The sequence below is a fragment of the Pseudotabrizicola sp. L79 genome, assembly GCF_036553525.1.
Lineage (GTDB): Bacteria > Pseudomonadota > Alphaproteobacteria > Rhodobacterales > Rhodobacteraceae > Pseudotabrizicola.
Map to the genome: position 1 here is coordinate 448190 of NZ_JAZHDA010000046.1, position 56733 is coordinate 504922.

Below are 56733 nucleotides of genomic sequence, written 5' to 3' on the forward strand. Positions count from 1 at the left end.
GTCGCGCCAATAGACCACTGTCACTTCCGCCATGCGCTTGATTCCCCCGTTTGCTGTCAATTCCCTTCTAATCGCCCGTTGGCGACGCGAAGGTGCGTTTTCGACATGGCGCAATGAATAACCGACCCACGCCCATCGGTGCGGACCATAGTTTGGTTTCGTTGCAAAATCGACCGGCGCGTGCAGGAAAATTTCTCAACATTGTCTTGCGGTGGCCCGGCAGATCGGGGCCGGTTTTCAGTGATCGTGACAGTTGGGTGAAGAACGCTTGCGGCGGTAGGGCAAGGGCGCTACCTTGAGAGCAACCACATATGGAGGGCGGATATGACGCCCGAGCGTCCTCGAGAGGGGGGCGCAACGCAATCTGCGGTCGAGCCTGACGAAGGCTCCCGCCTTGCTGACCCGTCGCCCTCTCTCTTGCCCGGTTCTGGCGCGCTGTATGCTGCGCTGGATCTGGGAACAAACAGTTGCCGGATGCTGATTGCCCAGCCAAAGGGCAGTCAGTTTTCGGTCGTGGACAGTTTTTCCAAGACTGTTCAGCTTGGTGTGGGGCTGGAAGCCTCGGGCCGGTTGTCGCGCGCGTCGATGACGCGCACGGTGCAAGCCTTACGCATTTGCCAGAAGAAACTTGAGCGTCACAACGTCGGCCGCATGCGCCTTGTCGCGACCGAGGCCTGTCGTCGTGCCCGCAATGCGCGTGATTTCATGCGTCAGGTGCGGCGCGAAACCGGGCTGCAACTTGAAATCATCACCCCCGAGGAGGAAGCGCGGCTGGCCGTGATTTCTTGCGCGCCCCTGGTGCATCGCAAGACCGAGCAGCTTTTGGTGGTTGATATTGGCGGGGGGTCAACCGAACTGGTCTGGATCGACCTGTCGGATGTGCCCGGCGAAGATCGCCCCCGCGCGATCATGGGCCTGCACAGCGGGTTCAACGCCCAGCCCGCCGGGGGCGCGCGGGTGGTGGACTGGATCAGTGTGCCGCTGGGGGTCGCCACCTTGCGCGACCAGTTCGGCGATGTTGATGATGATGCGGCGCGGTTTGCCCTGATGAGCTGGTTTTTTGAAGAGCAACTGGCCAGTTTTTCCCCCTATAACGCCCAACAAAAGCGGGAAGGCTTTCAGATCATCGGCACCAGCGGCACAGTGACGACGGTTGCTGCCAGCTATCTGGGCTTGCGCCGGTATGACCGCACCAAGGTGGATGGGTTGCAGATGACCTCGGACCAGATTGACAGCGTGATCCGCGATTACCTGTCACTTGGGCCCGAGGGCCGCCGCACCGACCCGCGCATTGGGCGTGACCGTCATGCCCTGATCATGTCGGGTTCGGCCATCTTGCAGGCCCTGATGCGGATCTGGCCGACTGATCGCCTTTCTGTTGCTGACCGTGGCCTGCGCGAAGGCCTGTTATACGCCCAGATGACGACCGACGGCGTATTGAGTGAAGGACCATATACATGACCGGCAAGAAAACCCCGGAAAAGAACAACTCGGGCCGTGGGCAGCGTGATCTGCGGGTGCGGGTCAAGACGGCAAAGGGGCGCAAGCTTTCTTCGACGCTGTGGCTGGAGCGGCAGTTGAACGACCCCTATGTGCAGCGCGCCAAGAAAGAAGGCTATCGCGGTCGCGCGGCCTATAAGATCCTCGAGCTTGATGATCGCTATGGGTTTCTGAAGCCGGGGGCACGGGTGGTTGATCTGGGCTGCGCGCCGGGGGGCTGGTGCCAGGTGGCGGTCGAGCGGGTGAACGCACTGTCGCAGAACCCGAAAAAGCCGCAGGGCACGGTGCTTGGGGTCGATCTGCAAGAGATCGAACATATCGCCGGGGCCGAGTTGCATCAGCTTGATTTCCTGTCGGATGGTGCGGATGAACAGGTCAAGACATGGCTGGGCGGGCGGGCCGATGTGGTGATGTCAGACATGGCCGCCGCAGCCAGCGGCCACAAGGCCACCGACCACCTGCGCATTGTGGCGCTGGTCGAGGCGGCGCTGGATTTCGCCTTTGACGTGCTGGAAGACGGCGGCACCTTTGTTGCCAAGGTGCTGGCGGGTGGGGCGGAAAACAGCATGCAGACCATGCTGAAGAAGAACTTCAAGAAGGTTGCGAATGTAAAGCCGCCGGCCAGCCGGTCGGACAGTTCGGAAAAATTCGTGGTGGCCATGGGCTATCGCGGTCGCGATCTGAACGCAGCCGACGGGGCCGAGGACGACGCGGACGAAGACTGGCCGCACAAGGACTGACAGCGCAAGACCCCACCAGAAACAGAAATGGCGCCCACGAGGGGCGCCTTTCTAAGGTCGGATCTGCCGTCAGGGCTGCTTAGCCACCCCAGGTGCGCACCGGCCCACAATCCATATGCACAAAGTTCGACCGCGAATAGCGCCCGACGCCGCCCGAAGAACAGGCCGCAGCCGCCTTGGCCATCTGCCCCACCGAGCGCGATTTCAGCCGCAGATCGGCCGCCTGGCCCTTCATATGCAGCGAATTCTTGGCAACGCCGCTGGATTTAGAGCGCAGCATGGCATTGGTTTGCGGGCTGCGATACCCCGACAGCAGCATATAGGGTTCGGACACATCCATCAGGCGGTGGGCCGCTGCCATGATGTCGATATTGCGCAGATCCATCTTGATCGTCGCATCCGACCGCCAGTCGCGCATGAAGTGGTTCACTTCCTTGACCACCTCTGGAATATACTCGCCTTCGATCCAGTAGATCGTGTCGATGCTTTCCCCGGTGCGGCCCGAATACATCCGAATGCGGCGAATGTCGCCCGCGCCCTTCAGCAAACCAAATGCGTTGGAGTAAGTGGGGGCTGCCACAACAGCGGTTGCCGCGAATGCACCCAAAAGTCCACGCCGCGTAAAGCCGATCTTTGAATTTTCTACCATTCTAGTGCCTGTCCCGTCACGTTTGACCTTCGCCTTGTTGGCGATTTGCCTGCCACTTCATCCCCAAGTGCCCAGAACATATGCCACAGCGCGATTCGTAACCCAAGCGCAGATTCCACGCCTTGGGCCAGTCTGGGCCAGGTCGGCAAAAATCTGCTTAAAGCTTGCAAAGCCATGGGCCATATTTTTCCGAAAAGATCGTTGCTAATTTGGCACGCATTCTGCGCGTTGCAGGGGGGCTTGGCATGGTTGTGAATGGACTCGGCCCCTCAAACGACCGAAAGTCCAATGTTAGAAGTGTTTTACCAAGGGTCTTGAGGTCAGCATGTTTGGATTCGGTCGGTTTCGTAATGTCACAGTCCTGCTTGGGTCGGTTGCGGCCCTGACGGTGGGTCTGTCCCATGCGGTTCCGGCCCAAAGCCTGCCCAGCCCCTTTGTGCAGGTGCTTGCGGCCGAGGCTTCGTCAGATTCGGCGGTGGCCGAGGTGTATCGCGCCCGCAATTATCAGCCGATCTGGACGGCAGACGACTCGGCCCCGCGTCGCGCTGCATTGCTGAACACGCTGGCGCGGGCAGGCGATCACGCCCTGCCGGTGGGGCGTTATGATGTGGCGGCGCTGATGGCGCAGCTGGCCGCAGCCCAGACCGAGGGCGACCGCGCGCGGGTTGAAATGGCCCTGACGCGTGCCTTTCTGGATTATGCGCGCGATGTGAAATCGGGCCTGCTGGAACCGAAAACAGTAGACAAGGGCATCGTGCGCGAGATTGCCCGGCCAGATCCTGCGGTTCTTCTGGCGGGTATCCTTGGGCCAGATCCGGCGCGCGTTCTGCACGATCTGGCCCCAAAGGCCCCGCAATATGCGCAGCTGATGCGCGCCAAGATCGCGCTTGAGGCGCAGATCGCCAACGGGGGCTGGGGCCCGAAGATTCAGGCCAAGGCGCTGCAACCGGGCGACACTGGCCCCGCCGTCGTGGCGTTGCGCGACCGTCTGGTGCGTATGGGCTATCTGCCGGTTTCGGCCACGGCCAGCTATGATGCGGCCATCCAGTCGGCTGTGCAGCGGTTTCAGGTGGATCACGGCCTGATCGCCGATGGCAAAGCCTATGATGGCACGCTGCAAGAGGTGAATATCGGGCCAGAGCAACGGCTGAAATCCATCGTTGTGGCGATGGAACGCATGCGCTGGCTGGGCGATGCCCCCTTGGGCGAGCGGCATGTCTGGGTGAACCTGCCCGAAATGACAGCCAAGATCGTGGATCACGGCAAGGTCACCTTTGAAACCCGCGCGGTGATCGGCAAGAACGTCCCCGATCAACAAACGCCCGAATTTTCCGATGTGATGGAGCATATGGTCATCAACCCAAGCTGGGGGGTGCCACGTTCGATCATCGTGAATGAATATTTGCCGCTGTTGCAGCGCAATCCGAATGCGGTCAGCCATTTGCAGGTGATCGACAACCGGGGCCGTGTGGTGCCGCGCGGGGCGGTGAATTTCGCCGCCTATTCCGCCCGCAGCTTTCCCTTTGGCCTGCGCCAGCCGCCATCAGATGGCAATGCGTTGGGCAAGGTAAAGTTCATGTTCCCCAACACGCACAACATCTATCTGCATGATACGCCTGCCAAAAACCTGTTCAGCCATGATGTGCGCGCCTATAGCCACGGCTGCATCCGTTTGGCCGATCCCTTCGATTTCGCCTATACGCTGCTGTCGGCGCAAAACGATGATCCCAAAGGCACGTTCGAAGGCTATCTGAACTCGGGCAATGAAAGCACGGTCAAGCTGACCCAGCAATTGCCGGTGCATCTGGTGTATTTCACCGCCTTTCCGGGGGCCAAGGGGCAGATGACCTATCGGCGCGATATCTATGGGCGCGATGGGGAATTGTTTCAGGCGCTTGAGGCGGCCGGGGTGGTCTTGCCCTCTGTTCGCGGGTAAAACCGGGCTGCTGGCCAAAGTGCCGGAACAGGAGCCTGACCCATGCGCCATACCATTGCCGAGATTGCCGCCGCTCTGGGGGCTGACGCTGCCGGAGAGACCGATCTTTCGGTGATCCGCGTGGCCGAGCCTGATCAGGCGGGGCCGCTGGATCTGGCGTTGTGTGTGAACCCCAAATATGCCGATGGCCTGGCGCGGGGGCAGGCGCGGGTTGCGATGCTGTGGCCGGGGGCTGACTGGCAGGCCATGGGGTTGAAAGCCGCCATTTTCGCGCCGCGTGGGCGGCTGGCCATGGCTGGCCTGACTGCAATGATGGACCCTGGCCCCCAGATCGCACCGGGGATTCACCCGATGTCGGTGGTTGATGCCACGGCTCAGATCGGCGACGGGGCGGCCATTGGCCCCTTTGTCACCATCGGCGCGGGCGTCACGATTGGCCCCAATGCCCGCATCGCCAGCCATGTCAGCATTGCCGAAGGTGCGACCATCGGGGCCGATGCCCTGATCTTGCAGGGCGCGCGCATCGGGGCGCGGGTTACCATCGGCGATCGCTTTATCTGCCAACCGGGTGCCGTCATCGGCGCTGATGGTTTTTCCTTTGTCACGCCCGAAAAGTCAGGGGTCGAGGAAATTCGCGAAACTCTTGGGCAGCGCGACCAGATCAAGGATCAAAGCTGGACCCGCATTCACTCTGTCGGTGCGGTCAGCATTGGCGATGATGTCGAAATCGGCGCCAATGCCTGTATCGACCGGGGCACGATCCGCGACACCACGATCGGGGCCGGCACCAAGCTGGATAATCTTGTGCATATTGGCCACAACGTGCAGGTGGGCCGGGATTGTCTGCTGTGCGGCCAAGTTGGCATCGCCGGTTCGGCGCGGATCGGTGACCGCGTGGTGATGGGCGGCCAATGCGGGGTGAATGACAATATCTTTGTCGGCAATGACGTGATCTGCGGCGGGGCCACCAAGGTGTTCACCAACGCCCCGGCTGGCCGGGTTTTGCTGGGCTATCCGGCTGTAAAGATGGAAACCCATGTCGAAATGCAAAAGGCCCTGCGCCGTTTGCCCCGGCTTGCGGCAAAAGTTGCGGAAATCGAGAAAGTCATTCAAAAGTCGTGAAAACTGCTTACATCCTGTACCGCAAGGACAAAAGGGATGCCGACCATGACATCTGTTACCGACAGGATCATTGCCATCATTGCCGAGCAAGCTTTGCTTGATCCGGCCAAGATCTCGCCCGATGCCACGATTGAAAGCCTTGGCCTGGACAGTCTAGCCTTGGTCGAGACGATCTTTTGCATCGAAGAGGCGTTTGATATTCAGGTGCCCTTCGATGCCAACAATCCCGAGGCTTCGGGGTTCGATTTACGCTCGGTCGCCTCGATCGCCCGGGCGGTCGAAGGGCTTGTGGCCCAGAAAGCGGCCTGACCGGTGACGCATCGGGTGGTGATCACCGGGGCGGGCACGGTCAATGCCCTGGGCCATGACGTGCCCGCAACCCGGGCGGCCATGCGTGAAGGGCGTTGCGCCATTGGCCCGCTGGACATTCGCGATGCCGACAGGTTGCAATCGCCCATTGGCGCGCAGGTGCGCGACTGGCGTGCCGAAGACAGGTTTTCGCTGCGCGATATCGCCCTGTATGACCGCGTGACGCAATTCACGGTCGAGGCCGCGCGCCAGGCGGTGGCCCAATCGGGGCTGGCCTTTGCGGGTGCTTTGGCCGGGCAAACCGGCGTGGTGCTGGGCACTGCGGGGGGCGGTCTTGGCACCGTCGATGACAATTACCGCGCGGTGTATGAAGACCGCAAGGACAGGGTTCATCCGCTGGTGGTGCCGCGCCTGATGAACAGTGCAGGTGTCAGCCATCTGTCGATGATTCATGGCCTGCGGGGGCCATCCTTTTCCGTCTCGACCGCCTGTGCCAGTTCGAATCACGCGATGGCCCTGGCCTTTCAGATGGTGCAATCGGGCATGGCCCCGGTGATGCTGACCGGCGGGGCCGAGGCCATGTTGTGTTTTGGCGGGCTAAAGGCGTGGGAGGGCCTGCGCGTCATGGCGCGTGATGCCTGCCGGCCCTTTTCGAAAGGCCGCAACGGCATGGTGCAGGGCGAAGGCGCGGCGGTTTTCATCTTTGAAAACCGCGATCATGCCTTGGCCCGCGGGGCAGCCGTGTTGGCCGAGGTGATTGGCTTTGGCATGACGTCGGATGCCAGCGACATCGTGATGCCGTCGCAAGACGGGGCCGTGGCCTGTATGCGGCAGGCCCTGGCTGCGGCGCGGATCGCCCCGGCGGATGTGGGCTATATCAATGCCCATGGCACGGGGACAGCGGCCAATGACCGGGTGGAAAGCGCCGCGATTGCGCAGATCTTTGGGCCAAACCCGCCACCGGTATCTTCGACGAAATCCATGCATGGCCATGTGATCGGCGGTACAGGCGCCGTTGAACTGCTGGCCTGCCTGATGGCACTGCAAGAGGGCGTGCTTGCCCCGACAGTCGGGTGGCTGGGGCAGGATGACGATTGCCTGACCGATGTTGTGGCGAACCACGCCCGCACGGCAGAGGTTGACGTGGCCATGTCCAATGCCTTTGCCTTTGGCGGGCTAAGTGCGGTTCTGGTCCTGCGCCGGGCGGGGGCACACTAGGCGGGGCGCAACAAAAAAGGCCACCCAGTAGGGTGGCCTTCGGTCGATGTGTTACTCTGCCAGCAATCAAGGTGCAGCAGTTTTTGACACGGCGTCAAACCCGGCGGTAAACCCTTTCAGCGACAGATCGGCATTCACTTTCTGATCGGGCGCCACAACTGGCACAATGGTCAGCGTGGCTTTGGCGCCCTTCTTGAGCTGCGCCACTTCATCCGCAGTAAAGCCGATCCGTGCGACGCAACCGATGCTAGAGCAGAACGAGAAAGGGTAAACCTTGGCTTTGCCACCATCGACGCCAAACAGCAGGTTTTCCGTCAACAGCGTCTCCAAGGGCACGACAATCGTCGCGCCTGCCATGGCCTGGCCACCTTCCGGCAGTTTGAACAAGCTGAACTCGGCAATCGCATTGCCTTCGGCGTCCTTCAACAATTGGTACAGCTGGCAAGGGTTCGCCCCATCTTCGGTGCGAATGCAGCGCTGTTCCCATGCATCAAATTTGGCTTCGACATAGTTAGAGCCAACACCATCATTTGCGGCAGGCGCGGCAGGATCACTGCCCATCGAAAGGCCATCGGGTGCCGCCGCATCTGCCTGAGCTGCATCCGTCTGGGCCGGGGCGGCAGCCTCTTGCGCTTGGGCAAAGGCAACCGATGCCAGCAGCACAGAGGCTGACAAAGCAAAGGATTTGAACACGAGAGAAGAAGGGAGGAGGGTCATATTGGATCCATCTGGCCGTTCAAGGGCGAAATCATGTGCAGTGGCATAGCATGCCTGCGCTGCGGTGTCAGGTGGCAAAAACGTTACCCGCAGGCACGCAAGCCGACAGGAAAGCGGCGACAAACGGTTGGGCCCAAAAGAAAAAGGGCCAGCGACCCGGCCCTTTTTCATTTACTGTTTTTAGCTCCCTGTCGGACTGGCCGACTTCATTGCTCGTGACGCTAAGTTGGATTGCCGCAGTCGTCAACAGTGAATCTGCCATTTTTTCGAGAAGTGAAAGATGAAGAAAAATCACACCTTTTCAACAGGCCAGCCGGTTTTGGGCGGCAGGCCTGCGGTGGGAACATCGCTTTGCCGCTTTGGCTGCCTTGGGTCTGGCATCGTGACGTGAACCTTGTATGGTCGGCCAAGACAAGGCGCGGCAATCAAGCCCGCAACGCCAAACAACCGGGGGATGAACGTGTCGGAAGAGCCTGCAATTTTCGTTGGTGGTGGCGGTGACGCCTATGCTGTGCCGCAGAGCCTTTTGCTGAAATACGGCAACCGTCATGGTATGATTGCCGGGGCCACAGGCACGGGCAAGACGGTTACGCTGCAAATTCTGGCCGAGGGTTTTTCCGCAGCAGGGGTTCCGGTCTTTCTGTCGGATGTGAAGGGCGATCTTTCCGGTATCGGGGCCAGCGGCAGTGCCGAGGCCAAGCTGCACGAGCCATTCATGAAACGGGCCCAGACCATTGGCCTTGATCTGCAGTATCGCGCCTTTCCGGTGACCTTTTGGGATCTGTTCGGCGAACAGGGCCACCCGATCCGGGCCACCGTGGCCGAGATGGGGCCGCTGCTGTTGTCGCGGCTGCTGGAACTGACCGAACCGCAAGAGGGCGTCTTGAATGTGGCGTTCCGTCTGGCCGATGAAGAAGAACTGCCGTTGCTGGATCTGAAGGATCTTCAGGCCCTGCTGGTGTTCATCGGTGAAAACACGGCCGAGATTTCAACCCGCTATGGGTTGGTTTCGACCACTTCCGTCGGGGCCATCCAGCGGCGGCTGCTGGTTTTGGAAAACCAGGGCGGGGCAGGGTTCTTTGGCGAACCGGCGCTGGATCTGGCCGATCTGATGCTGAAAGACGCCAATGGGCTGGGGCGGATCAACATTCTGGCCGCCGACCGGCTGATGCAAAGCCCGCGCATGTATGCGACCTTCCTGTTGTGGATGCTGTCCGAGCTGTTTGAAAACCTGCCCGAGGTGGGCGACCCGGACAAACCCAAGCTGGTGTTCTTTTTTGATGAGGCGCATCTGCTGTTTCAGGATGCCCCCAAGGCGCTGGTGCAAAAGGTGGAACAGGTGGCACGTCTGATCCGGTCCAAAGGGGTGGGGGTGTATTTCTGCACCCAGAACCCGGCCGATGTGCCCGAGAATATTCTGGGCCAGTTGGGCAACCGGGTGCAGCACGCCCTGCGCGCCTTTACCGCGCGCGATCAGAAAGACCTGCGCATGGCGGCCGAGACCTATCGCGACAACCCGCGCTTCAAGACCGAAGATGCGATCCGTGAGGTGGGCACCGGCGAGGCGGTCACCTCGTTTCTGGAACGCAAGGGCATTCCGGGCATGGTTGAGCGCACCTTGGTGCGCCCACCCTCCAGCCAGTTGGGGCCGATTGATGCGGCTTTGCGTGCGCAGGTGATGGCACAATCGCCCTTGCGCGGAAAATACGACACAGTTCTGGATCGCGACAGCGCCTATGAACGCCTGCGCGCCCGCGAACAGGCCGCCGCAGAGGCTGCGGCCAAGGCCGAACAGCGCGCCGCAAAAGATGCCGACGACGAGAGGGGCGAGTTCAATCAGGGCCGTCGCTATGACGGCAGCCGCACCAGCACGCGCAGCAGCGAAAAGACCACGCGCAAATCCTCGGGCCGCAGCGACTCGATTGGCGAGGCATTTGCCAAAAGCTTTGCCCGCCAGTTGGGCAGCAAGACAGGGCAGGCCATCGTGCGCGGTGTCTTGGGGTCGCTGTTCAAAAGCCGCTAAGCCACCCCCCGATGCGCCTGCCTTACAGCGGGCGCATCTTCAGCTTGGTCAGCCGGTTCTCGCGCCGTTGCACCACTTCGAACCGAAAGCCGTGAAAGCTGAATGCTTGCCCCTCGCTGGGGATCATCTGCGCTTCGTGGATGACAAGGCCCGCAATCGTATTCGCCTCATCATCGGGCAAGTTCCAGTCGGTCGCGCGGTTCAGGTCGCGGATCGTCATCTGGCCTTCAACCAGAAAATCGCCATTCTCGGCCCGTTTCAGCCCGCTTTCCTTTTGCACCACGTCGAATTCGTCGGTGATTTCGCCCACGATTTCTTCCAGAATGTCTTCCAGCGTGATCAGCCCCTGAAGCGAGCCATATTCATCGACCACCAGCGCAAAATGGGTGCGGCGCTTCAGGAATTCGCGCATCTGTTCGTCCAGCGTCGTGGTCTCGGGGATGAAATAGGGTTTCATCGCCACTTTCACGATGTCCAGATCCTTGATCGACTGGACCGACCCTTCCTGCCCGCGCACCAGCCGATCCACCTCGCGCAGCAGATCCTTGGCATGGACAACGCCAAGGATGTTTTCCTCATCATCGCGGAACAGCGGCAGGCGGGTATGCGGGCTGGCCAGAACCTTGGTGATGATGTCATCAGGCGACAGATCGGCATCCAGCATTTCAATATGGCGGCGGTGGCGCATGATCTCATCCACCGTGCGGTGCCCAAGGTCGAGGGCGCCCAGCAGGCGGTCGCGGTCTTCCTTTTCCACCGCGCCTTCATAATGGCCCAGGGCGATGGCACCGACGATTTCTTCGCGCAAGGCCAGCAGCTTTGCCTCGGGGTCGGCCTTGACGCCAAACACCCGCAACACCCCGCGCACCAAGGCGCGCACAACCATGACGATGGGCGAGAACACAAGGATCAGCACCCGGATTACGGGGGCCACTTTGGTTGCCACACTTTCGGGGAAGGTGATGGCGATGGTCTTTGGCAAGACCTCGCCAAAGATCAGAACCATCGCAGTCATGCCCAAAGTGGCCAAAGCCACGCCGGAATCACCGAAAACCCGCGTCAACAACGCGGTTGCCAGCGATGCCGACAGGATGTTGACCACATTGTTGCCCAAGAGGATGGCACCGATCATCCGCTCGCTGTCTTCGGTCACCACCATGGCGGCCTGTGCCCCCAGCGATCCCTTGTCGGCCTGCGACTTCAACTTGGCGCGGGATGCCGCGGTCAGCGCGGTTTCCGAGCCCGAGAAAAAGCCCGACAGCACCAAAAGGCACAAGATGCCTGCGGCTGTCAGCCAGAAAGCAGAATCGAGTGAAGAGGCGTCCATGAAAATCTGATCCGGTTTGGGGTGTGTCTGGTTATGGTCTGACGGGCGGGCAGGTTCAAGTCTTGCGGTCGGCTCGCCCCTTGGCCAGCGGATGATGCGTCAGCACCAGTTCCTTCAAATGGTCATCCAGCACATGGGTGTAAATCTCGGTGGTGGCCACATCGGCATGGCCCAAAAGCGTTTGAATCACCCGCAAATCGGCCCCGCCGGCCAGAAGATGGGTGGCAAAGGCGTGGCGCAAGGCATGGGGGGTGACACTGGCAGGCGACACCCCCGCCGCCACGGCCAAGGTTTTCAGCAGATGGTGGAATTGCTGGCGGGTCAGGTGGCCGTCGGCCCCCGACGACGGGAACAAGAACTTGGAGGCAGGCAACCCCTTGGCGCGGGCCTTGGCCTCGGCCCCGTCGCGCACCGCCAGCCACGCCAGCACGGCCTGCCGTGCCGGGCCAGACAGCGGCACCATCCGTTCCTTGCCACCTTTGCCGCGCACCAAAATCATGCGCGGATCGCCGCGAACGGCGGATACAGGCAGGGTGACCAATTCGGTCACCCGCATCCCCGTTGCGTAAAGCACTTCCATCAGCGCGGTGTTGCGCAGACGCTCATCCTCGCCCCGGCCCAGATCGCGCACGGCTGACAGCAGGCGGCCCACGTCGTCATGGCTTAGCGTCTTGGGCAGGCGTTGCACGGCGCCGGGGCCCTTGATGCGGATGGCGGGGTTATCGTCGCGCCAGCCTTCGTCATGGGCAAAGCGAAACAACTGCCGGATGGACGACAACCGCCGCGCCCGCGTGGCCTTGGACAGGCCGTTGGCATCGCAAGACACCAGATAGGCCTCTACCTCATCACGGCCCGCAGTGGCAAAATGGCCACCCCGATGGGCCAGCCATTCGGTAAAATCCTTCAGGTCGCGCCCATAGGCCAGCCGCGTGTTGCGCGCCGCATCCAGTTCGGCGGCCTGCGCCTCAAGAAAGGTGGAAATCCACTGCATCATGTCGCGCGGGGCGCTTGTCATCCCCGCCGCTCCAGCAATAGCAGTTGTAGCGCGGTGCGCCGGGCCACATCTTCCAGCCCGACATGGCGCAAAAAGGCCAGTCCCTCGGTCACCTGTGACGATTGCCCCTGCAAACCCTGAACGACCTGGCGAATGGCAATCAGGATGCCTTCGCCCAGGCGCCGCTGATCCAGCAATGCCTGAAAGCTGGGGGTGGTGGCCTTGGCAAGAAAGGCGGGTGCAATGGCCCGGCCCAGCGAGTCTTGCGCCACGGCGCCTGCCAGATTGCCGGTGGCCAGACCGATCAGAAACGCCTCGCGCGGGGTTTCGGGCTTGCGCGACAGGGCCACGCGTTCATAGCGCGGCGACAGCAGACCGATCTCAAAGGCAATGCGCCCCGCGTCCCCCGTCAACGGAAAGCGCGACAGATGGTCGGCGAACAACAGCGCAAAGGGCACTTCCAACTCGGCCACCGTCATGGCCTGCCAGGCCGCGGGCAGGTTCTTGGCAATGGCCCCCGGATCGCCCGCCGTCAGGGCCGTTTCAAAGCGTTGCAGCGCATCTACCCTGTCCCACACCCCGCCCGAGGCAGCGGGCAGGCGTTCGGTATAAAGCCCCAGCAACCGGTTGGGCGGGATCGCGCCCACACGGGCCAGCCGTTCGGCGGCCTCGATCTGGGCCTTCCATCCGGCGGTTTCGCGCAATTCGGCATGGGCAAAGGCCAGGGGCAGGGTGCCGGTGGACAGCGGCTCGCCAATCGCCTCGAACAACCGCCAGGTCAGCGGTGTGATGCGCGCGGGAACCGGGGGCACGGTTTCGCCTTCGTAAAGGTCTGGGTCCAGAAAACGTGACAGTAGCGCGTCTTCCTCGGCGCTGATCTGGCCCAAGGCCTGTGCGGTGCGCAAGGTCAGCGCGGCAGCATTCCAATCGCCCGAGCGGGCAAGGCAAAAGATGCGGGCCGGAAAGGTGGGCGCAAGATTGGGCATGGCGCGCATGCGCTCGCAGCCGCGATCTTCTTGGCCCGTCAACAGCGCGATGTCGAACGCACGGCGAAACACCGCCGCATCCGACGATCCGCTGGCATCAATCAGCGCCTGCGCCTGATCCAGCGCACCAATATCCAGCAACTTGTCGATGCGTGACAGCAAGAGTTGCCCCTTGCGCGCCGAATCTGCCGGGGGTGTCGCCTCGGCCAGCATCAGCATCATCACCAGCCCTTGCAGCGCGGGCAGCGGTTCGGGGCGTTCGGCCGCGATTTCGGCGATGATCTCGGCTTCCAGCCCCATGCCCCACAGATCGCGCGGCAGGCCGGTCACGCTGGATGAAAACAGGCCCGTCGCATCAACCGATGGCGCATCCAGCGCACTGGTGCTGACATCTTCGGGCAGGGCCCCACCCGAACTGACCGGCGCCTCGGGGGCCTTGCGCGCCTCGGGCTTGGCCGCCGGGCCAGAGACAACGGTGCCGCCCGGCGTGGTCACCGATTGCGACAGCCAGTCGATGGCCGACAACGGCTCCTCTGACGCGGCCACGCCGGCAGGGGCGCAGGCCATTGCCAACGCCAGCAAGGTTGCGCGTGCGTCAGCCCCCATGGTCAATCTGCATTCAGCGTCACGGGAACCGTGATCTGTTCTTGCTGCGGGGAAAGGTCAGCCAGATAGGCATAGCCTGTCAGCCCTATGCCCCCAAGCACCACCAGCACGAACACCAATTTGAAAAGTCGCCCCAGCACTGTTTTCTGCCCTTCTTTGATCGTTTCCGCCGTGTTCCGGTGTTTTTCCCGGTTTTCTCTGGCCAAACCCTGCCGATCCTGGGCCTGCTTTGGCAGAAATTTGCACGATTATATATGGCAATCACATCAAGTTCACGCCATGACATGAAAAAAGCATGTGATGCGGGCAAGTCCTTGCGCATGCGCGGATCAGACCAAGGGGGAGGCGGATGGCGCGGCTGAAGAAGACCGTCGCAATGGTTGGCATGATGGGGGCCGGAAAAACGGCTGTGGGCAGCGCCGTGGCGCGGGCTTTGAATGTGCCTTTCGTTGATTCTGACGAAGAGATTGTCAAAGCGGCCAGCGCCACCATTGCCGAGATCTTTGAACGCGACGGCGAGCCGTTCTTTCGCGCCCGCGAAACCGAGGTTCTGGGGCGGCTGCTGCGCGGCACGCCGTGCATTTTGTCCACTGGGGGCGGGGCCTATCTGGCCCAGACCAACCGTGAGTTGATTTCTGAATCAGGGGTGGCGGTCTGGCTTCGGGCCGATCTTGATCTGCTGTGGCAGCGCGTGCGGCACAAAACCACCCGCCCGTTGCTGCGCACCGATAACCCGCGCGAAACCCTGCGCAAAATCTATGAGGCGCGGGTGCCGCTTTATGGTCTGGCCGATCTGGTGGTTGATTCCGGCCCCGAATTGTCGGTTGAGGCGATGGCCGAACGGGTCATCGAGGCCTTGCGCCAAAGGCCGGACGTTCTGGAAGGAGAGACGAAATGACAATTGATGTGGTTCCGGTTTCGCTGGGCACGCGGTCGTATCAGGTGCGCATCGGGCCGGGGCTGCTGGCGCAGGCAGGGGCCGAGGTTGCGCCGCTGTTGCGCCGCAAGAAGGTTGCGATTGTCACCGATGAAACCGTGGCCCCGTTGCATCTTGAAACGCTGATGGCCGCGTTTGCCGCCCAAGGCATCACGGCCACGGCACTGGCTTTGCCCGCGGGCGAGGCCACCAAAAGCTGGCCGCATCTGGCGCGCGCCACCGAATGGCTGTTGGAACAGAATGTCGAGCGCCGCGATGTGGTGGTGGCGCTTGGGGGTGGGGTGATTGGTGATCTGATCGGCTTTGCCTCGGCCATTTTGCGGCGCGGGGTGCGCTTTGTGCAGATCCCCACCACGCTGTTGGCGCAGGTTGACAGTTCGGTGGGCGGCAAGACCGGCATCAACACGGCGCAGGGCAAGAACCTTGTGGGCAGTTTTCATCAACCCAGCCTTGTGTTGGCCGATACATCGGTGCTGGAAAGCCTGCCTGCCCGCGATTTTCTGGCCGGCTATGGCGAGGTGGTGAAATACGGCCTGTTGGGCGATTCTGCCTTTTTCGACTGGCTGGAACAGAATGGCCCGTCATTGCGTGCCGACCCGGCCCTGCGCCAGCGCGCCGTCTTGCGGTCGGTGCAGATGAAGGCCGACATCGTCGAGCGTGACGAAACGGAAGAGGGCGACCGCGCCCTGTTGAACCTTGGCCACACCTTTTGCCACGCGCTGGAAAAGGCCACAGGCTATTCTGATCGCTTGCTGCATGGCGAAGGCGTGGCCATCGGCTGTGCGCTGGCCTTTGAGCTTAGCCAGCGCCTTGGCCTTTGCGCGCAAGAAGCCCCCAGCCGAGTGCGCGCGCATCTGCGCGCCATGGGCACCAAGGTTGATCTGGCCGATATTCCGGGCGATCTGCCCTCGGCCGAGGCGCTTTTGGCGCTTATGGGGCAGGACAAGAAGGTGGTCGATGGCCGCTTGCGGTTTATCCTTGCGCGCGGGATCGGTCAGGCCTTTGTCACCGATGCGGTTCCGCCCGAAACGGTGATCGGCGTGCTGCAAGACGCTTTGGCCCAAAGGCGCTGATCCCCGGATCAGCGCGCTGTGTCAGAACAACAGCTTGAACGTGTTGCCCCGGCTGTCGGTGGCGCTGCCCGTGCCGCTGGTGGTGCCGCTGCCCATGGCAAAGCGCCCCTGCACGATGGTGCCATCGCGGCACACGGCATAGATCTCGCCGCTGTTCACCCCGCCCACGGTTTCGCTTGACCGGGTCAGCTTGCCCCCCAGATCGCGGATAGACAGGTTCAGCCCGCGTTCTTGCGATTGCACGCGCGGCACAACCGAAGACCAGGTGCCCTTGCAGCGTGTCTTGTCGGGCAGGCGAAAGCGCAGTTCCCCCGAGGTGCCGGTCACATTGGTGGCCGCAACGGCAATTGCAGGGGGGGGCGACGTTTCGGCCAAAGGCCCCGAGGTCGGATAAAGCTGCATCCGCGTATCCGGCCCGCAAGCCGCCAGCCCGATCAACGCCATGCCTGCAAAAAGCTGAACCTTCATCTTTCCTGCCTCGCCCTTTCGGAATGCCCTTGGGGCTGTCACTTGGCCCATGTCTGGCCCCGCCCCTTTGCCGCTGCAAATACGATTGAATTTCACGCATCGCAAGATACGGCGGTGTGATCCCTGATCACATCGGCGCAAGACGGCAGAACGGTTGGAAAGTTTGGCTGGGGTGCTAGGATTCGAACCTAGGTATGGCGGTACCAAAAACCGCTGCCTTACCACTTGGCGACACCCCAACCGTGCGGCGGTGTTTAGCGAAGGGCGTTTTGGGGTGCAAGGGGGGAGATGCGAAAAAATGCAACTCTTGGCGAAACTTGCTGGCCGCGATATGGGGCGGCATGGAAAAGCATGATGTAATTGTTCTTGGGGCAGGGGCTGCGGGCCTGTTCTGCGCCATCGAGGCGGCACGACGGGGCCGGCGGGTGCTGGTGATCGACCACGCCAAGGCCCCGGGCGAAAAGATTCGAATCTCGGGCGGGGGGCGGTGCAACTTTACCAATCTGGGAATCGCCCCTGACCGATTCCTGTCGCAAAATCCGCGCTTTGCGCTGTCGGCGCTGAAACGCTACACCCAATGGGATTTTATCGACCGGATGCGCCACTGGGGCATTGCTTGGCATGAAAAGGCACTGGGGCAGTTGTTTTGCGATGGCCCTGCCACGCAGGTGGTCGAGTCGTTGCGGCGCGATCTGGCGCAGGCGGGGGGCCAGTTGTGGCTGGAAACGGGCTTGGGCGATTTGCGGGCGCAGGGCGCGGGCTTTGTGCAAGACACCACGCGTGGCCCGGTTCATGCGGCCTCGGTCGTCGTCGCGACAGGCGGCAAATCCATCCCCAAGATGGGCGCCACCGGCCATGGCTATAAACTGGCCGAGTCCTTTGGCCTGCCACTGGTGGAAACCCGCCCTGCTTTGGTGCCGCTGACCTTTGCCACGCAAGAACTGGCGTGGATGACGCCCTTGGCGGGCATGGCGGTCGAAGGCCGCGTGCGCCATGGCCGCACCGGTTTTGATGAGGCCATGCTGTTCACCCATCGCGGGCTGTCGGGCCCGGCGATCTTGCAGATTTCAAGCTATTGGCGCGAAGGCGATGCGATTGCACTGGATCTGTCGCAGGGCCGCGATCTGGCCGGGGCCTTGCGGGCCGGGCGCGCAGACCAGCCCAAAGCCGCCTTGCGCACCGTTCTGGCCGGTCTGGTTCCCGAACGTCTGGCCCGCCATATCGAGGCTGCCCAAGGTGTCACGCAGCCGATGGGGGCGCTGTCGAATGCGGTGCTGGATACCGTCGCAGCCCAACTTGCCGATTGGCGGCTGACGCCTGTCGGGTCAGAGGGGTATCGCACCGCCGAAGTCACGCTGGGCGGTGTCTCGACCGAGGCGCTTGACGCGCGCAGCCTGCAAGCCAAATCGGTGCCGGGGCTGTATTTCATCGGCGAAGTGGTCGATGTGACGGGCTGGCTGGGGGGCTATAACTTCCAATGGGCGTGGTCGTCGGGCTGGGCGGCGGGGCAGGTCGTCTGACCGTGGCCCCCCCCCCCGCACCCGTCAGGCGCTGACCTGTTCGCGCAAGATTGCGGCGGTCATCGAGATCATCAGATAGATGCCCGCAAAGATCAGCAGCGCCACCATCGTGTTTTCAAAGGCCCGTGGATAGGCTGCCTCATCCGGGGGAATCGGCGAAACCGAGATCGACAGATAGCGCACCTGACGGTTGGCCTCGGTGCGCGAGGTTTCCATCGCCTGCAACGATTGCGCCAGCAACAACTGGCGGGTTTGCACATCGGCCTGCGCCACCAGCAGTTCTGACTGCACCTGGGCCAGCGATTGCCCGCCATCCTGCCCTTCGGTCAGACGCGACCGAAGTGTGGCAATCTCGGTTTCCAGCGTGGCGATGCGCCGTTTCAGCGGATCCATCCGGGCCTGATTGGGCTGGGCGTTCGATTCCATCTGCGCAAGGCTTAGACGGTCCTGGCTAAGCTGGGTTTCCAACTGCCCGATCTGCGACGTGATCAGGCTGACCTCAACCTCTGAGGACAGAACCTTGAACTGCTCTTGCAACTCGACCACGCGGCGCTGCGCGGCCAGCATCGCGGCCTCGGCCATTTCATAAGATTCGCGCGCGCCCTTCATCTGATCTTCGCGCAGGCGTTGGGTCAGATGATCGACCTGTTCCTCGGCATAGCTGATCAGGGCCTCCGAGAAGGCCGCCGAAAGCTGCGGGTCGGCGGCTCTGACCTCCATCTTGATGATGCCTTCGGTCGGGTCATAGGCGATGCGCACATTGCGGGTGTAGACCTTATAGGCTGCCTCCAGCGTGGCGGCCGGGTCCAGCCGTTGGATCGGATCAACCGTGTCGGCCGAAAAATGCGCCCGGAACCCCATGTCCTTATCCAGCCGCAACATGGCATCGCGGCTTTGCAGATAGCCCTGCACGGCAATCGAGTCCTGCGATGTGGCAAATTGCGTCCCGCTTAGCAGACCGCCAAGGCCCCCCGCACCCGCCCCGGCGGGCGAGGCTTGCTGGATCACGAATTCTGTCTTGGTCGCATAAAGCGGTGTGGCGACCACATAATAATACCACCCCGCCAGCAGGCCGGGCAGGAACACAAAGAAAAACAGCCGCGCCATCAGCAGCGCCGAGCGCCGACGCCGGCGGCGGCCAATATCGCGCTGGATCTGCATCAGATCGCTTAGCGGGTTCACATCCCCCCGCGTTTCGGTGGAGGGAACCTTGGCCGGCTTGACGGTTTGCGGCAGCTTTGGGTCGCGCGGCGTGGCCACCGTCAATTCGCGAGAGCCGGGCGGCTCATCGCCGCCACCTTCGTTCAGCAATTCGCCCTCGGCGGTGATCAGTTCCATGATCGACGATTTCTGGAACGGGTCCAGCCCGCGCGCGCGCAGCAGTCGCACCGCATCGAAATCTGACGTGGCGGGCAACCCATGCTTTTGCGCCATCCGCCGCGCCATCCGAAGCTGGCGGCCCGTCAGGCCCTCGCGCCTGATCTGATCCAATTCGCCCGCGGCCGGATCAGCGGCTTTGTCGGCCATCTGCGTGCTGTTGGCGGCGGCGGCGGTGGGATAGGGCGTCGCGCCCAGGCCATCGTCTTGCTGCAAAGCGGCGGCGGGCGCGCGCAGGCTTGCCGCGGCGCTGCGCGGGCGCGCAGGGGCCGTGGGGGCTGCCGCCTCGGCAGACTCGTCCCGGCGCAGATTGTAGCGTTTAACTTTGAGCTTCATAGTCATACAGACGCTTGGCCTCTTGCAGGGACTCGAACATGTGAAGCTTGCCGTTGCGCAAAACGGCCGCTTGACGGCAAAACTTTTCAAGGGTTTGGGCTTGGTGGCTGACAATGACGATGGTGGCTTTTTGCAACCGATCGCGCAGGATCGCCCCCGCCTTGCGGTTGAATTCCACATCGGTGGTCGAGGGCATGCCCTCATCGACCAGATAGATGTCGAATTCGATGGCCAGCATCAGGGCCAGGGAAAACCGCGCACGCATCCCCTGGCTATAGGTGCCAAGCGGCATGTCGAAATATTCCTCGATCCCGCACAGCCACCGGCAAAAGCCTTCGACATAATCCGGGTCCAACCCATACAGTCGCGCGATATAGCGCGCGTTTTCGGTGGCTGTGTGTTTGTTGACCACCCCGCCCATGAACCCCAAGGGAAACGAGATGCGCGACGTGCGCGTGACCCGGCCTTCGTCTGGTTTTTCCAAACCTGCCATCATGTTGATGATCGTGGTCTTGCCGGTGCCATTGGGGGCCAGAATCCCCAGCGAGCGCCCTTCCTCCACGCGGAAAGAGGCCTGATCAAGGATCACCTTGCGCTGTGTGCCCGTCCAGAATGATTTGGAGACATTCTCGAACTCGATCACCTGCCGCCCCTTTTCTGGGCCCACAGCCCCGCCAACGCCATATGCGCCAACGGCCTGCATGGCCCTGTCTTTCCTGCCGCCTTGCCAGAACTGCCCGCAAGGCACTGCCTTTGCTTTGGTCTATATCGGCTTTCGGGCATGATTATGTCCAAAAGCGTGAACAATTTACAGTGGGGGGCTTGCGCTTTTCGTCACGCCTTTTGGCGCAGCCGTGCGATCAGGATGACCAAAAGCCCCATGGCCATCGACAGCGCGCAGCCGGCACGGGCCGCCTCGGCCATGCCGCCACCGGGCAAGGCGGTGTCCAGCGCCAGAACCGGAACTGTAAAGCCGATGCCGGAAATCAGCGCCACCAGCACCAGATCGCGAAACCGCACGCCCGCAGGCATGGCATATCCCCAAATTCCCACCACCGCCGCCGCAATCAGTAACCCCAAGGGCTTGCCCAGCCACATCGCCCCCAGCACCGTGACTGTCGTCGGCGCCAGGGCCAGCAGGTCGATCCCGCCGCGGGTCAGGCCAAACAGGAACAAGACCACGGCAATCGGCTTGACCAGCAGATGGGCCAATCTGTTCAACGGGTCATGCAGGAATTCTTCGGCCTCGGCAAACAGGCCAAAGGCGCGATCCGCATGGGGAATGACCGGAATCAGCGGCAACAACCCCAAAGCGCCGGGCAAACCGGCCAGCACAACCCCCAGCCAAGACACGGCCCCCGCCAACATATAGGGCCACAGCTGAAAGGCCCGGCGATGGTCACGTTCTGTCAGCTCGGCACGGGCATGGCGGGCAAAGCCCCACCAGACCGCCGCCACAGCCAGCGCTGTCAGCCCCAGCCACAAAATCCGCAAATCGGCCGCAGGATCAACCAGACCCAGCGCCACCAGCCCGGCGATGTCGTTGCCGATGGTCAGCAACAACAGCAGATGCAGCGCTGGATGCCCCGGCCCGAACACCCGCCGCCCGATCAGATAGCCCAGAACCACATCCGACCCGATGGGCACAGCCCAGCCAACACCCGGTGTCGCCTCGAGCGCGGTTTCGACCAAGGCACCAATAACCAGCCACGCGACAACGGCACCAATCCAGCCCCCGATCATGGCGGCAAGCGGCAGCACCGCCCGCTTGCCAGACAGTGCCCCGCGTTCAAGGATCAGCGCCTCCCACAGTTCCTTGCCGACAAAGAACAAGAACAGCGCCATCAACCCGTCTGCAACCAGCGACAGCGGCGTGACGACAAAGGGCGTGCTTGACAACCAGCCGGGTAGGGACAGGCTTAGCAACCGCCATTCGATGGCATCGTAATAGCTGCCAGCGGCCAGATTGACCCAAAGCGTTGCCAGACCAATTCCTGACAGCAGGGCAAAGGCGAAATGGCGGACAAAAGGAGAGACACGATACATAATGCTGGTCCGAAGTCTTTGGTCAGCCCCATTGCTTGACCCTTGGTCTATCGTTTCAGGCCCGGCGAAGCAATGCAGCGCGCAAGATTGCCCCGGCCTGTTGCGCACAGGCCGGGGGATGGTCGCATGGCGAAAGGGGGCGCGATGACACCACAGCCGCCCTTGGCCGACCGCATCCGCGCCTGCCAGATCTGTGCCGGGCGTTTTGCCGCCACAGCCACGGGCCATACGCCGCGGCCCGTTGTCTGGTTTGGCCACACAGCGCGTCTGCTGATCGCAGGTCAGGCACCCGGCGCCCGCGTTCATGCCTCGGGCCGCCCCTTTACCGATCCGTCGGGCGATCGTTTGCGCGACTGGCTGGGGCTGGACGAGACCAGCTTTTATGACCGCAGCCGCGTGGCGATTGTGCCGATGGCCTTCTGCTTTCCCGGCTATGATGCCAAGGGCAGCGATCTGCCACCCCCTGCCATCTGTGCGCGCACATGGCGGGCATCGGTGATGGCTGATCTGCCGCGGATCAGGCTGACGCTGGCCGTGGGCGGGGCCGCGATCCGCTGGCATCTGGGGCCGGGCACGGTGACACAGATGGTGCAAGGCTGGCGGCAGGCCCATGCCCGACGGGGCGTCTTTCCCTTGCCTCATCCGTCATGGCGCAATACGGGTTGGCTGAAGAAAAACCCGTGGTTTGCCCAAGACCTGCTGCCCGACTTGCGGGCGGCGGTGCGCCACGCGCTGGAGGTGCCCGATGGCTGATACCGTGATGACCCTGCTGGATGCCGCCCATGCGGCGGTTTCTGCCGACCCCGAGAATGAAACCGCGCGTCTGCGGTTCTATGAGCGGCTGGCCGATGGTGAATTGTTCCTGCTGCTTGAAAAAGAGGCCGAGGGCGAGACGCTGGACCCGCGCCTGTTCGACCTCGACAGCGGAAAATTCGTTCTGGTCTTTGACCGTGAAGACCGGTTGGCGGAATTTTCAGGTGGCGTGGCCCCCTATGCGGCGTTGCCGGGCCGGGTGATTGCCGGGCTGCTCAAGGGGCAGGGGATCGGGCTGGGCGTGAACCTTGGCGTGGCCCCGTCCGAAATGCTGCTGCCCGCCGAGGCGATGGATTGGCTGGCCGATGCGCTGGACCATGGGCCCGAGGAAGCCGAGGGCCTGCCCGACCAGTTTCACCCGCCCAAGGGCCTGCCCGATGCATTGGTGACGGGGCTGGATGCCAAACTGGCGCGGGCTGGTGGCCTTGCCCGCGCGGCGCTTTTGGCCGCTGTAACCTGGCGCGACGGGCGGCGGGGGCATCTGCTGGCCTTTATTGATGCCGCCGAAGGGGCGCAAACCGCCTTGGCCCGCGCCGCAGCCGAGGCCCTGGTGTTTTCGGGTGTCGAGGCTGGCGAGATCGATGTGGTCTTTCTGCGCGCGGCTGATCCGGCGGCGGTGGCAATGGCGCGGGTGGCCTTGCGCTTTGATCTGCCCGACCTGACGCCCGAGGCCCCGACCGCGCCCTTGCCCCCCGGGATGGACCCGTCACGCCCCCCCAAGCTGACCTGATCCCTGAACAAAAGCGGGGGCCACGCACCCTGGCCCACCCCGCGATATTTTTGAGCCGATGAAATCTGCCGCATGCGCGCCTGCTTGACCTTGCGCGCGCAGCCGCATAGCTGACAGCCATGGCACGCGCACCCCTTTTACAGCTTTCCGACATCTCGCTGACCTTTGGCGGCAATCCGGTTTTTGACGGTCTTTCGCTGGTTGTCCAGCCGGGCGACCGGGTGGCCCTGGTGGGCCGCAACGGCTCGGGCAAATCGACCTTGATGAAGGTGATGGCCGGCTTGGTCGAACCCGATCGGGGCGGGCGTGTGGTGACGCCCGGCACCGCCGTCGGCTATATGGAGCAAGACCCCGATCTTTCGGCCTTCGCCACCTTGGGCGATTACGCGGCCAGTGGCTTGCCCGAGGGCGAATCCTATCGGGTGGCCGTGGTGGCCGAAGGGTTGAAGTTCAACCCCGAAACCCCGGTCGCCACCGCCTCGGGCGGAGAGCGGCGGCGGGCGGCCCTGGCAAAACTGCTGGCCGAAGCGCCCGAATTGATGTTGCTGGACGAGCCGACCAACCATCTGGACATTCAGGCGATCGAATGGCTGGAGCGGGAACTGACCCAGACGCGCACGGCCTTTGTGTTGATCAGCCACGACCGCGCCTTTTTACGCGCCCTGACCAAAGCCACGCTGTGGATCGACCGCAGCGAGGTGCGCCGCCGCGAATCGGGGTTTGACGGGTTTGAAGAGTGGCGTGAACAGATCTGGGCCGAAGAGGATGAGGCCCGGCACAAGCTGGACCGCAAGATCAAGGCCGAGGCGAAATGGGCGGTCGAAGGCATCTCGGCCCGGCGCAAGCGCAACATGGGCCGGGTGCGCGCCTTGCAGGCCCTGCGGGCCGAGCGCGCCTCGCAGATCCGGCGTCAGGGCACCGCTGCGCTGGAGTTGGAGGCCAATACCACCAGCGGCAAGAAGGTGATCGAGGCGGTTGGTGTCTCGAAACGCTTTGGCGACAAGCCGATTGTCACCGACTTTTCGCTGCGGGTGCTGCGCGGTGACCGGGTGGCCTTTGTTGGCCCCAATGGTGTGGGCAAGACCACTGTGCTGAAAATGCTGCTGGGCACAGTAGAACCCGATGCGGGCAGCGTGACCTTGGGCACCAATCTGGATGTGGCGGTCTTTGACCAAAGCCGCGCCCAACTGGACCCAGAGGCCAGCCTATGGGAAAACCTGACGGGCGATCCGTTGATGCGCGTCTCGGGCGCGTCAGATCAGGTGATGGTGCGCGGCACGCCCAAACATGTGGTGGCTTATCTCAAGGACTTTCTCTTTGACGAACGGCAGGCGCGTGCGCCCGTCAAATCGCTGTCAGGGGGGGAAAAGGCGCGGCTCTTGTTGGCCAAGCTGATGGCCAAGCCGTCCAACCTGTTGGTGCTGGATGAACCGACCAACGATCTGGATGTGGAAACGCTGGATCTGTTGCAAGACATCCTGTCGGATTTTGACGGCACTGTCCTGCTGGTCAGCCACGACCGCGATTTTATTGACCGTCTGGCCACGGCCACCATCGCGATGGAAGGCGATGGCCGGGCCACGGTCTATCCGGGCGGTTGGTCAGATTACGCCGCACAACGCCCCGAAGCTGTGGCCGAGGCCGCCAAGACCGCGTCAAAGGCCGAAAAGCCCGCAGAACGGCTGGCAGAACGGCCCGCAGAAAAAGCACCCGAGCCACCCAAGGCCGAGCGCAAGGGGCTGAGCTTTACCGAAAGAAAGCGGCTGGATGATCTGCCCGCCGTCATGGCACGGCTTGAGGCCGAAATCGCCAAGCTGACCGAATTTCTGTCTGCGCCAGATCTTTTTGCCAAAGAGCCTGCCAAATTCAACAAGGCGACCGAGGCCCTGACCGAGCGTCAGTCTGCCTTGGCGGCGGCCGAGGAAGAGTGGCTGGAATTGGCCGAGCGCGGTTAGACCCGCTTTTTCGGCAAGAAACTGCACCAAAGCCCGCCCGCACCGGCGGGCTTTGGCTTTCGGCAAAAAGCCCCCGTCAAGTCGCCGTGAGCGGCCCTTGTTGTTCCCCGTTGCCGCGCGCAATTGATCTCAGACGGCGGATGAAGTTTCGCCGCCATGTAACAGGAGACATGAGATGAAACGCAATATCGCAGCAGTGATGACGCTGGCTTCGGGCCTTGTGGCCGCACAAGGGGCCTGGGCCGGTGGCCCGATCGAAGTTGCCCCCGAACCGATGGTCGAGGCCGCACCGGTGCCCATGGTCGCACCCAGCGGGGAATGGACCGGCGGCTATGTGGGGGCGCAGCTTGGCTATGGCGATCTTGGGTCGGCGGGCACGGCCTTTGATGGGGATGGTGCCATCGGCGGTGTGCATGCCGGATACCGCTTTGACTATGGCCAGATCGTTGCCGGGGCCGAAGTCAGCTATGACAGCGCCAATATTGATCTGGGCACCGCGGGTGACAGCCTTGATGACGTGGCCAAGCTGAACGTGACCTTGGGCTATGATCTGGGCAATACGCTGGTGTATGGGGCCGCCGGTCTGGCGCGCGCTTCGGCCACCGTGGGCGGGGTCGATGTCAGCGATAATGGCTATTATCTGGGCCTTGGCGCTGAATATGCGCTGACCGATCAGTGGAGCGTTGGTGGCGAATTGGGCAACCATCACTTCAGCAATTTTGGCGGCACCGGCAGCGACATTGACGCAACCACGGCGCAAGCCAAGATCAACTTCCGCTTCTAAGCGTCTGATAAGAAAGGGTAGGGGGCGCTTTTCCCCCTACCACTTACCGCTGGCGCCGCCGCCCGACGACGACCCCCCGCCAAAGCCCGAGGAAGACCCGCTGGACTGACGGCTGGGGATGATGAACGGCTTGGTGCGCTCATGGCCGCAGGCGCTGCATCGAATGTGAAACACTCCGCGGCCAGAGGCGTCGTCCGTGGGCTCTTCCAATGTCTCACGCGTGCGCCGCAGACGGCGCTGGCCGCAATTTGGGCAGGCGCGCAACCGGATGACCAGATTGCCAAGCGGCGAGCGCATGACCAAGGCGACCATCCCCGCCCCGAACAGGGCCAACAGGCCAAGGCCGAACCAGTCTGTCGGCTCTCCCTCATCCTCCGGGGCCGCCTGACCCGCGGCAAAGGGCCGTGCGATCAAATCATAGGTCGCCGCAACGCCCGCTTCGATGCCCTCGGCATAGCGGTCTTGACTGAACTCGGGCAGCATATAGCGGTCAATAACCCGCTGGGCCGCATTGTCCCAAATCACCGGATAGCCCGACCCCAGCGCAATCCGCATTTCGCGATCTGTCACCGCAACCAGGATCAGGATGCCATCATTGCGTGAGGAATCGCCAATAGCCCATTGATTAAAAAGACGTTTTGCATATTCTGAAATCGGCTCTCCGACGCCCCCGTTGTCGGCCATCTTGTCCATGGTCACCACAACCACATGCACACCGGTTTCGTCGCGCCCCGATTGCAGCAGCTGGGCCACGCGGGCCTGTGCCTCTGGGGGCAGCAGATCGGCAAAATCGTTGATCCGGTCTGACACCGGGGCGGGCAAGCCCTGCGCCAAGGCGGCAAAGGGCAGGAACAGCAGCAAGGCAAGGGCGCGCAGCATGTGTTACACCATCAGCTCGGAAATCACCTGTGGCGCCAGCATGACATCGTCACGCGTGCAGTCAAACTGCCCGACCTGCATGCGAATGACCAACCGCCCCTTGTGGCGGGTTTGCGTCAGATAGATGCGGCCATCGTCGTTGATCTTGCCCAGCAGGCTTTCGGTTTGCGCATCGGTGCTGCACGCAAAGGTAAAGAGTGACAGCGAAGGCTTTGTAATTATTGATATTCCGTCGATCTTGGCAATGGCATCGCAGGCCTCTTGCGCCCAGGCCACATGGTTGCGAATGCGGCTCCGCAGTCCCTCCAGCCCATAGGCGCGCAAGGTGAACCACAGTTTCAACGCGCGAAAGCGGCGGCCCAGCGGCACCGTCCATTCGTTGAAATTGACGATATCCTCTTTGCCCGCCGTTTCCAGATAACTGGGGCGCAGGCCCAGGGTCTTGACCTGCGGCGTGGGGTCGCGAAGGAACTGCACCGCACAGTCAAATTGCGCCCCCAGCCATTTGTGCGGGTTGAAAACGATGCTGTCAGCCGCTTCAACACCCGCCCATAACTCGCGGAATTCCGGGCATATCATCGCACTGCCGGCCCAGGCGGCATCGACATGAACGGGCAGGCCCGCGGCATGGGCGATGGCGATGCAGTCACGCATCCGATCAAAGGCGCCAACGCTGGTGCCCCCGGCGCACAGCACAACGCCAATGGGCAGAAAACCAGCCGCACGGTCGGCGGCGATGGCCCCGGCCAAGGCACCCGGTTTCATCGACAGGGTGCTGTCGGTGGGCACTTTCACCAGATTGTCCTGACCAATGCCCGCCAGACGCGCGGCTTTGTCGACGCTGGAATGGGTTTCGGCGCTGCAATACAGCCGCAAGCGCGGCGCGCCTGACAGCCCTTGGGTCAGCCCGCGCCAGTTCAGCGCAGCCTCGCGCATCGTCAGCACCGCAGACAGTGTGGCCGTGGTGGCGCTGTCATGGATGGTGCCCGTGAATTCATCAGGCAGGCCAAGCGCTTGCGTCAGCCACTTGATCATCACCTGCTCGACCTCGGTCAGGGCCGGGCTGGTTTGCCAGATCATGCCTTGGGCGGCGATCGCATTGGCCAGTTGTTCGGCCAACATGCTGGCGGGCGCGGCATTGGCCGGGAAATAGGCGAAAAAGCGCGGGTGCTGCCAATGGGTGATACCGGGCAGGATCGCCTCGAAATCGGCAAAGATCTGTTCCATGCCTTCGGCCTGTTCCGGGGGCGCCTGTGGCAGTTGCGCCGCGATCTTGCCGGGGATCAAGGGCGCGCGAACCGGGCGGTCGCGCAGGCCCGCGTGGTAGCCATGCGCCCAGTCCGCCGCACGTTTCGACCAGTCGCGCAGATCATCGTGGTTCATGTGCTTGCCCTTTTCCACCCCGTTTCCTGTCATAAAGGACTTGGCGACAGGGGCAAGCGCGCGTAAGAACAGCGCATGACAAGGCTGCACATCATCGGCATCTGCTGCATTACCCGCTGACCACTGGTCGCGCGGGGGCTTGTCAACATTCCCAAAGTCACAGGAAGTTGGCTCGGACCCGCGCGGGGCGAGGCGCGTGCCGCGAAGGAATGGAACTATGGTGACGATCCGTCTGACGAATTCAAAGACCCGCACGAAGGAAGATTTCGTGCCGATCGATCCGGCCAATGTGCGGATGTATGTCTGCGGCCCCACCGTTTATGACCGCGCCCATCTGGGCAATGCCCGCCCGGTGCTGGTGTTTGATACGCTGTATCGGCTGCTGCGCCATGTCTATGGCGCGGATCACGTCACCTATGTGCGCAACTTTACCGATGTGGATGACAAGATCAACGCCGAGGCGCAGCGCCGCAAGGCTGCGGGCCGCCCGGAAAGCCTAGAGGCGCTGATCCGCGAGCGGACCGAGGAAACCATCGCCTGGTATCACGCCGATATGGACGCCCTTGGTGCGCTGCGCCCCGATCACGAACCGCGCGCCACCGAATATATCGGCGCGATGATTGCGATGATCGAAGGGCTGATCGCCAAGGGCCATGCCTATGCCGCCAATGGCCATGTGCTGTTTCGGGTGCGGTCTTACAAAGGCTATGGCGCGCTGTCGGGCCGGTCGGTCGATGACATGATCGCAGGCGCACGGGTAGAGGTCGCGCCGTTCAAGGAAGATCCGATGGATTTCGTGCTGTGGAAGCCCTCGGATGCCGATCTGCCGGGCTGGGACAGCCCCTGGGGCCGGGGCCGGCCCGGCTGGCATATCGAATGCAGCGCCATGAGCCATGAGTTGCTGGGCGACAGCTTTGACATCCACGGCGGCGGGCTGGATCTGCAATTTCCGCACCATGAGAATGAGATCGCGCAGAGCGCCTGCGCCCATGAGCATGGCACCTTCGCGCGCTATTGGATGCACAACGAGATGTTGCAGGTCGAGGGCAAGAAGATGTCCAAATCCTTGGGCAATTTCTTTACCGTGCGCGATCTTTTGGATCAGGGCTATCCGGGCGAGGTGATCCGGTTTGTGATGCTGTCTACGCATTACCGCAGCCCGATGGACTGGACGGCCGAGAAGGCGCGACAGGCCGAGGCGACGCTGCGCAAGTGGCGGGCGGCGAGTTCTGGGGCTGTGGCTGCGACAGAACCGTTGCCTGCCGTGGTCGAGGCCCTTGCCGATGATCTGAACACCGCAGCGGCCATTGCCGCCCTGCATGCGGCAGCTGCAAGCGGCGACTGGGTCGCGCTGAAAGGCTCGGCCGCGCTGTTGGGGCTGATGGCGGATGATCAGGGCGACTGGGCGGTGCTGTCGGTCGATCTGTCCCCCTATGCGGAAAAATTCGCAACCCTCCGCGCCGCGGCCATGGTGTCAAAGGATTTTTCGCAGGTTGATGCGCTGAAATCCGCCCTGATTGCCGCCGGGGTCGAGGTGCGGATGTCGAAGGCCGGGGTGGACCTGGTGCCGGGGCCGGGCTTTGATGCGGCCAAACTGGAGGGGCTGTTGTGAGCCTGACCTTGGCCCCAAAGAAGGGGGGCTGTCTGCCCCCCGTCGCCTGCGGCGACGCCCCCCGAGAGTATTTTTCCCAAGATGAAGGGGCCAGCCATGCGTGAGCGGCTGTATCTTTACGACACCACACTGCGCGACGGGCAGCAGACCCAAGGGGTGCAGTTTTCCGTGGCCGAGAAGATCCAGATTGCGCGCGCGCTGGATGATCTGGGGGTAGATCACATCGAGGGCGGCTGGCCGGGGGCGAACCCGACCGACAGTGATTTCTTTGCGGCCCGGCCCCAAACCCGCGCCACCTTTACCGCCTTTGGCATGACCAAGCGGGTGGGGCGGTCGGCCTCGAATGATGATGTGCTGTCGGCGGTGCTGGATGCGGGCACGCCGGCGGTTTGTCTGGTGGGCAAGACGCATGAGTTTCATGTGACGACCGCGCTTGGCTGCTCGCTGGAGGAAAACCGGGCGGCGATTGCCGAGTCGGTGGCCCATGTCGTGGCCAAGGGGCGCGAGGCGCTGTTTGATGCCGAGCATTTCTTTGACGGCTATCGGGCCAATCCAGCCTATGCGCTGGCCTGTCTGCGCGCGGCGCTAGAGGCGGGGGCGCGGTGGATTGTGCTGTGCGACACCAATGGCGGCACCTTGCCGGCCGAGGTGGGGCGCGTGGTGGCCGAGGTGATTGCGGCCGGGGTGCCGGGGGATCGGCTGGGCATTCATTGCCATGACGATACCGGCACGGCGGTGGCCTGTTCGCTGGCGGCCGTGGATGCCGGGGTGCGCCAGATTCAGGGCACGCTGAACGGGTTGGGGGAACGCTGTGGCAATGCCAATCTGGTGTCGTTGATCCCGACGCTGTTGTTGAAAGCCCCCTACAAGGACCGGTTTGAGATCGGGGTCGATGCCGAGGGGCTGACCGGTTTGCTGCGGGTCAGCCGTATGCTTGATGACATCCTGAACCGGGTGCCGCTGCGCTCGGCGGCCTATGTCGGGGCATCGGCCTTTGCGCATAAGGCCGGGTTGCATGCCAGTGCGATTTTGAAAGACCCCACCACCTATGAGCATATTGCCCCCGAAACCGTGGGCAATGCGCGGATCATTCCGATGTCCAACCAGGCCGGGCAGTCGAACCTGCGGGCCCGTCTGGCGCAGGCGGGGATCGAGGTGGATCCGAAGGACAGCCGGTTGGCCCGCATTCTGGATGAGATCAAGGCGCGCGAGGATCAGGGCTATGCCTATGACGGCGCCCAGGCCAGTTTCGAATTGCTGGCCCGGCGCGAATTAGGCCTGTGCCCCAGTTTCTTTGAGGTCAAGCGCTATCGGGTGACGGTCGAGCGGCGCAAGAACCGCTATGACCGGATGATCAGCCTGTCCGAGGCGGTGGTGGTGGTCAAGATCGGCGACCGCAAGATGATGTCGGTGTCAGACAGCATGGATGAGTTGGGCAGCGACCGTGGCCCGGTCAATGCCCTGTCCAAGGCGCTTGGCAAGGATCTGGGGCCGTATCAGGCGGTGATCGACGATATGCGGCTGGTCGATTTCAAGGTGCGCATCACCCAAGGCGGCACCGAGGCGGTGACCCGTGTCATCATCGACAGCGAGGATGGGCAGGGGCGGCGCTGGTCAACTGTGGGGGTCAGCCCGAATATAGTGGATGCCAGCTTTGAGGCGCTGCTGGATGCGATCCAATGGAAGCTGATCCGCGATATGGGCCAGCCGGTGCCCTTGGCCGGGGCTGCAGAATGAGTGCTGCCTTTTTCGAGCTGCATCAAGGCCTGCCGCGAGAGGCGCCGGGCGATACCGAGAGCCTGTCCTGGGCGCTGGATCTTGCGGGAACCCCGGCGCGCGCGCGTATTCTGGATGCGGGCTGTGGGCCGGGGGCTGATCTGGCGGTGGTGTCTGATCTGCGTCCGGCGGCCGATCTGGTGGGCATTGACCTGCATCCGCCGTTTATCGAGCGCATCAGGGCCGACCTGCCGCAGGTTCAGGCGATTGTGGGTGATATGCTGGAACCAGAGGGCAGCTTTGATCTGATCTGGTCGGCGGGGGCGGCTTATGGGCCGGGGGTGATGGCGGCGCTGTCGGCCTGGCGGCCCTGTTTGCGCCCGGGCGGGGCGATTGCCTTTTCCGATTGCCTTTGGCGCACGGCACGGCCTGCTGCTGCGGCCAAGGCCTTCTGGTCACGCGATTATCCGGCCATGTGCGATCTGCCGGGCCATTTGGCGCGGCTGGATGCGGCGGGGTGGCGCGTCAAGGGGGCGCGCTGGCTGGGTGCGGCGGCGTGGCAGGCCTATTACGGGCCGTTGTCGGAAAAGCTGGCGCAATTGCGCCCCGGTGCCGATGCAGATTTGACCGCCGTTCTGGATGACACGCAGGCCGAGATTGATCTGTGGCGGGCGCATGGCGGCGATTACGGCTATTATCTGACAGTGGTGACCCCGGCATGAGTGTTGAAGCCTGCGCAAAACTGGTGGAACGCGGCGATCCTGACCGCTTTTTGGCCGTCATGGCCGCCCCCGTGGCGGCGCGCGCGCAACTGCTGCCGCTTTATGCGTTCAACCTTGAGGTCGCGCGGGCACCTTGGGTGACCAAAGAGCCGATGATTGCCGAGATGCGGTTGCAATGGTGGCGCGATGTCGTGGCCGAGGCCAGCCCCCGCGCGCATGAGGTTGTCTCGCCCTTTCATGCGGTGATTCAGGCGGCAGACCTGCCACTAGAGGTGATCGACCGCCTGATCGAGGCGCGGCGGTGGGATATCTACAAAGAACCCTTCGCCGATGAAGCCGCCTTTGACGCCTATATCGAGGATACGGGCGCCGGTCTGATGTGGTTGGCCGCGCGGGCCACTGGGGCAGGGCCAGAGGCCGAGGCGGCGGTACGCGGCTTTGGCTGGGCCGCGGCTTTGGCCAATTACCTGCGCGCAGTGCCGGAACTTGCGGCGCGGGGGCGTATTCCGCTGATCGACGGACGGCCAGCAGCGGTGCAGCATCTGGCCAGCCGTGGCCTGATCCGCCTGCAAGCGGCCCGCCGGGCCGGATGGCCCAAAGCGGCACGCCCGGCTGTGCTGGCCGGGTGGCAGGCCGAGGCTCTTTTGCGGCTTGCCGCGATGGACCCGATGGCCGTGGCCGAGGGGCGGCTGCATCTGCCGGAATTCACGCGGCGCGGCAAGTTGTTGTGGCGGGCGCTGACCGGGATGGCCTAGGCCGCCTCAGGCGCGGGTTTCGCGCGGCTGCATCCACAGCCAGATCAGCGCGCCCCCTGCCAGCACAAGGAAGGGCAGCATGGCCAGATTGACCAATTGCCAGCCCGCCTGCACCGACCCGCCCGAGCAGTTCATCAGCCCGCCCGACGAAAAGCTGGCCATGGTCACACCACCAAAGACGATCAGATCGTTCAGGCCCTGAAGCCGTCCACGCTCTTCCGGGCGCTGTGCGGCGGTCAGCATGGTGGTTGCGCCGATAAAGCCGAAATTCCAGCCCACACCCAGCAAGATCAGGGCGATGAAAAAGTTTTCCAGATCGACCCCGGCCATGGCGACGGCCCCTGACCCGGCCAGAATGACAAGGCCCAGGGCGATCACCTTTTCAACGCCGATCCGCGCGATGATATGGCCGGTGATAAAGCTGGGCGCATACATGGCCAGCACGTGGGCTGTCACCACATCGGCCGCATCGCCAGTTTCAAAGCCGCAGCCCACCACCGCCAGCGGAGACGAGGTCATCACAAGGTTCATCAGCGCGTAAGAGACCGTGGCGCAGATCATCGCCACGGCAATCACCGGGGTGCGCAGCAACTCGGCCCGGCTGCGGCCCACCGGATCGCCCGCCACTTTGGCTCGCGGCTTGGGGATCGACAGGCCCGCGAACAGGAACATCCCCACCAGATTCAGCGCGATGACAGCCAGATAGGTGCCCAGAAAGGGCACGACAAAGCTTTGCGCCGTGGCCTTGACCAGTTGGGGCCCCAGCACCGCTGACAACAGCCCCCCCGCCATCACCCAGGAAATCGCCTTGGGCCGAAACGTCTCTGACGCGGTATCGGCCGCGGCAAAGCGGTAAAAGCCCTGCGCACTCATGTAGATGCCAGTGAAAAAGGCACCCAGGACGAACACCCAGAAATTCTGGATATACAGCCCATAGGCGCCGATACTGGCCCCCAATGCCCCGCCCAAGGCGCCGGCCACAAATCCGGCCCGCCGCCCGTATTTCTGCATAAAGGCCGAAATCGGGGTGGCCGTCAGCATCGAGCCGATGACCGTAAAGCTGATCGGCAGGGTCGCCCAGCAGGCATTGGGCGCCAAAGACTGCCCGGCAAGACCGGCAATGGTAAAGATCATCGGCATCTGTGCGCCCAAGATCGCTTGGGCGGCGACAAGGACGAAGACATTGCGGCGGGCGGTGGCATCTGTATCAAGGGTCATGGGCAAATCGGTAGGGCTTTGGCCCGGAACTGGCAAGCCGCAACTTATGCCACGCGGCGAATATGAGCAGGCGGATATGGTCGGGCGCATCATCGAGACAGAGGCGGATGTGGCAGAGGGGGCGGCGTGGCTGGCTGCGCATCACCCGCCCTTTGCCCGATCTTTGGCCCTGACCGGCCCTTTGCCGCTGCGCCGCAGTGCCGATGGCTTTGAAACGCTGCTGTCGGCCATGGTCAGCCAGCAGGTGTCGGTTGCCTCGGCCAATGCGATCTGGGGCCGGATGCAGGCCGCAGGTCTGACCCACCGCGCCACAGTGGCCACGGCCCCGGACGAGGCCTTGCGCGCCGTTGGCCTTAGCCGCCAAAAGATCCGCTATGCGCAGGCACTGGCGCAATCCCGCGTTGATTTCGCTGCCCTGCGCGCCATGCCCGAAGCCGAGGCCGTGGCGCATCTGGTGGCGGTGCCGGGCATCGGGCGCTGGACAGCCGAGATCTATCTGATGTTCGCCCTTGGCCGAGCCGATGTCTTTGCGCCCGGCGATCTGGCGCTGCAAGAGGCGGCCAGACTTCTTTACGATCTGCCGGAACGGCCCAGTGAAAGGGCCCTGCGCGCCATGGCACAGGACTGGGCGCCGTGGCGGGCAGTTGCGGCGCGCGCGCTCTGGGCCTACTACCGGGTGGCAAAGGAACGGGAAGGAATACGCTGATGCGGGAATTGACGTCAGAACGCCGTGGGGCGGAAAAAGGGGCGGCGCGGTCCGTCGTGGTCTTTGTGCATGGATATGGCGCCGATGGGGCCGATCTTTTGGGGCTGGCCGATCCGCTGGCGCCGCACCTGCCCGACACGGCCTTTTATTCCCCCAATGCACCCGAACCCTGCGCGGGCAATCCTTTCGGGCGGCAATGGTTCCCGATTCCGTGGCTGGATGGGTCCAGCGAAGAGGCCGCTCGGCAAGGGCTGCTGCGCGCGGCCGAGGATCTGAACGGGTTTCTGGATGGCATCTTGCAGGCCGAAGGCCTTGGCCCCGAGGCCTTGGCGCTGGTTGGGTTTTCGCAAGGTGCGATGATCAGCCTGCATGTCGCCCCGCGTCGGGCGGCGCCGGTGGCCGGGGTGGTGGCGATCTCGGGGCGGCTGTTGCAACCTGACGCCTTGGCCACCGAGGCGCAGGTCAAGCCGCCGGTCTTGCTGATCCATGGCGATCAGGATGATGTCGTGCCGTTTCAGGATATGGCTTTGGCCGGCAATGCGCTGGTGGCGGCAGGCTTTGAAACCTTTGGCCATGTGATGCAGGGCACAGGGCACGGGATCGCCCCAGATGGCCTGGGCGTGGCCCTGCAATTTCTGGCAGAACGGCTGCCCAAATAAGGCGCAGCGCCGGGGGCGGATTGCCCACGGGCAGGCCGGGCCTTGGGTTTGGATGGTCAGACGGTTTGCGCGGCCAGATAGGCGGCGCAACCTGTCAGCGCGGCGTAATCATCTTCGACAACGGTGATCGAAAACGCGGTTTGCAGCAGATCAACGCGGCGCGGCTCGCGGAAGGTGGGGCCAAGGCCAAAGCGGGCGAAATGCGGGGTCATCGCGCGGGCCATGCCACCGATCAGAAAGATGCCACCATAGGGCAGATGGATCAGCGCCTGATCGGCCAGCATCTGCGCCAGAATGCGGGTGTAAAGCCGGGCTGCATGGGTGGCGACGGGCTCACCCTTATCCAGTGCGGCCAGAACTTCGGCAGAAGGGGCGATGCTGCTTTGCCCCAGGCACGAGGCTGCAAAGGCATTGAGATTGGCCAGACCGCGGCCCGACAGCACCTCCTCTACCCCGCAATGCGGGGTTTCCCCGCGCGATGTCAGCAGTGCTTCGATGAAATGCATCAGGGCAAGGTCTTCGTCGCTGCGCACCGGCATGTTCACATGACCGCATTCTGACGGGGCCACGATGCGCGCGGTGCCGGTGCCATGCACCGGGGCCGCATTCACCCCCGTGCCAAGGCCCACCACCAGCATCGCCCCGCCCGGATGGGCCGGGCCATCGACGATACGGTTCAGCTTGGCCTCGGGCACATGGCCCAGCGCATGGCCTTGGGCCTGCAAATCATTCAGCAGCGCACAGGTCTGCGCGCCGGTGGCGGCGATCAGCTTGGGGGCATCCATCACCCAGTCCAGATTGGTCATGCTGGCAACGCCATCCTGCACCGGGCCTGCCGCAGCCACACAAACACCAGAAACCTGCGCACCGGTCTGGGCCAGATAGTCGCGCAGGATCTGGGCGATATCCTGACCCTTGGCCTTATACGCGGCATTGGGAAAACGGCGGATCGACTCTGGCCGGACCGTTGCCCCATCGGCCAGCGCCACGCGGGTATTGGTGCCGCCGATATCGGCCAAAAGGGCAAGGGTCATGGCATTCCTCAATCTGTTCAGGCTGCGGTGATCGGCGGCCTAATCGTTTCGGGCCAAGGCCCGTGCCACTGCGTGATACGAGGATTTGGGGGTTCTTGCCAAGCTGTCGAAATCGACATGAACCAGACCAAAGCGTTTTTCATAGCCCTCGGCCCATTCGTAATTGTCCAGCAAGGACCAATAGAAAAAGCCCTTTACATTGGCCCCATCGGCAATGGCGCGTTTCGTGGCGGCCAGATGGGCAAAGACAAAATCTTCGCGCGGGCCATCTGTCACTGCGCCATCCTGCACGGTATCGGCAAAGGCCATCCCGTTTTCCGTCACATAGATCGGCAGATCGCCCACATGATCGCGCGCCATCCGGGTCAGGAACGTGTGCAGGCCGTCGGGATAGATCTCCCACCCCATTTGCGTCTTGGGCAATGGTCCGGGCACATCGCGCAGATGCGGCCAGGGGGCGGCCGGGTCATGGGCGTGCAGGTGGCGGGTGTAGTAATTCACCCCCAGCCAGTCGATCTTCTGGCCGATGATGGGCATATCCTCTTGCCAGCGGTCGGGCATATGGGGGGCCAGCCCGTCCAGCACCACCTCGGGATAGCTTTGGCGGGTGATCGCCTCGATGAACCAGCGGTTAAAGATGCCATCGGCGCGGGCGGCGGCCTGAACATCGGCGGCAGATGGGCTGGCCGGTTCCGCATGGTCGAAATTCAGCACGATGCCCAGATTGGGCTGGCCCATGCCGCGCAGGCGTTCCACCGCCAGACCATGCGCCAGCAAGATATGATGCATCGCCCGCGCGGCGGCGCGGATGTCGCGCAGACCGGGGGCATGGGCGCCAATGAAATGCGACAGCCAGGCCACGCACCACGGCTCGTTCACCGTGGCGATCGAGGCCACACGGTCGCCCAGCCGGCGGGTGATGGTTTCGGCAAAATCGGCAAAGCGCAGACAGGTGTCGCGGTTGGTCCAGCCGCCCTTGTCGGCCAGGGCCGATGGCAGTTCCCAGTGATACAGCGTCTGAAACGGCTTCAGGCCCCGCGCCAGCATGCCATCCACCAGACGGTCATAGAAATCCATCCCGTCGGGGTTCACCGTCACCCCATCGGGCATGACCCGCGCCCAACTGGTGGAAAAGCGGTAAGCATCCATCTGCGCCGCCTTGATCAGATCAAGATCCTGCGGCCACAGATGGTAGTGGTCGCACGCCCGCACCCCGCTTTCGGCGCGCACCACATTGCCGGGTGTGGCGCTGAACGTATCCCAATGGCACGGGCCACAGCCACCAAAGCCCGATCCTTCGATCTGATAGGCAGCGGTGGCCGCACCGAAGACAAAGTCGGACGGAAAGTCAAAACGGGTCAGCGGCATCGGGTGTCTTTCTTGATGTTCTTTGGGCGCAGGGCCAGTCAGACGGGGGCAGGGCCGGTGGACTGGCCCATGATCAGTTCGGCTTCCAGCAGCTTTTCGCGGGGGCCAAGGCTGGGGTTGGCGATCAATTCCAGCAACATCTCGGCAGCCAGCCGCCCCGCCTCGCGCACCGAAGACCGCGTGGCCGTGAACAGCGGCACATCATCGCCGTTCTTCATGTAACTCAGATCGTCGTCATGGATGATCACACTGACATCGCGCCCCATCACCAGCCCCATGTCCTGCACGGCCCGCCGCGCGCCCATGCCCGAAATCATCGAGGCACACAGCAACGCCGTCGGCGGTGCGGGCAGCATCAGCATCTTGCGCGCGGCGCGATAGCCCGAAATCTCGGTCATCTCATCCGAGGCCATCAGCGCAGGTTCGGGCGTCAGGCCGCGGGCGGTCAGCGCATCCACATAGCCCGTGCGGCGGCGAATGGCGAAATCCATGAATTCCAGCCCGTTGACCAAGCCGATGCGGCGATGGCCCAGATCCAGCAGAAATTCGGTGGCCCGCTGAAAGGCCCGGCGGTTGTTCACATCCAGCCAGCTGTAGGGCAGGGCGGCCCCCGTGGCGCGGCCATGTACCACAAAGGGCATGTCGATCTTGTGCAGCAAGGCGATCCGGGGGTCGTTCATGCGCGGGGCATGCACGATCACCCCATCAACATTGCCCTTGGATTTCAGCGCACGGTAGGTTTCTTCTTCCTGATCATCGGGCACCACCGACAGCAACATGTCATAATCGTTGCGGCTGTAGGTTTCGCCCGCCCCGGCGATGAAATCGGCGAAGATCGGGTTCACGATTTCATGCCGGGTGGCCACGGGAATCACATGGCCCACAGCAAAGGCGCGCCCCGTGGCCAGACGGATCGCGCGGGTGTTGGGGCGATAATTGTGGCGCTTGGCTTCGGCCATCACCCGTTCGCGCGTGGCCTCATTCACCTCGGCATACCCGTTCAGCGCCCGGCTGACGGTGGTGGGCGACAGGCCCAGACGCGAGGCAAGTTCCTTGAGGTTCATCAGCAGCCGATCAGCCAAAACGGTTTCAAATTGCGGCGACCTTAGCCATCGCAACGTCAAGCGTCAAAGACAAAGCGACGCAGGGAAAACGCGGGTTTGCCATTGCTGCGCCTGCAAACGCGGCGATTTGCGTCCTTGCAAGGCGCTTTGAATTGACTTGAAACAGGGCTTCGGCAATGGTGCATCATCCAAAGCGGTTTGGGGCCGATTCTAAAACACCGGCTTTTTGCGCTTGGTCAACACCCACATCATGGGGCCCTGCGGGAGCGGCGGGGTGGATCCGGGAGGAAAGAGAGTGAAATCGAAACTATATGTCAGCGTGGCCGTTCTGGCGATGATGACCAGTGCCGTTGCGGCGCAAGACCTGAAGTTTCCGGTGGGCGAGGGCGACTTCAACTGGGCCTCGTTCGAAGAGTTCAAGGCCGCCCATGGCAATCTGGCCGGGCAGACGCTGACGATCTTTGGCCCCTGGCGCGGCGATGACCAGGTTCAGGTCGAGGCTGTGCTGGCGTATTTTGAGGCCGCAACCGGTGCCGATGTCGTCTATTCCTCGTCGGAAAGCTATGAACAGCAGATCGTGATCGATCTCGAAGGGGGCAGCCCGGCCAATATCTCGATCCTGCCGCAGCCCGGCCTGATCGGTGATCTGGTGAAAAAGGGCTTTGTCACCCCGCTGCCCGAAGGCACGGCCGACTGGATGACCGAGAACTACGCCGCGGGCGCATCCTGGGTGGGTCTGGGCACCTATGCCGGGCCGGATGGCGCCAATGCCATGTATGCCTTCCCCTATAAGGCCGATGTGAAATCGCTGGTCTGGTATTCGTCCGAGAATTTTGAAGATGCGGGCTATGATGTGCCCAGCACGATGGAAGAGCTGAAGGCGCTGACCGATCAGATCGTGGCCGATGGCGGCACGCCCTGGTGCATCGGCCTGGGGTCGGGCGGGGCCACCGGCTGGCCGGCGACCGACTGGGTCGAAGACATGATGCTGCGCACCAACACGCCCGAGGATTATGACGCCTGGGTCAAGAACGACCTGAAGTTCAACGATCCGAAGGTCGTGGCCGCGATCGAGGAATTCGGCGCCTTTGCCCGCAATGATGCCTATGTCGCCGGGGGCGCGGCTGCCGTTGCAACCACCGATTTCCGGGACAGCCCCAAGGGTCTCTTTGCCTCGCCGCCGCAGTGCTACATGCACCGTCAGGCGTCGTTCATCCCGGCCTTCTTCCCCGAAGGCACGGTCGTCGGGCAGGATGCCGATTTCTTCTATTTCCCGGCCTATGCCGAGAAAGATCTGGGCACCCCGGTCTTGGGCGCAGGCACGCTGGCCTTTATCACCAAGGCTTCTGACGCCTCGAACGCCTTTATCCAGTTCCTGCAAACCCCGATCGCGCATGAAGTGTGGATGGCCCAGAAGGGCTTTCTGACCCCGCACAAGGGTGTGAACACCGCGCTGTTCTCTGACCCGACGCTGGGCAAGATGAACGACATCCTGCTGAATGCCACCACCTTCCGCTTTGACGGGTCTGACCTGATGCCGGGCGGTGTGGGCGCAGGGTCGTTCTGGACGGGTATGGTCGATTACGTCGGCGGCAAATCGGCACAAGATGTGGGCGATGCCATCCAGTCCTCGTGGGACTCGCTGAAATAAGCCCATCGGGGCCATGATCGGGGCGCAGCAACGCGCCCCGATGCATTTCAGGGCGCGGCCAGCACGCGGTCGGGCCTTGGCACAAGCAACGCTTGCCGGACAGTTCCGCTTCCAAGGGGGGAAGACGCCATGAGTCCCGCACTTCAGGGTCTGATCACCATCATTCTGGGCGTGGGCGGTTGTATCGCCTATTTCTATCTGTCGAACATCATCCTTGATAAGGTGATCTTCCCGCCCCATCGCGGGGATGCGGGCCGCAACATCAGCCGCGCCAACATGGTGCGCCCCTGGTTGTTTCTGGCCCCGGCTCTGGCGGCGCTGGGGCTGTATCTGGCCTATCCGGTGGTCGAGACGCTGCGCCTGTCGCTGACCCAGCGTGTGGCCATTCCCGGTGCGGGGGGGCAGTTCAGCTATGAATGGGTGGGCCTTGCCAATTACCGCCAGATGGCCAGCGAGGCGAAATTCTGGGAAGCCATGCGCAACAACATGATGTGGCTGATCGTGGTGCCCGCGGCCTCGACCGCCTTTGGCCTGCTGGCTGCGCAACTGACCGATCGCATCAAATGGGGCTCGGTCGCCAAATCGCTGATCTTCATGCCGATGGCGATTTCCTTTGTCGGTGCCAGCGTGATCTTCAAGCTGGTCTATGAAATGCGCGGTGTTGATCAGGAACAGATCGGCGTGCTGAATGCGATCTGGCTGCAATTCGATGGCGGCCTTGGATCAATCCTGATGCTCAAGGCGCTGCCGGTTTTGGTGCTTTTGGCCTTTGCGGGGATCGTGGCCTGGGTGGCCTGGCTGACAGTCCGCCCCTTGCTGGGCGGTCGGGCAGGCGGGCTTTGGCCCACCGCCGGGCGGCTGGCGGTGGCGGGCTTTGGGGCCTGGCTGGTGTTCTTGTCCTTGCGCTCGGTCTTTGGCGTCATCGGCACGGACTATGCCTATGGCACCCCGCAGGCGTGGATTTCGCTGCCCTTTTGGAACAACTTCTTCCTGATGGTGGTGCTGATCTGGATTCAGACCGGCTTTGCCATGGTCATCCTGTCGGCGGCCCTGCGCGGCATTCCCGAAGAAACGGTCGAGGCGGCCATTGTCGATGGCGCCAACCCGTTTGAAATCTTCTTTCAGATCAAGGTGCCGCAGATCATGGGCACGATCGTCGTGGTCTGGACCACGATCACCATCACCGTGCTCAAGGTCTTTGACATCGTGTTCGCCATGACCAACGGGCAATGGCAAACGCAGGTTCTGGCCAATTACATGTATGAAAAGTTGTTCGTTTCCGCCGATTGGGGCGTGGGGTCGGCCAGCGCCATGGTCATCATGCTGCTGGTCAGCCCGATCCTGATCTGGAACGTGATCAACGCCCGCAAGGAGATGCGCTGAGATGGACAATATTGCCGGACGCAAATCAACGCTGACCTGGGTGGTTCACCTGTCGGTCGTGGCCCTTGTGCTGTTGTGGCTGTTCCCCACCATCGGGCTGTTCGTGTCATCGTTCCGCACCACCGACCAGATCACCGCCTCGGGCTGGTGGAAGTCGATGTTCCCGTCGGAACAAAACCTGACGCTGCGGGTGGCCGATCCCGGCACCGCACAGGTGCAAAAAGACGGGTTGTGGGTGATCGAGGGCAATCTGTTCGACGGCGCCCCGGTGGGCGAGATTTCGGTCTGGGGCACATCATCGCGTGAGATTGCGGCCTATAGCGCCGGCGAAACCGCCGATCTGGGCGATGGCGAAAGCCTGACGGTGCAATCCAACGGCGATTATGTGATGACCGCCACGGCCGAGATGACGGGCCGCGGCCAGCGCGTCTTTGTCACCGCCAGTGCGCCGCCCGATTTCACCACCAACAACTACCGCTTCCTGCTGGTCGATCCGGCCAATATCGATGGGATGAGCAAGGCCTTTTTCGGCACCCTGACCGTCACCATCCCGGCCACGATCATCCCGATCCTTGTCGCCGCCTTTGCCGCCTATGCGCTGGCCTGGATGGATTTTCCGGGCCGGGCCTTGCTGATCGCTGCGATCGTCGGCCTGTTGGTCGTGCCCTTGCAACTGGCGCTGATCCCGCTGCTCAAGTTTCACAACGACATCGGCATCGGCAAGGGCTATCTGGGGGTCTGGCTGGCCCATACCGGCTTTGGCCTGCCCCTCGCCATCTATCTCTTGCGCAATTACATGGTCGGCCTGCCGCGTGACATCATCGAATGCGCCAAGGTCGATGGCGCCACTGACTTTCAGATCTTCACCAAGATCGTGCTGCCGCTGTCTTTCCCGGCCCTGGCCAGCTTTGCCATCTTCCAGTTTCTCTGGACATGGAACGACCTTCTGGTGGCCAAGGTCTTTCTGATCGACCCCACCGCCGGCACCACGGTGATGACCGACAAGATCGTGCAGTTGATGGGCTCTCGTGGCGGCAACTGGGAGATTCTGGCCACCGCGGCCTTCATCTCGATCTCGGTGCCACTGCTGGTTTTCTTTGCCATGCAAAAATACCTCGTGCGCGGCCTTTTGGCCGGCTCGGTGAAATAAGGACGGATATGACGAACATGGAACGTGCAGAGCGGATGGCGATCGGGGCGGATGCCGAGTGGTGGCGGGGCGCCGTGATCTATCAGATCTACCCGCGCAGTTATCAAGACAGCAACGGCGACGGCATCGGCGATCTGGCTGGCATCACCCAGCGCCTGCCGCATATCGCCAGCCTTGGTGCCGATGCGATCTGGATCAGCCCGTTTTTCACCAGCCCGATGAAAGACTTTGGCTATGATGTCAGCGATTATTGCGACGTTGACCCGATGTTCGGCAGCCTTGCCGATTTCGACGCGCTGGTGGCGCGTGCCCATGACCTGGGGCTAAAGGTGATGATCGACCTTGTGCTGTCGCATACCAGCGATCAGCACTCGTGGTTCAAGGAAAGCCGTGTTTCGCGCGGCAATCCCAAATCTGACTGGTATGTCTGGGCCGAACCCAAAGGCGATGGCACGCCGCCCAACAACTGGCTGTCGATCTTTGGCGGCAGCGCCTGGCAATGGGATACGCGGCGCGAGCAGTATTACCTGCACAATTTCCTGACCAGCCAACCTGACCTGAACCTGCACCACGAACCCGTGCAAGAGGCCCTGCTGGATGTGGCCCGGTTCTGGCTGGCGCGCGGGGTCAATGGCTTTCGCCTGGATACGATCAACTTCTACTTTGCCGACAAATACCTCCGCGACAACCCTGCGCTGCCGCCCGAATTGCGCAACAACACCATCGCGCCATCGGTGAACCCCTATAACCACCAGCTGCATCTGTTCGACAAGAACCAGCCGGAAAACCTTGAATTCCTGCGCAAATTCCGGGCGGTTCTGGCCCCCTACAACGCCGCCGCCGTGGGCGAGGTGGGCGATGCCCAGCGCGGGCTGGAAATCATGGCCGAATACACTTCGGGCGGCGACAAGGTGCAGATGTGCTATCCGTTCGAAATGCTGCAACCGGCGCGTCTGACGGCGGGTCTGCTGGTCGAAACCTTCGGGCGCATGAATGAGGTGGCCCCCGATGCCTGGCCTTGCTGGGCTTACTCCAACCATGATGTGATCCGCCATGTCACCCGTTGGGGCCTGACGGATGCCGCCGCGCGCATGTATACGGTGTTGCTGCTGACGTTGCGTGGATCGGTCTGTCTGTATCAGGGCGAAGAACTGGCACTGCCCGAAGCCGACATCAGCTTTGATGAGTTGCAAGACCCCTATGGCATCGAATTCTGGCCCGAGTTCAAAGGCCGCGATGGCTGCCGCACCCCGATGGTCTGGCAGGTTGACAATGCACAGGGCGGTTTTTCCACTGGCAAGCCCTGGTTGCCGGTCACGGCCCCGCATCTGGGCCGGGCGGTTGCCGCGCAAGAGGCCGATCCGACCAGCATGCTGCACCATTACCGCCGCGCACTGGCCTTTCGCCGGGCGCATCCGGTGTTGCGGGATGGCGATCTTGTGCAGATGCGCGCCGAAGGCAATCTGGCGCTGTTTCAGCGCAGGGGCGATGAAACCCTGTTCTGCGCCTTTAACCTGGGCGAAGGCGAGGTGGCCACGCATCTGCCGCCCGGCACCTGGCGGGCAATCGGGCAAGACCTTGGTGCCGTCATGGCCCAACAGGGCGAGGTTCACCTTGGCCCCTGGGGCTTTTGTCTGATGCAGCAGGAATAAACTAAGGGGGGAGCCCGGACCATGGCCGATTTGAAACTGACCAATGTGCAGAAATCCTATGGAGAGGTGAAGGTTCTCAAGGACATCAACCTCGATATCAAGACCGGCGAACTGATCGTGTTCGTCGGTCCCTCGGGTTGCGGCAAATCCACGTTGCTGCGGATGATCGCGGGGCTGGAAAAGATCACGGCGGGTGACTTTACCATTGATGGCGAACGGATGAACGACGTGCCGCCCGCCCAGCGCGGGATTGCCATGGTGTTCCAGTCCTATGCGCTTTATCCGCATATGACCGTGCGCGACAACATGAGCTTTGCGCTGAAGATCGCCAAGAAAAGCCCGGCCGAAATTGATGCGGCCGTGGCCAAGGCCGCCAAGATCCTGCAACTGGAACCCTATCTTGACCGCCTGCCCAAGGCCCTGTCAGGGGGCCAGCGTCAGCGGGTGGCCATCGGGCGCAGCATCGTGCGCGATCCGAAGGTCTATCTTTTTGACGAACCGCTGTCGAACCTTGACGCCGCCCTGCGCGTCGCCACCCGGATCGAGATTGCCCAGTTGAAAGAGGCTATGCCGAATTCGACGATGATCTATGTCACCCATGATCAGGTCGAGGCGATGACCCTGGCCACCCGCATCGTGGTGCTGACCGTGGGGCAGGGCATCGGGCAGGTGGGCACCCCGCTGGAGTTGTATGAACGGCCCCAGAACGAATTCGTGGCCCAGTTCATCGGCAGCCCCGCGATGAATCTGTTGCCCGGCGAAGTGGTGGGCACCGGCGCCCAAACCGTGGTGCGGCTGGCCGATGGCGGCACCGCCACCTCAACCGTGCCGACAACGGCGGCGGATATGGGTCTTAAGGTCAATGTCGGGGTGCGCCCCGAAGATTGCGTCATCACCCAAGGCGAGGCCTTTTACGAAGGCAAGGTCGAGATCATCGAGGCCCTTGGCGAATTGACCCAGCTTTACTTTGAGAAAAAGGGCCGCGACACGCCGCTGATCGCCAAACTCGCCGGCATCCACCCCGAATTGCGTCGCCAGACCGTCAAGCTGGCGGCCAAGCCCGAAAAGGTGCATCTTTTTGCCAAGGGCACCAGCCTGCTGTATCGCTAGGCCCGCCTAGATCAGGGCCAGCACCGCAAGGTAAAGGCCCGACAGCGCAACTGCGATCAGCAGGGGCAGCCAAAGGGTGAAACGGGGTGGCGGCGGCAGGGTTTTCATGCCGCCTTTATCACCCGTTAAGCTTTCCGCTTTCTTAATCCGGGGATGGACCATATCACCCATCCCGATGATTGGCAGGCGCTGACCGATGCCGCCCCGCTGCCACAGCACTGGGCTTATGGCGTGGTGATGGAGAGGTTGGGGGCGCGCGTCCTGCGCCTGGCACAGAACGGCAGACCGGTGCAGATCCTGGCGCGCCCCGGCATCCGCCTGATCCACCGCGCCGATCCGGCCTTGCGGCTTGGCCCTCTGGCCCGCCACCCCGGCCTGACGCTGGCCAGCACCCTGGCCACAGGCGCGGGCCTGATCCCGCTGATCACCCCCCGCACCCATGCCGTCTGGACCATCGCCGCACCGTCCCCCCAGTTGCACGCCGCCCTGCGGCCTACCTGGCGCCACGCGCTGAACCGGGCCACTGCGCGGGTCGTGGCGGATGCTGGCGCCATGCCCCAGATTCTGGCGCAGGCGGCCGCACAGGGCAGGGCGCGCGGGTATCGGCCCCTTCCACCGGAATTCGCGCAGCACTGGCCCGGTGGTGTGCTGGTGCTGCGCGTGGGCAAACCGCTGTTGGCGGGGGCCGTGTTCTTGCTGCACGGGGCCAGCGCCAGCTATCACGCCGCATGGTCCGGCCCGCGCGGGCTGGAACAGGGCGCACCGCGCGCCCTGCTGTGGCAGGCCGCCCAAAGACTGGCCGCACGCGGCATCACTCAGATCGACCTTGGCGCCTATGATGCCGCAAGCCCCGGCCTTGCCCATTTCAAACTGGGCACCGGGGCCACCGCGGTCAGCCTTGGGGCCACCTCACTTGTGCTGCCGCTGTGATCTTGCGTGAAAGATGAAGCCCAGGAAATTCAGCAAAACTTGCGCCGCCAGAATCGCGGTGGACTGCGTGGGGTCGTAATCGGGTGCCACCTCGACCAGATCAATTCCCACCACCTCATGCGCGCGGGCCACCCCCTGCAAGATCTCCAGCACCTCGTAATACAGAAAACCACCGTGGCTGGGCGTGCCTGTGCCCGGCGCGATCGAGGGGCAAAAGCCGTCAATATCAATCGTCACATACAGCCGCGCCCCCTTGGGGATGCGCGCCAACACGCCCTCAACCCCCAGTTTGCGCACCTGCCGCACTGACAGAATGTCATCGCCCATGGCCCGCGCGGCCTCATAGCCATCCTTGGCTGTGGACGAGACGTTGCGGATGCCCAGCGCCGTGATGCCCGACACATAATCGCGCTCTGCCGCGCGCCGCATCGGGTTGCCATGGCCATGCACCACCCCATGACGCACATCGACGAAATCCAGATGCGCGTCGATCTGCAAAATGTGAATCGGCCCGTCTTTGGCGCAGACCTGATCAAAGGCGCGAATGCAGGGGATATTCACCGAATGATCCCCCCCGATCACCACCGGCAAGGCCCCCGCCGCCAGCATGGCCCGCACCCCGGCCTCGATATTGGCATGGCTTTTCTCGGTATCGGTATGCACGATATCGGCATCGCCAATATCGACGATCCGCACATCGCCGCCCAGATAGATGCAGTCATCCTCATGGTCATAGGCCCCGGCATGCCCAAAGGAAAACAGCGTGGACGCCTCGCGCACCGCGCGCGGGCCAAAGCGGGCCCCGGCGCGGAACTGGGTGCCAAAGTCGAACGGCGCCCCCATCACCGCCACATCGGCCGCGATCTTTGACCAATCTTCGACATAGGGGCGCTTGCCAAAGGTCGAAATGCCAACAAAAGGCAGGTTCAGCCGCCCCGTTTCATAGCCATGCCCACTCATCCCGTCGCTCCTGCTGCGTGCCACTTGGGGCCAGAGTGCGGGCACGACTGGCCCTTGTCCAGCCCCGCAATCCGGGCCAGTCTGACCTGAAAGAGGGGGGGAACCAGAATGGCCGCAGATGTGACTGATCAGATGGTGCAAGACTATGCCCGCGATGGGGCCGTGCTGGTGCGGGGGCTGTTTGCGCCTTGGGTCGAACAACTGCGCGCCGGCATCGAAAAGAACATGGCCGCGCCCACCCAGCAGATGCCCACCCTGAAACCCGGTGAACAGGGCCGATTCTTTGACGATTACTGCAACTGGGACAAGATCGCGGAATTTCGCGACACGATCTTTGCCCCCGAGGTTGCGCAGGCCGCCGCACGCCTGATGCAAAGCCCGCGCGTGCAGCTGTTCCATGACCATGTGCTGGTCAAGGAACCGGGCACCACCAAGCCCACGCCCTGGCATACCGACGGCCCCTATTACTTTGTCGAAGGCCGCCAGACCGTCTCGTTCTGGGTGCCGCTTGATCCAGTGCGCGAGGCGTCGTTGCGCTGCGTGGCGGGCAGCCATCTGTGGGAAAAAGACGTGCTGCCCACCCGCTGGATGGCCGAGACGAACTTCTATCCCGGTGATCACGATTATATGCCGGTGCCCGACCCCGAGGCCGAAGGCATGCGCATTCTGGAATGGCCGATGGAGCCGGGCGACGCCGTGGCCTTTCATTACCGCACCCTGCACGGCACCCGCGGCAACACCAGCCAGAACCGCCGCCGCGCCTTTTCGCTGCGTCTGGTGGGCGAAGATGCGCGCTATGTGGCCCGCCCCGGTCCGACCTCGCCGCCCTTTCCCGGCCATGACATGCAGCCGGGCCAGCGGTTGCGCGAAGACTGGTTTCCGGTGCTGACCGGCTGACAGGGTGCGGTCTTGGGGGGCATCGTGCCCCCCGCAACCGCGCGGCACGCCGCCCAGCGCCCCAGGGGCCAGCGCAGCCCTGCGGCAAAGCTGCGCCTTGCACCCGCCCCTGAAATGGGGTGCATTGCACATATTCAAGGAGATGAATAAATGGCCGCTGAACCCAAGACCTTTCGCCCCAAGGCCTTTCCGCCCCCCGAATTCCCGCCCCGCAAGCTGCCCCTCTTTGCGCGCATGCCCCCTGCGGTGTTCCCTTCGGTTCTTGGGTTGCTGGGGCTGGTGCTGGCGCTGAAACGGGTGACGGCGGCAGCGGGTCTGCCGGTCGGTCTGGCCGATATGGCGATGGGGCTTGCGGCGGGGCTGTGGCTGTTTTGCGCCGTCGCTTATGGCATCAAGCTGGCCCGCCGCCCCGCCGTGGTGGCCGAGGATCTGCGCATCCTGCCCGGACGTGCGGGCCTTGCCGCGGCCTCGGTCGGGGGCTTTGCCTTTTGCGCCGTGCTGGGGTTCTTTTCGCCCGATCTGGCCCGCCCCGCGCTGGTTCTGGCCTTTGGTCTGCACATCGCGCTTGTCGTGCTGACGATCCGCGCGCTGATCGCCGCCCCGCCGGAAGGCCGCGATGTCACCCCCGCCTGGCATCTCAGCTTTGTCGGCTTTATCGTCGGGGCCTTGGCCGCCATTCCGCTGGGCTGGGCTGATCTGGCGCAAGTGATCCTTTATGGCACCATGGCGATGGCCACCGGGATCTGGGCCTATAGCCTGTGGCAACTGACCCGCCGGGTGCCGCCCGCCCCCTTGCGCCCGCTGCTGGCCATCCACCTTGCTCCCGCCAGCCTGTTTGCCAGCGTGGCTGGCCTGCTTGGCCTGACGCAACTGGCGCAGGCCATGGTCATCCTGGGCCTTGCCATCCTGCTGGCGCTGATCGCGGCGGGCAAATGGATCACCAGCGCCGGCTTTTCGCCCCTGTGGGGGGCATTCACCTTTCCGCTGGCGGCCTATGCCTCGGCCCTCCTGATCAACGGTTGGGTGATGGCAGGCGGCATCGTGACTGTGGTGGCGCTTGGGGCCAATCTCTGGATCGCCATCAAGGTCATCCAGATGTGGCCCAAAGGCACCCTTGCGGCCAAGACCAACGCCGCCACCGCCTGATCCGGCAGATCACCCGCTGGCGGCTATTGCGGCTGCAAATGGGTGATCCCCACCGCCGCCGCCCGCGCCAGTTCTGGGTCCAGGCTCATCGGCACATATTCCCCGCGCCGCCAGCGTTCGCCCAGATCGTCGTAATGGCGGCTGAGCGGATGCCCCGATTGCCCGGTCGAGGTGACAAAGACCGAACTGTCGGGATCGGCGAAATCATAGACGCCGCGATAGCCGCCGCCATGCACATTTAGGTAAGGGTTCGGTCCATCGCCCTTGGTGCGCCCGCGCTGCAAGGTGAAATCCCCGCCCGAGGTGGATTGCCGGATGTTCACGAACCAGCGCAACAGCGGCACTTCGCCCAGAACCGGGTGATCATGCGTGGCCTGATGCGCATCGCCCCAGCGCCAGCTTTCCGGGTTCGGCCCATAAGTCTCGGTCAGTTCCAGCAGCGCATCATCCAGCGCCAGCCGCGCCAGATCGGCACAGCTTTCCACCACCGCCGACTGGATCACATCACACCAGACACTGGCCCCCGCCACATCGCGATAGACCCGCTCGACAAACACCGGGTCCAGATGGGTGAATTCATCGGCCAGGGGCCCCATTTCATCGCGGATCAACCGATCCTGCAAGGCCCGCACCCAAGCCATATAGATCAGCGGCTCGGGCAGATGCTCGTTCATCTCGCCATTCCACTCGGCCAGAATCTCCAGCGCCCGCTGCCGCAACCGCTCGGGCGTGCCCGCAGGTGCGGCTTCGCCGGTAAACCACAGATCCGCCCCGATCAGCGGCAAGATCGTGCGCGCCGCAGGCGACACCGTATCCAGTTGCGCCTCGATAAAGCTTTCGCGCGTGTGAACCTCGCGCGTTTTCATCAGCGTCAGCCAACGCTGAATCCGCTGCGTATCGCCCCACAGAAAGCTCAGATGCTCGGGGAAGGGGCGCTCGACCGTCTTGTTGTTGGTGTTGCCCAGAATGCCACTGGCCGGGTCGATCACCCGTGGGTTGCTGTCATAGGGCAGCATCCCCTGCCACCGCGTCGCCGCAACCGACCCCAAGGCCGGCATCCGGCCTTGCGTCGGGTGGCGCGCATCGCGGCGCGGCACGGCGCCGATCACCTGCAGGGCAATCCCGCTCTGATCGGCCAGCATCAGGTTCTGCGACGGTGCCACGAACAGCCGCCCCGCCTCGATCGCCTGCTCGATCGTCTGCGCCCGCATGATCTGCAAGGCCGAGGTCATGGTGGTATCGGCCGCCGACAAGGCCGTCCACGACAGCGCCGCCACATGCCCCGGCGGCGTGACCGAGGCCAGATCGTAATGCGACCCCGGCAGCACTGGCCCGGCCTCACTCCAGCGCAGGGTCAGCGTGACCGGCGTCTGATCCTTGATCTGGATGATCGAGCGCCGGGTCTCAAACGGCCGAAAGCCGTCGGCGGTTTCATATTCTTCGGGATTGTCAGGGTTCAACCGCTCCATCACCACATCCTGATCATCCATATAGGATGAGGTCAGCGCCCAGCCCAACTGCGCCGACCGGCCGATCATCACCGCAGGCACCCCCGGAATCGTGGCCCCGATCACCCCGCCCGACGCCAGTTCCAGCCGCGCCAGATACCACAAGGATGGCGCGGTAAAGCCCAGATGCGGATCATTGGCCAGCAGACTGCCCCCCGCCGCCGACCGGCTGGGCACCGCCGCCCAGGCATTCGAGGCCCCGGCAAAGGGCAGGCGCGGAAAGGGCGACAACGGGCCTTGGGCGGTGCGAATGGGGGTGGTGGCCGGGCGCAGGCCCGGCATCAGGCTGGCATAATCGGGCAGGGCGGTCACAGGCCGGCCCGGATCATCGGGCAGAATATCGCGCAACCGATCTTCGGGCAGCAGCATCGACACCCGCGCCCGCAACACCTCGGCCTCCAGATGCCCCGAAAGTTGCAGCGCCATCAGCTTGATGATGGCAATCGAATCCGCAGGTGCCCAAGCCGCAATCTCATTCGAGAAAAAGAAGAATTCAGGCGCGCCCCGCCCGCGCGCGCCGCTGTTGATCTGCCCGATCCAGGCATTCACCCCGCGGGCATAGGCCTCTAGCGCCGCCCGCGTCGGGGCATCCTGCGCCTCAACCGATTGCAGGGCCAGCGTGTAAAGATCATAGCGCCGCATCAATTCGTCGATCTTCACCGTGCGGTTGCCAAACACCTCGGACAACCGGCCCTGTGCCGTGCGCCGCAACATCGACATCTGCCACAGACGATCCTGCGCATGGGCAAAGCCCAAGGCATAGAACACATCGTCATCCGTCTCGCCAAAGATATGGGGCACATTGTCGTTGTTGCGCACGATCTCGACCGGGGCGGTCAGGCCGGGCAGGCTGAAATCCTCGGTATAATCGGGAATCGAGCGTTCCAGAAACCAATAGGCCAAAATCAGAACGACCAGACCAAGGCCAATCAGGCCCGTCACCAGACGCAACAACCAACGAAAGAGGAGAAGCATGAAAACGCGCCTGTTCTTGACGGCAGGGATGCGGCTGTTACCTATGCCATCACGGCGTAAAGGGCAATGCGAAGGGAGGCATGCAGATGGCAAAGGTGGCATTTCTGGGTTTGGGGGTCATGGGCTTCCCCATGGCAGGGCATCTGGTGGCCAAGGGACATGAGGTCACGGTGTATAACCGCAACCCCGCCAAGGCCGAGGCTTGGGTGGCCAAGCATGGCGGCAAATCCGCCCCAACCCCGCGCGAAGCGGCCTTGGGTCAGGATTTCGTGATGTCTTGTGTTGGCAATGACGATGACCTGCGCGCTGTCTGCCTTGGCCCTGATGGTGCCTTTGCGGGCATGGACCCGGGCGCCATTTTCGTCGATCACACCACCGTGTCGGCCTTGGTCACGCGCGAATTGTCGGGCATCGCGGTCGAGCGTGGCCTTGGCTTTGTCGATGCGCCGGTGTCGGGCGGGCAAGCGGGGGCCGAAAACGGCGTTCTGTCGGTGATGTGCGGCGGCGAACAATCCATCTACGATCAGGCCGAGCCGGTGATTGCCGCCTATGCCCGCATTTGCCGCCTTCTGGGCAGCTCGGGCGCGGGCCAGATTGCCAAGATGATGAACCAGATCTGCATCGCAGGCCTTGTTCAGGGCCTGTCCGAAGCCTTGGCCTTTGGCGAAAAGGCCGGGCTTGATGGTGAAAAGGTGGTCGAGGTGATCAGCCAGGGGGCTGCGGGCAGCTGGCAAATGGCGAACCGCCACAAAACCATGCTGGACGGCAAGTTCGATTACGGCTTTGCCGTGGATTGGATGCGCAAAGACCTTGGCATTTGTCTTGCCACCGCCAATGAAATCGGCGCCTCGCTGCCGGTCACGGCTTTGGTTGATCAGTTCTATGCCGATGTGCAACGCATGGGCGGCGGGCGCCACGACACCTCCAGCCTGATCCGTCGGCTGAAGTGATCAAACCGGCCCAAGCGAAGGGCGAACCCCTTCGCTTGGCCTCTGTGCTGGCGGGCCCTTATGCAACTGCGCGGCAGGGCAATTGTAGAGTTTGCGTGACTCTGGTTTGCTAAGCCCTTGATGTCACGAAATGCAAAAGGCGTCTCTGCCAGAGACGCCTTTGACGTATCAAGCGGGCCGATGCCTGCCTCAGGGAATGATGCGGGTGTATTTCGTGCCCGCCACCGTCGCCCCGGCAATCAACCCCTGCTGCCCGAAGACCAGCGCAATCACCGGCTCCAGCTCGGTCGTTTCCTTGCCCAGACTTGCCCCTTGCTGCGGCGTCGCATAGCGAATATCCGCCCCCGCCGCCCAACCCGGGCTGCGCCGGAACTGGCCCAGAGCCGCCTCTGTCATGAAGAACAGGGCATGCGCATATTGTTGCGCCCCGATCTGGAACCCGATGGTTGCCTTGGTGGCCGAATAGTAATCGACGGTCACCCCGCCCACCCGCAGCGCCCCACGCCCATAGCCCCCACCCACGCCGAACCCGGCCTCGGTCACCAGCGGCATATACAAAACCCCGGCCGCCTGACCCGCCAGATCGCGGGTGCCGGGATAGGCGTTGAACAGGAAATCGCGCGTCGCATCGACGCGGGCATCAATCTGCGCCGATCCGTTTGATCCGATCCCGTTTCCGCAAGCCGCCAACAGGCTGCCTGCGCCGGTGACGGCCAGGAATCCACGTCTGGAAAAGGTGGTCATGCTCTGATCCTCATTCATGTTTTGCGCCTTGCGGCGACCACGGCTCTGACGGCCCGTTGATGACACTATTTATAGCGGTTGGGGCAGGGGCTGTCACCCACCGATTGCGGCCTCGGCAAGGAACCGCAAGGCGGCTTAGCCGCGCCCTTTGCGCAGCAGGCGGGCCACGTCAGGGGCAAAATAGGTCAGCACCCCATCGCAACCGGCCCGGCGAAAGGCCATCAGACTTTCCAGCATGACCTTTTCGCCATCAATCCAGCCATTCTGCGCAGCGGCCTTGATCATCGCATATTCCCCCGACACCTGATAGGCATAGGTCGGCGCGCCAAAGGTTGCCTTTACCCGGTAGCAAATATCCAGATAAGGCATACCCGGCTTGACCATCACCATATCGGCGCCCTCGCTCAGGTCGCGCTCGATCAGGCGCAGGGCCTCGGCGCTGTTGGCGGGGTTCATCTGATAGGTTTTCTTGTCGCCGCGCAACGCGCCACTTGCCCCGACGGCATCACGAAACGGGCCGTAAAAGGCGCTGGCATATTTGGCGGCATAAGACATGATCGCCACATCCTTGTGGCCCGCCGATTCCAGCGCCGCGCGCATTGCCCCGATCCGGCCATCCATCATATCCGACGGGCCAAGGATATCGGCCCCGCAATCGGCCTGCACCAGACTCATCTTGACCAGCGCCTCGATCGTCTCGTCGTTCAGAATGATGCCATCGCGCACCAGACCGTCATGGCCGTTGGCGTTATAGGGGTCCAGCGCCACATCGGTCATCACGGCGATGTCAGGCACTTCGGCCTTGATCGCGCGGATCGCGCGGTTGGCCAGATTGTCGGGGTTCCACGCCTCTTCACAGCCTTCGGTTTTTTTGGCCGGATCGGTATAGGGAAAAATGCACAAGGCAGGGATGCCAAGCTCGGCCGCCTCGGCCGCCGCGCGCACCACCAGATCGACTGACAGACGGTCAACCCCCGGCATCGAGGCAATGGGTTCGCGCAGCCCCGCCCCATCGCGCACGAACACCGGCCAGATCAGATCGTTCACCGACAGCGTGTTCTCTTGGGCCAGGGCCCGCATCGCCGGTGTGCGGCGCAAACGGCGAAAGCGGGATGTGGGCGTCGGGGCAACGGTCAGGCGCATGGGCTGTCACTCACGGGTTAGGGGGCTTGCAGCTTTTGTCTCTGTCTGCCATCGAAAGGCCCGGGTGCCAAGTCTTGGCGCAAATGCGATAAGGATGAAGCCGTGAAATGGTATGAAATGATCTTTGTCCTGATCGACATGAGATCTTTCTCGAACCTGTGGTACTGGATCGCCTTGGCTGTTTTGTGGTCAACCACCAGCCATTGGGTGATGGGCGTGCCCTATGACATGATCACCCGCGCCCGGCGCAAAGGCGGCCCGGCGATGGAGGATCTGAACGCCATTGCCCGTATCAACGCGATGCGGCTGTTGTATATCTCGCGCCATGCGGGGTTGTGGCTTTTGGCCTTTACCAGCTTTTTGCTGACCACACTGGCCATTTTGGCCTTTTGGCAGCATGTCGAATTTGCGCAGGCCGTGTTCCTGATGCTGGCACCCATGGTGTTGATCGGCTGGTTGTCGCTGCGGGTGGCCCTGAAGATCGAGGAGCACGACCTGAGTGCCGAGCCTTTGGTTTCGACGCTGCTGCGGCATCGGATGGTGGTGCAGTTGATCGGAATGGTCTCTATCTTCATCACATCGCTGTTTGGCATGTATCAGAACATGGCCGTCGGCGGCTGGGGTTAAGCCGCCCTTGACGGCGGGCAGCGGGCGGATAGGTAGGGCGCATGACCCAGAATGTTTCTTCTGCCCGTATCCTGCTTGGTGGCGCCCCCGAAGGCTTTGACGCCCGTTTGGTGCTGCGCGAGCTGCAAAAGGGCCAGCCCGTGTTGCACATTGCCCGCGACGACAAGCGGATGGAGGCGATGCGGGCCGCCCTGGCGGTGATGGCCCCGCAGGCGGTGGTGATGGATTTCCCCGCCTGGGACTGTCTGCCCTATGACCGTGTGTCGCCCAACCCCGATATTTCGGCGCGTCGCATGGCAACACTGGCCGCTTTGGCCGCCGGGGTGCCGGCGCCATTCGTGCTGCTGACCACGGTCAATGCGGCCACGCAAAAGCTGCCGTCGCGCGATACGGTTTCGGGGGCCAGCTTTTCGGCGCGTGTGGGCGACCGGGTGGATGAGGCGCGGCTGAAGGATTTTCTGGCCCGCATGGGGTTTTCGCCAGTCTCTACCGTGGCCGAGGCGGGCGATTATGCTGTGCGCGGCGGCATTGTCGATATCTATCCCCCCGGCCATTCTGGCCCTGTGCGGCTGGATTTCTTTGGCGATACGTTGGACGGTCTGCGGCGTTTTGATGCCGAAACCCA

At 63.0% G+C, this 56733-nt stretch carries 53 protein-coding genes and 1 tRNA gene (2 of these 54 only partly in view); 31 read left to right on the plus strand and 23 right to left on the minus strand.

Annotated elements, in window-relative coordinates:
* Positions 1 to 33, minus strand: partial view of a virulence factor gene (locus tag V3C85_RS10540; protein ID WP_331795037.1) — the 5' end (the start) only. Its footprint begins 270 nt before the window's first position; the window shows 33 of its 303 coding nt (coding positions 1-33); the start codon lies at positions 31 to 33; its stop codon lies off the left edge, out of view.
* A gap of 291 nt (positions 34 to 324) precedes the next feature.
* Here V3C85_RS10540 and V3C85_RS10545 point away from each other — a divergent pair, with 291 nt between their 5' ends.
* A complete protein-coding gene (locus tag V3C85_RS10545; protein WP_331795038.1) occupies positions 325 to 1461 on the plus strand; it encodes a Ppx/GppA phosphatase family protein in 1137 nt (378 codons plus the stop codon).
* Entirely contained in the window at positions 1458 to 2240 is a 783-nt protein-coding gene (locus tag V3C85_RS10550) for an RlmE family RNA methyltransferase (RefSeq protein ID WP_331795039.1), read from the plus strand. The genes V3C85_RS10545 and V3C85_RS10550 overlap by 4 nt, the downstream gene beginning before the upstream one ends.
* 79 nt (positions 2241 to 2319) lie before the next feature.
* Here the strand turns inward: V3C85_RS10550 and V3C85_RS10555 are convergent, their stop codons facing one another.
* The gene (locus V3C85_RS10555) at positions 2320 to 2889 is read right to left on the minus strand and encodes a YcbK family protein (protein WP_331795040.1); all 570 of its coding nucleotides are present in this window, start codon (positions 2887 to 2889) and stop codon (positions 2320 to 2322) included.
* A gap of 325 nt (positions 2890 to 3214) precedes the next feature.
* Here V3C85_RS10555 and V3C85_RS10560 point away from each other — a divergent pair, with 325 nt between their 5' ends.
* From V3C85_RS10560 to V3C85_RS10575, 4 genes are read left to right on the plus strand one after another with little or no spacing between them, the layout of a single operon-like run.
* Positions 3215 to 4825, plus strand: a complete 1611-nt coding sequence (locus V3C85_RS10560; RefSeq protein WP_331795041.1) for a L,D-transpeptidase family protein — start codon at positions 3215 to 3217, stop codon at positions 4823 to 4825.
* Between the two features lie 42 nt (positions 4826 to 4867).
* The gene (lpxD, locus tag V3C85_RS10565) at positions 4868 to 5947 is read left to right on the plus strand and encodes a UDP-3-O-(3-hydroxymyristoyl)glucosamine N-acyltransferase (RefSeq protein WP_331795042.1); all 1080 of its coding nucleotides are present in this window, start codon (positions 4868 to 4870) and stop codon (positions 5945 to 5947) included.
* Between the two features lie 45 nt (positions 5948 to 5992).
* A complete protein-coding gene (locus V3C85_RS10570) occupies positions 5993 to 6256 on the plus strand; it encodes an acyl carrier protein (protein WP_331795043.1) in 264 nt (87 codons plus the stop codon).
* A gap of 3 nt (positions 6257 to 6259) precedes the next feature.
* Positions 6260 to 7474, plus strand: coding sequence for a beta-ketoacyl-[acyl-carrier-protein] synthase family protein (locus V3C85_RS10575; protein WP_331795044.1), 1215 nt, complete (start codon positions 6260 to 6262; stop codon positions 7472 to 7474).
* A 66-nt stretch (positions 7475 to 7540) separates the two neighbouring features.
* On the opposite strand, the gene V3C85_RS10580 is transcribed toward V3C85_RS10575, so the two are convergent.
* Together V3C85_RS10580 and V3C85_RS10585 are read right to left on the minus strand one after the other, a co-directional pair.
* On the minus strand, positions 7541 to 8191 hold the full coding sequence (locus V3C85_RS10580; RefSeq protein WP_331795045.1) for an invasion associated locus B family protein: 651 nt from the start codon (positions 8189 to 8191) through the stop codon (positions 7541 to 7543).
* A 67-nt stretch (positions 8192 to 8258) separates the two neighbouring features.
* Positions 8259 to 8486, minus strand: a complete 228-nt coding sequence (locus tag V3C85_RS10585; protein ID WP_331795046.1) for a hypothetical protein — start codon at positions 8484 to 8486, stop codon at positions 8259 to 8261.
* Between the two features lie 159 nt (positions 8487 to 8645).
* Between V3C85_RS10585 and V3C85_RS10590 the strand changes: the two genes are divergently transcribed.
* Positions 8646 to 10214 carry a helicase HerA-like domain-containing protein gene (locus V3C85_RS10590; protein ID WP_331795047.1) on the plus strand — a complete coding sequence of 523 codons (1569 nt, stop codon included), beginning with the start codon at positions 8646 to 8648 and terminating at the stop codon, positions 10212 to 10214.
* 22 nt (positions 10215 to 10236) lie between these two features.
* Here the strand turns inward: V3C85_RS10590 and V3C85_RS10595 are convergent, their stop codons facing one another.
* Genes V3C85_RS10595 through V3C85_RS10610 form a run of 4 tightly spaced genes read right to left on the minus strand, consistent with a single transcriptional unit; the run spans position 10237 to position 14333 of the window.
* Entirely contained in the window at positions 10237 to 11541 is a 1305-nt protein-coding gene (locus V3C85_RS10595; protein ID WP_331795048.1) for an HlyC/CorC family transporter, read from the minus strand.
* A gap of 55 nt (positions 11542 to 11596) precedes the next feature.
* A complete protein-coding gene (locus tag V3C85_RS10600) occupies positions 11597 to 12556 on the minus strand; it encodes a site-specific tyrosine recombinase XerD (RefSeq protein WP_331795049.1) in 960 nt (319 codons plus the stop codon).
* Positions 12553 to 14127: a hypothetical protein gene (locus V3C85_RS10605; protein WP_331795050.1), complete on the minus strand. Its 1575-nt coding sequence runs from the start codon at positions 14125 to 14127 to the stop codon at positions 12553 to 12555. The genes V3C85_RS10600 and V3C85_RS10605 overlap by 4 nt, the downstream gene beginning before the upstream one ends.
* 2 nt (positions 14128 to 14129) lie before the next feature.
* A complete protein-coding gene (locus V3C85_RS10610; protein WP_331795051.1) occupies positions 14130 to 14333 on the minus strand; it encodes a hypothetical protein in 204 nt (67 codons plus the stop codon).
* Between the two features lie 143 nt (positions 14334 to 14476).
* On the opposite strand from V3C85_RS10610, the gene V3C85_RS10615 reads away from it, so the two are divergent.
* On the plus strand, positions 14477 to 15025 hold the full coding sequence (locus V3C85_RS10615) for a shikimate kinase (RefSeq protein ID WP_331795052.1): 549 nt from the start codon (positions 14477 to 14479) through the stop codon (positions 15023 to 15025).
* Positions 15022 to 16137, plus strand: a complete 1116-nt coding sequence (gene aroB, locus V3C85_RS10620) for a 3-dehydroquinate synthase (protein WP_331795053.1) — start codon at positions 15022 to 15024, stop codon at positions 16135 to 16137. Before V3C85_RS10615 ends, aroB begins: the two co-directional genes overlap by 4 nt.
* A 21-nt stretch (positions 16138 to 16158) precedes the next feature.
* On the opposite strand, the gene V3C85_RS10625 is transcribed toward aroB, so the two are convergent.
* Complete coding sequence (locus V3C85_RS10625; protein ID WP_331795054.1) at positions 16159 to 16605, minus strand: hypothetical protein; 447 nt, start codon at positions 16603 to 16605, stop codon at positions 16159 to 16161.
* A 164-nt stretch (positions 16606 to 16769) separates the two neighbouring features.
* A tRNA-Gln gene (locus tag V3C85_RS10630) sits at positions 16770 to 16844 on the minus strand.
* Between the two features lie 102 nt (positions 16845 to 16946).
* On the opposite strand from V3C85_RS10630, the gene V3C85_RS10635 reads away from it, so the two are divergent.
* Positions 16947 to 18125: an NAD(P)/FAD-dependent oxidoreductase gene (locus tag V3C85_RS10635; protein WP_331795055.1), complete on the plus strand. Its 1179-nt coding sequence runs from the start codon at positions 16947 to 16949 to the stop codon at positions 18123 to 18125.
* A 24-nt stretch (positions 18126 to 18149) separates the two neighbouring features.
* On the opposite strand, the gene V3C85_RS10640 is transcribed toward V3C85_RS10635, so the two are convergent.
* From V3C85_RS10640 to V3C85_RS10650, 3 genes are all read right to left on the minus strand, one after another.
* Complete coding sequence (locus tag V3C85_RS10640; RefSeq protein WP_331795056.1) at positions 18150 to 19838, minus strand: capsule biosynthesis protein; 1689 nt, start codon at positions 19836 to 19838, stop codon at positions 18150 to 18152.
* Positions 19822 to 20481: an ABC transporter ATP-binding protein gene (locus tag V3C85_RS10645; RefSeq protein ID WP_331795057.1), complete on the minus strand. Its 660-nt coding sequence runs from the start codon at positions 20479 to 20481 to the stop codon at positions 19822 to 19824. The genes V3C85_RS10640 and V3C85_RS10645 overlap by 17 nt, the downstream gene beginning before the upstream one ends.
* Before the next feature lie 191 nt (positions 20482 to 20672).
* A complete protein-coding gene (locus V3C85_RS10650) occupies positions 20673 to 21884 on the minus strand; it encodes a Na+/H+ antiporter NhaA (protein ID WP_331795058.1) in 1212 nt (403 codons plus the stop codon).
* Between the two features lie 144 nt (positions 21885 to 22028).
* Between V3C85_RS10650 and V3C85_RS10655 the strand changes: the two genes are divergently transcribed.
* The 4 genes from V3C85_RS10655 to V3C85_RS10670 all read left to right on the plus strand — a co-directional run bounded on the left by V3C85_RS10655 (position 22029) and on the right by V3C85_RS10670 (position 26166).
* The gene (locus tag V3C85_RS10655; RefSeq protein WP_331795059.1) at positions 22029 to 22637 is read left to right on the plus strand and encodes a uracil-DNA glycosylase family protein; all 609 of its coding nucleotides are present in this window, start codon (positions 22029 to 22031) and stop codon (positions 22635 to 22637) included.
* 7 nt (positions 22638 to 22644) lie between these two features.
* Entirely contained in the window at positions 22645 to 23427 is a 783-nt protein-coding gene (locus V3C85_RS10660) for an SseB family protein (RefSeq protein WP_331795283.1), read from the plus strand.
* A 119-nt stretch (positions 23428 to 23546) separates the two neighbouring features.
* Positions 23547 to 25382, plus strand: coding sequence for an ABC-F family ATP-binding cassette domain-containing protein (locus V3C85_RS10665; protein WP_331795060.1), 1836 nt, complete (start codon positions 23547 to 23549; stop codon positions 25380 to 25382).
* Between the two features lie 175 nt (positions 25383 to 25557).
* On the plus strand, positions 25558 to 26166 hold the full coding sequence (locus tag V3C85_RS10670; protein WP_331795061.1) for an outer membrane protein: 609 nt from the start codon (positions 25558 to 25560) through the stop codon (positions 26164 to 26166).
* Between the two features lie 36 nt (positions 26167 to 26202).
* Here the strand turns inward: V3C85_RS10670 and V3C85_RS10675 are convergent, their stop codons facing one another.
* Positions 26203 to 27045 carry a TPM domain-containing protein gene (locus tag V3C85_RS10675; protein WP_331795062.1) on the minus strand — a complete coding sequence of 281 codons (843 nt, stop codon included), beginning with the start codon at positions 27043 to 27045 and terminating at the stop codon, positions 26203 to 26205.
* Positions 27046 to 27048: 3 nt separating this feature from the next.
* Positions 27049 to 28428 (minus strand): pyridoxal phosphate-dependent decarboxylase family protein, encoded by a 1380-nt coding sequence (locus V3C85_RS10680; RefSeq protein WP_331795063.1) that lies wholly within the window; start codon positions 28426 to 28428, stop codon positions 27049 to 27051.
* A gap of 217 nt (positions 28429 to 28645) precedes the next feature.
* Here V3C85_RS10680 and cysS point away from each other — a divergent pair, with 217 nt between their 5' ends.
* The 4 genes from cysS (at position 28646) to V3C85_RS10700 (ending at position 33233) form a co-directional block, all read left to right on the plus strand.
* On the plus strand, positions 28646 to 30040 hold the full coding sequence (gene cysS, locus V3C85_RS10685) for a cysteine--tRNA ligase (protein ID WP_331795064.1): 1395 nt from the start codon (positions 28646 to 28648) through the stop codon (positions 30038 to 30040).
* 96 nt (positions 30041 to 30136) lie between these two features.
* A complete protein-coding gene (gene cimA / locus V3C85_RS10690) occupies positions 30137 to 31777 on the plus strand; it encodes a citramalate synthase (RefSeq protein WP_331795065.1) in 1641 nt (546 codons plus the stop codon).
* A complete protein-coding gene (locus V3C85_RS10695) occupies positions 31774 to 32478 on the plus strand; it encodes a class I SAM-dependent methyltransferase (RefSeq protein WP_331795066.1) in 705 nt (234 codons plus the stop codon). The genes cimA and V3C85_RS10695 overlap by 4 nt, the downstream gene beginning before the upstream one ends.
* Positions 32475 to 33233 (plus strand): phytoene/squalene synthase family protein, encoded by a 759-nt coding sequence (locus tag V3C85_RS10700; RefSeq protein WP_331795067.1) that lies wholly within the window; start codon positions 32475 to 32477, stop codon positions 33231 to 33233. The genes V3C85_RS10695 and V3C85_RS10700 overlap by 4 nt, the downstream gene beginning before the upstream one ends.
* Positions 33234 to 33239: 6 nt before the next feature.
* Here the strand turns inward: V3C85_RS10700 and V3C85_RS10705 are convergent, their stop codons facing one another.
* Positions 33240 to 34451: an MFS transporter gene (locus tag V3C85_RS10705; RefSeq protein ID WP_331795068.1), complete on the minus strand. Its 1212-nt coding sequence runs from the start codon at positions 34449 to 34451 to the stop codon at positions 33240 to 33242.
* A gap of 76 nt (positions 34452 to 34527) precedes the next feature.
* On the opposite strand from V3C85_RS10705, the gene V3C85_RS10710 reads away from it, so the two are divergent.
* Entirely contained in the window at positions 34528 to 35157 is a 630-nt protein-coding gene (locus tag V3C85_RS10710) for a DNA-3-methyladenine glycosylase family protein (protein WP_331795284.1), read from the plus strand.
* On the plus strand, positions 35154 to 35816 hold the full coding sequence (locus V3C85_RS10715; protein WP_331795285.1) for an alpha/beta hydrolase: 663 nt from the start codon (positions 35154 to 35156) through the stop codon (positions 35814 to 35816). Before V3C85_RS10710 ends, V3C85_RS10715 begins: the two co-directional genes overlap by 4 nt.
* A gap of 56 nt (positions 35817 to 35872) precedes the next feature.
* Here V3C85_RS10715 and V3C85_RS10720 read toward each other — a convergent pair whose 3' ends face one another.
* Genes V3C85_RS10720 through V3C85_RS10730 form a run of 3 tightly spaced genes read right to left on the minus strand, consistent with a single transcriptional unit; the run spans position 35873 to position 39282 of the window.
* A complete protein-coding gene (locus tag V3C85_RS10720; RefSeq protein ID WP_331795069.1) occupies positions 35873 to 36850 on the minus strand; it encodes a glucokinase in 978 nt (325 codons plus the stop codon).
* 39 nt (positions 36851 to 36889) lie between these two features.
* Entirely contained in the window at positions 36890 to 38218 is a 1329-nt protein-coding gene (locus V3C85_RS10725; RefSeq protein ID WP_331795070.1) for a GH1 family beta-glucosidase, read from the minus strand.
* Between the two features lie 38 nt (positions 38219 to 38256).
* Positions 38257 to 39282, minus strand: coding sequence for a substrate-binding domain-containing protein (locus V3C85_RS10730; RefSeq protein WP_331795071.1), 1026 nt, complete (start codon positions 39280 to 39282; stop codon positions 38257 to 38259).
* 295 nt (positions 39283 to 39577) lie between these two features.
* Here V3C85_RS10730 and V3C85_RS10735 point away from each other — a divergent pair, with 295 nt between their 5' ends.
* The 6 genes from V3C85_RS10735 to V3C85_RS10760 all read left to right on the plus strand — a co-directional run bounded on the left by V3C85_RS10735 (position 39578) and on the right by V3C85_RS10760 (position 47158).
* Positions 39578 to 40933, plus strand: a complete 1356-nt coding sequence (locus V3C85_RS10735) for an ABC transporter substrate-binding protein (RefSeq protein WP_445942005.1) — start codon at positions 39578 to 39580, stop codon at positions 40931 to 40933.
* Positions 40934 to 41062: 129 nt separating this feature from the next.
* Complete coding sequence (locus V3C85_RS10740; protein WP_331795072.1) at positions 41063 to 42316, plus strand: carbohydrate ABC transporter permease; 1254 nt, start codon at positions 41063 to 41065, stop codon at positions 42314 to 42316.
* Between the two features lies 1 nt (position 42317).
* Positions 42318 to 43466 carry a carbohydrate ABC transporter permease gene (locus tag V3C85_RS10745; protein ID WP_331795073.1) on the plus strand — a complete coding sequence of 383 codons (1149 nt, stop codon included), beginning with the start codon at positions 42318 to 42320 and terminating at the stop codon, positions 43464 to 43466.
* An 8-nt stretch (positions 43467 to 43474) separates the two neighbouring features.
* Positions 43475 to 45118, plus strand: coding sequence for an alpha-amylase family glycosyl hydrolase (locus V3C85_RS10750; RefSeq protein ID WP_445942006.1), 1644 nt, complete (start codon positions 43475 to 43477; stop codon positions 45116 to 45118).
* A 21-nt stretch (positions 45119 to 45139) separates the two neighbouring features.
* Complete coding sequence (locus V3C85_RS10755; RefSeq protein ID WP_331795074.1) at positions 45140 to 46228, plus strand: ABC transporter ATP-binding protein; 1089 nt, start codon at positions 45140 to 45142, stop codon at positions 46226 to 46228.
* A 153-nt stretch (positions 46229 to 46381) separates the two neighbouring features.
* The gene (locus tag V3C85_RS10760; RefSeq protein ID WP_331795075.1) at positions 46382 to 47158 is read left to right on the plus strand and encodes a GNAT family N-acetyltransferase; all 777 of its coding nucleotides are present in this window, start codon (positions 46382 to 46384) and stop codon (positions 47156 to 47158) included.
* Here V3C85_RS10760 and speB read toward each other — a convergent pair.
* Positions 47138 to 48118, minus strand: a complete 981-nt coding sequence (speB, locus tag V3C85_RS10765) for an agmatinase (protein ID WP_331795076.1) — start codon at positions 48116 to 48118, stop codon at positions 47138 to 47140. The two genes, V3C85_RS10760 and speB, sit on opposite strands and share 21 nt — an antisense overlap.
* Before the next feature lie 108 nt (positions 48119 to 48226).
* Here speB and V3C85_RS10770 point away from each other — a divergent pair, with 108 nt between their 5' ends.
* Entirely contained in the window at positions 48227 to 49015 is a 789-nt protein-coding gene (locus tag V3C85_RS10770; protein ID WP_331795077.1) for a phytanoyl-CoA dioxygenase family protein, read from the plus strand.
* Positions 49016 to 49165: 150 nt separating this feature from the next.
* Positions 49166 to 50161, plus strand: a complete 996-nt coding sequence (locus V3C85_RS10775) for an SLAC1 family transporter (RefSeq protein ID WP_331795078.1) — start codon at positions 49166 to 49168, stop codon at positions 50159 to 50161.
* Between the two features lie 23 nt (positions 50162 to 50184).
* Here V3C85_RS10775 and V3C85_RS10780 read toward each other — a convergent pair whose 3' ends face one another.
* On the minus strand, positions 50185 to 52644 hold the full coding sequence (locus tag V3C85_RS10780; protein ID WP_331795079.1) for a penicillin acylase family protein: 2460 nt from the start codon (positions 52642 to 52644) through the stop codon (positions 50185 to 50187).
* Between the two features lie 86 nt (positions 52645 to 52730).
* Between V3C85_RS10780 and V3C85_RS10785 the strand changes: the two genes are divergently transcribed.
* Positions 52731 to 53594, plus strand: a complete 864-nt coding sequence (locus V3C85_RS10785; RefSeq protein ID WP_331795080.1) for an NAD(P)-dependent oxidoreductase — start codon at positions 52731 to 52733, stop codon at positions 53592 to 53594.
* A 189-nt stretch (positions 53595 to 53783) separates the two neighbouring features.
* Here V3C85_RS10785 and V3C85_RS10790 read toward each other — a convergent pair whose 3' ends face one another.
* Both V3C85_RS10790 and hemB read right to left on the minus strand, forming a co-directional pair.
* The gene (locus V3C85_RS10790; RefSeq protein ID WP_331795288.1) at positions 53784 to 54338 is read right to left on the minus strand and encodes a lipid-binding SYLF domain-containing protein; all 555 of its coding nucleotides are present in this window, start codon (positions 54336 to 54338) and stop codon (positions 53784 to 53786) included.
* A gap of 135 nt (positions 54339 to 54473) precedes the next feature.
* Positions 54474 to 55481, minus strand: a complete 1008-nt coding sequence (gene hemB, locus V3C85_RS10795; protein ID WP_331795081.1) for a porphobilinogen synthase — start codon at positions 55479 to 55481, stop codon at positions 54474 to 54476.
* A 102-nt stretch (positions 55482 to 55583) separates the two neighbouring features.
* Between hemB and V3C85_RS10800 the strand changes: the two genes are divergently transcribed.
* Both V3C85_RS10800 and mfd read left to right on the plus strand, forming a co-directional pair.
* Positions 55584 to 56108 carry a component of SufBCD complex gene (locus V3C85_RS10800; protein WP_331795082.1) on the plus strand — a complete coding sequence of 175 codons (525 nt, stop codon included), beginning with the start codon at positions 55584 to 55586 and terminating at the stop codon, positions 56106 to 56108.
* A 41-nt stretch (positions 56109 to 56149) separates the two neighbouring features.
* Positions 56150 to 56733, plus strand: the start of a protein-coding gene (gene mfd / locus V3C85_RS10805) for a transcription-repair coupling factor (RefSeq protein WP_331795083.1). It continues 2881 nt past the right edge of the window; the window shows 584 of its 3465 coding nt (coding positions 1-584); its start codon is at positions 56150 to 56152; the stop codon falls past the right edge of the window.

Bases quoted from the DNA above. Each gene is read 5' to 3' on its own strand.
- V3C85_RS10545 (WP_331795038.1), top strand. From the start codon at position 325: ATGACGCCCGAGCGTCCTCGAGAGGGGGGCGCAACGCAATCTGCGGTC.
- V3C85_RS10550 (WP_331795039.1), top strand. From the start codon at position 1,458: ATGACCGGCAAGAAAACCCCGGAAAAGAACAACTCGGGCCGTGGGCAG.
- V3C85_RS10555 (WP_331795040.1), bottom strand. From the start codon at position 2,889: ATGGTAGAAAATTCAAAGATCGGCTTTACGCGGCGTGGACTTTTGGGT.
- V3C85_RS10560 (WP_331795041.1), top strand. From the start codon at position 3,215: ATGTTTGGATTCGGTCGGTTTCGTAATGTCACAGTCCTGCTTGGGTCG.
- lpxD (WP_331795042.1), top strand. From the start codon at position 4,868: ATGCGCCATACCATTGCCGAGATTGCCGCCGCTCTGGGGGCTGACGCT.
- V3C85_RS10570 (WP_331795043.1), top strand. From the start codon at position 5,993: ATGACATCTGTTACCGACAGGATCATTGCCATCATTGCCGAGCAAGCT.
- V3C85_RS10580 (WP_331795045.1), bottom strand. From the start codon at position 8,191: ATGACCCTCCTCCCTTCTTCTCTCGTGTTCAAATCCTTTGCTTTGTCA.
- V3C85_RS10590 (WP_331795047.1), top strand. From the start codon at position 8,646: ATGAACGTGTCGGAAGAGCCTGCAATTTTCGTTGGTGGTGGCGGTGAC.
- V3C85_RS10595 (WP_331795048.1), bottom strand. From the start codon at position 11,541: ATGGACGCCTCTTCACTCGATTCTGCTTTCTGGCTGACAGCCGCAGGC.
- V3C85_RS10600 (WP_331795049.1), bottom strand. From the start codon at position 12,556: ATGACAAGCGCCCCGCGCGACATGATGCAGTGGATTTCCACCTTTCTT.
- V3C85_RS10605 (WP_331795050.1), bottom strand. From the start codon at position 14,127: ATGGGGGCTGACGCACGCGCAACCTTGCTGGCGTTGGCAATGGCCTGC.
- V3C85_RS10615 (WP_331795052.1), top strand. From the start codon at position 14,477: ATGGCGCGGCTGAAGAAGACCGTCGCAATGGTTGGCATGATGGGGGCC.
- aroB (WP_331795053.1), top strand. From the start codon at position 15,022: ATGACAATTGATGTGGTTCCGGTTTCGCTGGGCACGCGGTCGTATCAG.
- V3C85_RS10625 (WP_331795054.1), bottom strand. From the start codon at position 16,605: ATGAAGGTTCAGCTTTTTGCAGGCATGGCGTTGATCGGGCTGGCGGCT.
- V3C85_RS10635 (WP_331795055.1), top strand. From the start codon at position 16,947: ATGGAAAAGCATGATGTAATTGTTCTTGGGGCAGGGGCTGCGGGCCTG.
- V3C85_RS10640 (WP_331795056.1), bottom strand. From the start codon at position 19,838: ATGAAGCTCAAAGTTAAACGCTACAATCTGCGCCGGGACGAGTCTGCC.
- V3C85_RS10650 (WP_331795058.1), bottom strand. From the start codon at position 21,884: ATGTATCGTGTCTCTCCTTTTGTCCGCCATTTCGCCTTTGCCCTGCTG.
- V3C85_RS10655 (WP_331795059.1), top strand. From the start codon at position 22,029: ATGACACCACAGCCGCCCTTGGCCGACCGCATCCGCGCCTGCCAGATC.
- V3C85_RS10660 (WP_331795283.1), top strand. From the start codon at position 22,645: ATGACCCTGCTGGATGCCGCCCATGCGGCGGTTTCTGCCGACCCCGAG.
- V3C85_RS10665 (WP_331795060.1), top strand. From the start codon at position 23,547: ATGGCACGCGCACCCCTTTTACAGCTTTCCGACATCTCGCTGACCTTT.
- V3C85_RS10670 (WP_331795061.1), top strand. From the start codon at position 25,558: ATGAAACGCAATATCGCAGCAGTGATGACGCTGGCTTCGGGCCTTGTG.
- V3C85_RS10675 (WP_331795062.1), bottom strand. From the start codon at position 27,045: ATGCTGCGCGCCCTTGCCTTGCTGCTGTTCCTGCCCTTTGCCGCCTTG.
- V3C85_RS10680 (WP_331795063.1), bottom strand. From the start codon at position 28,428: ATGAACCACGATGATCTGCGCGACTGGTCGAAACGTGCGGCGGACTGG.
- cysS (WP_331795064.1), top strand. From the start codon at position 28,646: ATGGTGACGATCCGTCTGACGAATTCAAAGACCCGCACGAAGGAAGAT.
- cimA (WP_331795065.1), top strand. From the start codon at position 30,137: ATGCGTGAGCGGCTGTATCTTTACGACACCACACTGCGCGACGGGCAG.
- V3C85_RS10695 (WP_331795066.1), top strand. From the start codon at position 31,774: ATGAGTGCTGCCTTTTTCGAGCTGCATCAAGGCCTGCCGCGAGAGGCG.
- V3C85_RS10700 (WP_331795067.1), top strand. From the start codon at position 32,475: ATGAGTGTTGAAGCCTGCGCAAAACTGGTGGAACGCGGCGATCCTGAC.
- V3C85_RS10705 (WP_331795068.1), bottom strand. From the start codon at position 34,451: ATGACCCTTGATACAGATGCCACCGCCCGCCGCAATGTCTTCGTCCTT.
- V3C85_RS10710 (WP_331795284.1), top strand. From the start codon at position 34,528: ATGGTCGGGCGCATCATCGAGACAGAGGCGGATGTGGCAGAGGGGGCG.
- V3C85_RS10720 (WP_331795069.1), bottom strand. From the start codon at position 36,850: ATGACCCTTGCCCTTTTGGCCGATATCGGCGGCACCAATACCCGCGTG.
- V3C85_RS10725 (WP_331795070.1), bottom strand. From the start codon at position 38,218: ATGCCGCTGACCCGTTTTGACTTTCCGTCCGACTTTGTCTTCGGTGCG.
- V3C85_RS10730 (WP_331795071.1), bottom strand. From the start codon at position 39,282: ATGAACCTCAAGGAACTTGCCTCGCGTCTGGGCCTGTCGCCCACCACC.
- V3C85_RS10740 (WP_331795072.1), top strand. From the start codon at position 41,063: ATGAGTCCCGCACTTCAGGGTCTGATCACCATCATTCTGGGCGTGGGC.
- V3C85_RS10745 (WP_331795073.1), top strand. From the start codon at position 42,318: ATGGACAATATTGCCGGACGCAAATCAACGCTGACCTGGGTGGTTCAC.
- V3C85_RS10750 (WP_445942006.1), top strand. From the start codon at position 43,475: ATGACGAACATGGAACGTGCAGAGCGGATGGCGATCGGGGCGGATGCC.
- V3C85_RS10755 (WP_331795074.1), top strand. From the start codon at position 45,140: ATGGCCGATTTGAAACTGACCAATGTGCAGAAATCCTATGGAGAGGTG.
- V3C85_RS10760 (WP_331795075.1), top strand. From the start codon at position 46,382: ATGGACCATATCACCCATCCCGATGATTGGCAGGCGCTGACCGATGCC.
- speB (WP_331795076.1), bottom strand. From the start codon at position 48,118: ATGAGTGGGCATGGCTATGAAACGGGGCGGCTGAACCTGCCTTTTGTT.
- V3C85_RS10770 (WP_331795077.1), top strand. From the start codon at position 48,227: ATGGCCGCAGATGTGACTGATCAGATGGTGCAAGACTATGCCCGCGAT.
- V3C85_RS10775 (WP_331795078.1), top strand. From the start codon at position 49,166: ATGGCCGCTGAACCCAAGACCTTTCGCCCCAAGGCCTTTCCGCCCCCC.
- V3C85_RS10780 (WP_331795079.1), bottom strand. From the start codon at position 52,644: ATGCTTCTCCTCTTTCGTTGGTTGTTGCGTCTGGTGACGGGCCTGATT.
- V3C85_RS10785 (WP_331795080.1), top strand. From the start codon at position 52,731: ATGGCAAAGGTGGCATTTCTGGGTTTGGGGGTCATGGGCTTCCCCATG.
- V3C85_RS10790 (WP_331795288.1), bottom strand. From the start codon at position 54,338: ATGACCACCTTTTCCAGACGTGGATTCCTGGCCGTCACCGGCGCAGGC.
- hemB (WP_331795081.1), bottom strand. From the start codon at position 55,481: ATGCGCCTGACCGTTGCCCCGACGCCCACATCCCGCTTTCGCCGTTTG.